At 55.3% G+C, this 57,671-nt stretch carries 36 protein-coding genes and 1 pseudogene (2 of these 37 cut by a window edge); 23 read left to right on the top strand and 14 right to left on the bottom strand.

Annotation, left to right across the window (positions count from 1 at the left end; all coding sequences use genetic code 11):
• Both K3169_RS03250 and K3169_RS03255 read left to right on the top strand, forming a co-directional pair.
• Positions 1–487, top strand: partial view of a GlxA family transcriptional regulator gene (locus tag K3169_RS03250; protein WP_027899603.1) — the end only. The gene continues 617 nt to the left of window position 1, outside the view; 487 of the gene's 1,104 nt are visible here — the last part of the coding sequence; its start codon lies off the left edge, out of view; its stop codon occupies positions 485–487.
• Positions 488–1,682: 1,195 nt separating this feature from the next.
• Positions 1,683–2,102, top strand: a complete 420-nt coding sequence (locus tag K3169_RS03255) for a hypothetical protein (protein WP_231677883.1) — start codon at positions 1,683–1,685, stop codon at positions 2,100–2,102.
• A gap of 261 nt (positions 2,103–2,363) precedes the next feature.
• On the opposite strand, the gene K3169_RS03260 is transcribed toward K3169_RS03255, so the two are convergent.
• From K3169_RS03260 to K3169_RS03280, 5 genes are all read right to left on the bottom strand, one after another.
• Positions 2,364–2,624: a hypothetical protein gene (locus tag K3169_RS03260; protein WP_231677884.1), complete on the bottom strand. Its 261-nt coding sequence runs from the start codon at positions 2,622–2,624 to the stop codon at positions 2,364–2,366.
• Between the two features lie 120 nt (positions 2,625–2,744).
• Complete coding sequence (locus tag K3169_RS03265) at positions 2,745–4,277, bottom strand: hypothetical protein (RefSeq protein ID WP_263269932.1); 1,533 nt, start codon at positions 4,275–4,277, stop codon at positions 2,745–2,747.
• Between the two features lie 87 nt (positions 4,278–4,364).
• Positions 4,365–5,930 (bottom strand): hypothetical protein, encoded by a 1,566-nt coding sequence (locus K3169_RS03270; RefSeq protein WP_263269934.1) that lies wholly within the window; start codon positions 5,928–5,930, stop codon positions 4,365–4,367.
• A gap of 268 nt (positions 5,931–6,198) precedes the next feature.
• The gene (locus K3169_RS03275; protein WP_263269936.1) at positions 6,199–8,178 is read right to left on the bottom strand and encodes an autotransporter outer membrane beta-barrel domain-containing protein; all 1,980 of its coding nucleotides are present in this window, start codon (positions 8,176–8,178) and stop codon (positions 6,199–6,201) included.
• 702 nt (positions 8,179–8,880) lie between these two features.
• A complete protein-coding gene (locus K3169_RS03280) occupies positions 8,881–11,463 on the bottom strand; it encodes an autotransporter outer membrane beta-barrel domain-containing protein (protein WP_263272206.1) in 2,583 nt (860 codons plus the stop codon).
• Between the two features lie 804 nt (positions 11,464–12,267).
• Here K3169_RS03280 and K3169_RS03285 point away from each other — a divergent pair.
• The 7 genes from K3169_RS03285 to K3169_RS03315 all read left to right on the top strand — a co-directional run bounded on the left by K3169_RS03285 (position 12,268) and on the right by K3169_RS03315 (position 23,495).
• On the top strand, positions 12,268–14,223 hold the full coding sequence (locus K3169_RS03285) for a hypothetical protein (protein WP_263269938.1): 1,956 nt from the start codon (positions 12,268–12,270) through the stop codon (positions 14,221–14,223).
• Positions 14,224–14,327: 104 nt separating this feature from the next.
• Positions 14,328–17,036 carry a hypothetical protein gene (locus K3169_RS03290; RefSeq protein ID WP_231677892.1) on the top strand — a complete coding sequence of 903 codons (2,709 nt, stop codon included), beginning with the start codon at positions 14,328–14,330 and terminating at the stop codon, positions 17,034–17,036.
• Positions 17,037–17,196: 160 nt separating this feature from the next.
• Positions 17,197–17,841, top strand: coding sequence for a hypothetical protein (locus tag K3169_RS03295; RefSeq protein ID WP_263269941.1), 645 nt, complete (start codon positions 17,197–17,199; stop codon positions 17,839–17,841).
• A 79-nt stretch (positions 17,842–17,920) separates the two neighbouring features.
• Positions 17,921–18,892, top strand: coding sequence for a hypothetical protein (locus K3169_RS03300; RefSeq protein ID WP_263269942.1), 972 nt, complete (start codon positions 17,921–17,923; stop codon positions 18,890–18,892).
• A 458-nt stretch (positions 18,893–19,350) separates the two neighbouring features.
• A complete protein-coding gene (locus K3169_RS03305) occupies positions 19,351–20,667 on the top strand; it encodes a hypothetical protein (RefSeq protein ID WP_263269943.1) in 1,317 nt (438 codons plus the stop codon).
• A gap of 210 nt (positions 20,668–20,877) precedes the next feature.
• Entirely contained in the window at positions 20,878–21,834 is a 957-nt protein-coding gene (locus K3169_RS03310; RefSeq protein ID WP_263269945.1) for a hypothetical protein, read from the top strand.
• Positions 21,835–22,136: 302 nt separating this feature from the next.
• Entirely contained in the window at positions 22,137–23,495 is a 1,359-nt protein-coding gene (locus tag K3169_RS03315; RefSeq protein WP_263269947.1) for a hypothetical protein, read from the top strand.
• A gap of 1,234 nt (positions 23,496–24,729) precedes the next feature.
• Here K3169_RS03315 and K3169_RS03320 read toward each other — a convergent pair.
• The 3 genes from K3169_RS03320 to K3169_RS03330 form a co-directional block, all read right to left on the bottom strand.
• On the bottom strand, positions 24,730–25,644 hold the full coding sequence (locus tag K3169_RS03320; RefSeq protein WP_231677976.1) for an IS3 family transposase: 915 nt from the start codon (positions 25,642–25,644) through the stop codon (positions 24,730–24,732).
• Positions 25,560–25,856, bottom strand: coding sequence for a transposase (locus tag K3169_RS03325; RefSeq protein ID WP_095096866.1), 297 nt, complete (start codon positions 25,854–25,856; stop codon positions 25,560–25,562). Before K3169_RS03325 ends, K3169_RS03320 begins: the two co-directional genes overlap by 85 nt.
• Positions 25,857–26,077: 221 nt before the next feature.
• On the bottom strand, positions 26,078–26,590 hold the full coding sequence (locus tag K3169_RS03330; RefSeq protein ID WP_263269948.1) for a Bro-N domain-containing protein: 513 nt from the start codon (positions 26,588–26,590) through the stop codon (positions 26,078–26,080).
• A gap of 517 nt (positions 26,591–27,107) precedes the next feature.
• Here K3169_RS03330 and K3169_RS03335 point away from each other — a divergent pair.
• From K3169_RS03335 to K3169_RS03355, 5 genes are all read left to right on the top strand, one after another.
• The gene (locus K3169_RS03335) at positions 27,108–27,530 is read left to right on the top strand and encodes a DUF2599 domain-containing protein (RefSeq protein ID WP_231677900.1); all 423 of its coding nucleotides are present in this window, start codon (positions 27,108–27,110) and stop codon (positions 27,528–27,530) included.
• 550 nt (positions 27,531–28,080) lie between these two features.
• Positions 28,081–28,428, top strand: coding sequence for a hypothetical protein (locus tag K3169_RS03340; protein ID WP_231677901.1), 348 nt, complete (start codon positions 28,081–28,083; stop codon positions 28,426–28,428).
• 247 nt (positions 28,429–28,675) lie between these two features.
• Positions 28,676–29,671, top strand: coding sequence for a hypothetical protein (locus K3169_RS03345; RefSeq protein ID WP_263269949.1), 996 nt, complete (start codon positions 28,676–28,678; stop codon positions 29,669–29,671).
• Positions 29,672–29,746: 75 nt separating this feature from the next.
• On the top strand, positions 29,747–30,583 hold the full coding sequence (locus tag K3169_RS03350; RefSeq protein WP_027899986.1) for a 23S rRNA (adenine(2030)-N(6))-methyltransferase RlmJ: 837 nt from the start codon (positions 29,747–29,749) through the stop codon (positions 30,581–30,583).
• Positions 30,584–30,909: 326 nt separating this feature from the next.
• A complete protein-coding gene (locus tag K3169_RS03355; RefSeq protein WP_263269950.1) occupies positions 30,910–32,061 on the top strand; it encodes a hypothetical protein in 1,152 nt (383 codons plus the stop codon).
• 289 nt (positions 32,062–32,350) lie between these two features.
• Here K3169_RS03355 and K3169_RS03360 read toward each other — a convergent pair.
• A pseudogene (locus K3169_RS03360) lies at positions 32,351–32,440 on the bottom strand (peptide-methionine (S)-S-oxide reductase); the annotation flags it as partial.
• A 321-nt stretch (positions 32,441–32,761) separates the two neighbouring features.
• Between K3169_RS03360 and K3169_RS03365 the strand changes: the two are divergent.
• Entirely contained in the window at positions 32,762–33,835 is a 1,074-nt protein-coding gene (locus tag K3169_RS03365; RefSeq protein WP_231675662.1) for a hypothetical protein, read from the top strand.
• A 328-nt stretch (positions 33,836–34,163) separates the two neighbouring features.
• Here K3169_RS03365 and msrA read toward each other — a convergent pair whose 3' ends face one another.
• The 4 genes from msrA to aceE all read right to left on the bottom strand — a co-directional run bounded on the left by msrA (position 34,164) and on the right by aceE (position 42,783).
• Complete coding sequence (gene msrA, locus K3169_RS03370) at positions 34,164–34,826, bottom strand: peptide-methionine (S)-S-oxide reductase MsrA (RefSeq protein ID WP_263269952.1); 663 nt, start codon at positions 34,824–34,826, stop codon at positions 34,164–34,166.
• Positions 34,827–35,015: 189 nt separating this feature from the next.
• Complete coding sequence (locus K3169_RS03375; protein WP_255877638.1) at positions 35,016–37,709, bottom strand: putative bifunctional diguanylate cyclase/phosphodiesterase; 2,694 nt, start codon at positions 37,707–37,709, stop codon at positions 35,016–35,018.
• 605 nt (positions 37,710–38,314) lie between these two features.
• Positions 38,315–39,967: a dihydrolipoyllysine-residue acetyltransferase gene (gene aceF, locus K3169_RS03380; RefSeq protein ID WP_263269954.1), complete on the bottom strand. Its 1,653-nt coding sequence runs from the start codon at positions 39,965–39,967 to the stop codon at positions 38,315–38,317.
• Positions 39,968–40,137: 170 nt separating this feature from the next.
• Entirely contained in the window at positions 40,138–42,783 is a 2,646-nt protein-coding gene (gene aceE / locus K3169_RS03385) for a pyruvate dehydrogenase (acetyl-transferring), homodimeric type (RefSeq protein WP_027901057.1), read from the bottom strand.
• 383 nt (positions 42,784–43,166) lie between these two features.
• On the opposite strand from aceE, the gene glnE reads away from it, so the two are divergent.
• The 8 genes from glnE (at position 43,167) to K3169_RS03425 (ending at position 53,364) form a co-directional block, all read left to right on the top strand.
• Positions 43,167–46,124, top strand: coding sequence for a bifunctional [glutamate--ammonia ligase]-adenylyl-L-tyrosine phosphorylase/[glutamate--ammonia-ligase] adenylyltransferase (gene glnE / locus K3169_RS03390; protein WP_263269956.1), 2,958 nt, complete (start codon positions 43,167–43,169; stop codon positions 46,122–46,124).
• Positions 46,125–46,388: 264 nt separating this feature from the next.
• Positions 46,389–47,423: a lipopolysaccharide heptosyltransferase II gene (waaF, locus tag K3169_RS03395; RefSeq protein WP_263269958.1), complete on the top strand. Its 1,035-nt coding sequence runs from the start codon at positions 46,389–46,391 to the stop codon at positions 47,421–47,423.
• Positions 47,424–48,491 (top strand): lipopolysaccharide heptosyltransferase I, encoded by a 1,068-nt coding sequence (waaC, locus tag K3169_RS03400; protein ID WP_263269960.1) that lies wholly within the window; start codon positions 47,424–47,426, stop codon positions 48,489–48,491. It abuts the gene before it with no gap.
• Positions 48,491–49,615, top strand: coding sequence for a glycosyltransferase family 4 protein (locus K3169_RS03405; protein ID WP_263269962.1), 1,125 nt, complete (start codon positions 48,491–48,493; stop codon positions 49,613–49,615). Before waaC ends, K3169_RS03405 begins: the two co-directional genes overlap by 1 nt.
• On the top strand, positions 49,612–50,418 hold the full coding sequence (gene rfaP, locus K3169_RS03410; RefSeq protein ID WP_099267722.1) for a lipopolysaccharide core heptose(I) kinase RfaP: 807 nt from the start codon (positions 49,612–49,614) through the stop codon (positions 50,416–50,418). Before K3169_RS03405 ends, rfaP begins: the two co-directional genes overlap by 4 nt.
• On the top strand, positions 50,418–51,152 hold the full coding sequence (locus tag K3169_RS03415) for a lipopolysaccharide kinase InaA family protein (protein WP_231666745.1): 735 nt from the start codon (positions 50,418–50,420) through the stop codon (positions 51,150–51,152). The genes rfaP and K3169_RS03415 overlap by 1 nt, the downstream gene beginning before the upstream one ends.
• Positions 51,149–51,928: a lipopolysaccharide kinase InaA family protein gene (locus K3169_RS03420; RefSeq protein WP_099267724.1), complete on the top strand. Its 780-nt coding sequence runs from the start codon at positions 51,149–51,151 to the stop codon at positions 51,926–51,928. Before K3169_RS03415 ends, K3169_RS03420 begins: the two co-directional genes overlap by 4 nt.
• Positions 51,928–53,364: a lipopolysaccharide kinase InaA family protein gene (locus tag K3169_RS03425; protein WP_263269965.1), complete on the top strand. Its 1,437-nt coding sequence runs from the start codon at positions 51,928–51,930 to the stop codon at positions 53,362–53,364. The genes K3169_RS03420 and K3169_RS03425 overlap by 1 nt, the downstream gene beginning before the upstream one ends.
• Before the next feature lie 331 nt (positions 53,365–53,695).
• On the opposite strand, the gene K3169_RS03430 is transcribed toward K3169_RS03425, so the two are convergent.
• A protein-coding gene (locus K3169_RS03430) for a membrane-targeted effector domain-containing toxin (RefSeq protein ID WP_263269966.1) crosses the window boundary here: on the bottom strand, positions 53,696–57,671 show its 3' portion. 2,180 nt of this gene lie beyond the right edge of the window; 3,976 of the gene's 6,156 nt are visible here — the last part of the coding sequence; the start codon falls outside the window, past its right edge; the stop codon is at positions 53,696–53,698.

Raw genomic sequence — 57,671 nt, forward strand, 5'->3', positions numbered from 1 at the left:
CGAGCAAGATCACCAGCGTGTGCCGCTCAAGCACATGCTTGGCACCAATCAGCCGAAGCTGCAGGAAATCGTTGCGCTGATGGAAGCCAACCTTGAAGAGCCCATTGACCTTGATGAACTGGCGGTTTATGTCGCTGTTTCCCGGCGTCAGCTGGAGCGCTTGTTCCAGAAATACCTGCATTGCTCGCCGTCGCGCTATTACCTCAAATTGCGCCTGATCCGTGCCCGGCAGCTGCTTAAGCAAACGCCGATGTCGATCATTGAGGTCGCCTCGGTGTGCGGCTTTGTATCGACGCCGCACTTCTCCAAGTGCTACCGCGAGTACTTCGGCATCCCGCCGCGTGACGAGCGCGTAGGTTCCAACACCACACAGCAAGTCGCCATGATGCCAATTCCGCAAGCCATGGTCCTCGCACCGCTGTCCGGCCCATTGTCGGCATTGAGCCAGGCCAGGAATGAGTCGACGTTTGCGAGCGTGAGGTTGTAACAGGCTTTATTGGTATCCCCCAAGGCTTTGCCTGACGCCGACAAATCGAGCTCCGGTAACGACCTGAGGTGGGAGCGAATTCATTCGCGAAGGCGGCATGTCGGGCGATGGAGATGTATCGGATGTACCGACCCTTCGTGAATGAATTCACTCCCACAGGGGCTTTGCCAGATTCCGGAAATTGAGCCCGGTTGACTATCTAGAGGTGGGAGCGAATTCATTCGCGAAAGCGGCATGTCGGGCGATGGAGATGTATCGGATGTACCAACGCCTCGTGAATGAATTCACTCCCACGGGCTCTGCCAGATTCCGGAAATTGAGCCCGGTTGACTATCTAGAGGTGGGAGCGAATTCATTCGCGAAGACGGCATGACAGGCGTTAGGTACGTGTCGGATGTACCGACCCTTCGTGAATGAATTCACTCCCACAGGGGCTCTGCCAGATTCCGGAAATTGAGCCCGGTTGACTATCTAGAGGTGGCGAATTCATTCGCGAAGGCGGCATATCGGGCGATGGAGATGTATCGGATGTACCAACGCCTCGCGAATGAATTCGCTCCCACAGGGGCTTTGCCAGATTCCGGAAATTGAGCCCGGTTGACTATCTAGAGGTGGGCGAATTCATTCGCGAAGGCGGCATGTCGGGCGATGGAGATGTATAGGATGTACCGACCCTTCGTGAATGAATTCACTCCCACAGGGGCTTTGCCAGATTCCGGAAATTGAGCCCGGTTGACTATCTAGAGATGGGAGCGAATTCATTCGCGAAGACGGCATGTCGGGCGATGGAGATGTATCGGATGTACCGACCCTTCGTGAATGAATTCACTCCCACAGGGGCTTTGCCAGATGCCGAAAAATTGAGCCCGGTTGACTATCTAGAGGTGGGAGCGAATTCATTCGCGAAGGGGGCATATCGGGCGATAGAGATGTATAGGATGTACCGACCCTTCGTGAATGAATTCGCTGCCACAGGTTTTTACCTGACGCCGATGAATACCCGTTTCATCCTTTGCAGCGACCAACGGACTGTCATGTCTGACAGTAGACGCCCTGTTTTTTTCGTCCCACAGTGGTCCTGGACTGAAGGAGGTCCTTCAGCTCTTTAACCCTGTACGGGCATGTTCAGTATTTGGCGAGTTGGAGGCAATTGCTTATTACAGGGATTGAGGTTTTTAACTCAGGGAGTTAGATCATGGAACATATACAGAATGGTGACTTCGGTACCGGCAAGCTGGACCCTTGGCGTCCCGTGATGGGTTCCACCATTGATATTGTCGAAGAGGATGGTCGCTATCATGCGGTACTAAACGACAGTGACAAGTTGAACCAAAGCGTTCGAATCGCGGATGTACAACCCCGGCGGTTCTTGCTCGCCGTTGAATTGAAAGTGGTCAATGGTACTGAGGAGGATAAAGGGCAAGTGCACTTGCTTTGGTCATCGAATGCCATATTCAGGACGTACTATCCTGCTGTGTCTGATGACTGGGCGACCACTACGTTTGATTTGTTTGTCTCGAATGTAGCGACTACCAACAATATCGAGGTACTGGTTGAGCCTCGATTCACCAAGGAGGTTTTGGTGAGAAGAGTTTCCCTCAGCGATGAGCGATAACGCAAACACTGACGCAGCCTAAGTGTGGAGTCGCTTGGGTAAGCGTGTGATGTTTTGAACACATGCAGGAGAGAATTCATTCGCGGATGACCCCTTCGCGAATGAATTCGCTCCCACCGGGCTGTGCCTGACGCCGACAAATTGAGCTCAGGTACCGATCTGAGGTGGGAGCGAATTCATTCGCGAAAGCGGCATGTCGGGCGATGGATATGCATCGGGTGTACCGTCCCCTTCGCGAATGAGTTCCCTCCCACAAAACGCTTAACCACGGCCCTGCTTGTACTCCACCAGCCCCGGCAACAGCTGTTTATCAATCGCCTGTCTCACCGCCGGTAATATCGTCGCGCTGCCGGTCAGCATCTGCTCCACCAGGCGCTTCAATGCGGTGGCGCGACCGTCGGTCAGGCCGCATACAACTTGCGCGCAGGCCTGCTCGGCAGTTGCGCCCGCAGGCACTTCGAAGCCAATTGATCGTAGCTGGCTGATCAGATCTTCCTGGTCAATCAAGTCCGCGTGCATCATCCCGGGCGCTCCATTTTTTCTGAGGTATGGAGCGATTCTGGTAGCGGACAGGCCTCTCTACAAGAGACGTTGTCCTGAATGGCTACGAACAGGTCGTTTTTGGCAGGATATCAAGATTGATCACGGCTGAACCGCTTGATCCGCTGCGTTGTAGCTGAAAGGTCTGCCGTTGAGTTGCGCAGCGTCGACCCTTATGACTGGCACCCAAAGGCCTGTCTTATTCTTGAGCTTGGTTTGGTAGGCCTTTGCTTCAGCCACCGACGCTTTAGCCGGATTCCACCAGAATGCTTCAATAGGCAGCCTGTTTCCGATGTCCGGCGGCCAAGTGGCAATCATCACCTCATTCCATGCCGTTTTATAAGGGAAATTTATATTTGCCCGGGCTTGAATGCTCACCTGAAACTGCGACGCGTCCTGAGTGCTCAATGAGCACTGATACGCTGCACTTGGAAGGGTAGCTGCGTGGGCACTCCACTGCGCCAATGTTCGAACGTTGATACTGGCGCAGGAACTCAAATCGGCAGCGATATTACTTCTGGGCCTCATTCCACAACCCTTGTCGCGCATGTTCCCAGAAGTGCTGGCGTTGTGAACATAAATGCACAGGTACTCGACGATCTTATTGGTGGCGATCGCTTTTTCCTGTGAGGTAAATATCAATCCGCTATCGCGTATAGGCGTAACGTTGGCGTCGACTCTCATATACGAAAAAGAGGTGCCGCCCACGGCGATAGCGCCAGCAGACGGATTCCAAGGGTCAAAGTTTCCGTTCTGTGTTCCACGTATCACCACCCCGTTGCAGTAATACGCCGGCGTATTGCCCGGGCAACTTGCCCGCGTATCGGTATACCGGGCATTAAGTGCCGCGGCTATTGCGGCTCCATCGGAGGGGAGTGCGTTGATTACCTCAATCGAAAGTGGCTCTGAGATCTTGAGTGGATCATTACCAATACCCACGCTGTAGGTCAAAACAGCCGTGCCCCCTACGTCCTTGGCTACCTCTGCTTTTGGAATTTCAAATGTTAGCGGGCGGGTGGCGCCTACCGTCTGCAGTGGAGCGTCATACTGGGATTTGCCTTTCCAACGCATGCCGACGTTGTGGCCGCTAGTAATGCCTGGGTAAGTAGCGGTGACGGGTGCCGTTGCCCCCATCGTTGCCAGATCAAGCTTGCCGTTGGGTGCGGCTGGCATTGCAGGCTTTGGATAATCACCACCCGGTGCCGGTGTGCCGATGACTTTTATGGCGCGAGGTTGTGATATCTCAAGTGGATCACCACCCACTCCGACGCTATAGGTCAGCACACCGTTGCCGCCAGCATCTTGTACGAGGGTGGTTTTTGGAATGGTGAACGCTAATGGGCGGGTCGCGCCGACCGTCTGCACGGGGGCGTTGTAAACGTTTTTACCCGTCCATCGTAGTCCCACGCTATGACCGGTAGTGATCGCAGGGTACGTAACGTTTACGTTGGCATTAGCGCCAAGGTTTTGAAGGACAAGTTCGCCATTGGGCGCTTCAGTTACCGTGGCTGGAGGAAGGTCCAGAGCGCGTGGATGTAATTGCTCATCGGTGACCGATAATTGCTGCACCACGGAACAGCTGCTTATCAGCAGGCTCATGCACAACAAAACTGCCTGAACGGTCTTTGTAATCATATGGCCTCTCTTCGAATAACACCGCCAGGTGACGGTGATTCGTGGTACTAGCTCACAAATATCTTCACGCCTTTATCTGTTTTTTGATCAAGGCTGAACCGCCTGGTCACCGGCGTCATAGCTAAACGGTTTGGCATTGACCTGCGTAAAGTCGAGCCGGATAACGGGCACCCACAGTCCGGTTTTCGTCTTGAATTTAGTTTGATAAGTTTTAGCTTCTTCCAGCGATGCGGGTACGTTGGTCTTCCAGAAGAACGCTTCAAGTGGCAGCTTGTCGCCCGTGTCCTGTGGCCAGGTGGTAACCATTATTTCATTCCACTGACGCCACACACTAAGTGCGGTATACGCGCGCGCTTCCACACTGACTTGAAACTGAGCCGCATCCTGGGCGCTCAATGAGCATTGATACGACGGAGCGGTTAAAGGTGTTGAATACGTAACCCACTGTTCAAGTGTCCGCACGTTCACAGCTGTGCAGGAACTCAAATCCGCCTCTGAGATGCTTCGTGTTCTGATACCACAGCCTTTGTCTTTACGGCCAGCACTCAGCGTTCCGGCATCGCTAGAGTATATGCAGAGATATTCCATGGCCTTGTTGGCCGCAATCGCGTCAGCCTGAGCTGCAAAGATAAAACCACTGTGGTGATAAAGGTTTGTAACGCCCGCATCGGCCCTCATATAGGTAAACGAAACACCACCTAATGTAATAGCGCTATTGGCTGGATTCCAAGGGTCATAATTTCCGTTTTGGGTGGAGCGAATGATCACCCCGTTGCAGTAAAATGACGGAGTATTACCTGCGCAACTTGTTGCAGTATTGCCGTACCGGGTATTGATCGCTTCCGCGATGGCTGCACCATCAGGTGGAGGACGATTGATGACTTCAATCGGGAGCCGCTCGGAGATTTTCAGCGGGTTACCATCAACGCCGACACTGTAGGTAAAGTAGCCTTGGGTACCCAGATCCTTGGCGATCTCTGCCTTGGGCATGGCAAAGGCCAGCGGCCGTGTGGCGCCAACTGTCTGGACAGGGCGAATGTCATAAATGGCCTTGCCCGTCCATCGCATCCCGACCGTGTGTCCATTGGTGATGGACGGGTAGGTTGCGGTGATGGTCACCGTTTCTCCCGCCGTGGCCAGATCAAGCTTGCCGTTGGGAGCGGAGGGCACGGTTGGGGGAGGATAGTCAGGATTGGGAGCAGGTGTGCCAATGACCCGGATAGAAAGCTGTCGCGAATATTCGATCGGGTTATCGCCGACACCCACGGTGTAGGTAACTACGCCTGTCTCACCAGAATCCAGTTCAAGGGTTGTTTTTGGGATGGTGAACGCTACCGGGCGAGCTGCGCCCACAGTCTTATGGGGGGCGTTGTAAGTGGTTTTGCCTGTCCAGCGCAGCCCGGCGGTGTGCGTGTCGGCAATTGCGGGGTAAGTGAACGTAACGTTGGCATTGGCCCCCAGATTATCCAGTACCAATTCCCCATTGGGGGCTTCTGTCATAGTGGCCGGAGGCAGATCCAGAGCAAGGGGGTGTATTTGTCCTGCGGGGACGGTAGTTTGACGGTCGTCAGCCGGGGTGAACAGGTTAGATACGCAACCATGAAGCAGCAGGCAGATGAGCAATAATGCGGCAGACCGGGCTTTAATAGTCATCATTGCCTCCATGGCAATAAAGCTTTAAATCAATAGGTGATTTTGGTCCGTGTTAGACGAGATCATTAATGGTGGGTGATATACCGAGTTTAGGCCAGGTGTTTAGCCGCCGTGAAAAAGTACATGAACCGAATCGCGATGATAAAACAGGCTATGATTCCAAAGCCGTTTTACGGGGCGGCGGGTATAGCCAATCGCGATAATGTATATTTCGGGCCGGGCTATATAAAAAAGGGCCCAGTAAGGGCCCTCAAAAAGCGGTCAATAACTACCAGTTGTAACGTACGCCCACATTCACGCCCCACGGCTGTTCGATATTGCGGCCTTTCATGTAATCAAAGTCTGCATGCACTTGCAGTACATCCGTCAATTGCGCCGCAACACCAGCACCCAGTTCCACACGGGTCCCCGACAGGTCGTTATGGAAGCGGGAATCGTTGATGGTCACCTTGTTGGAGGTCACTAACTCACGGGCCACGGCGGCCTTGACATAAGGCTGTACAAAACCGCCCTCTTTCAAAGCAAATTTGCGGCCTGCGTGGCTACCGACTTTGCCGAGCACCGAGTCAGCCTGGTTGCTGCTGGCGTCCATACCGTTATCCAGCGTGTAGTGTTCACCACTGACCCACAGCGCCGACACTTGTGCATAAGGCTCAACAAACCAGCCATCATCAAAGCTGATGTGCTTACCGGCTTCAACCGAACCGCCCACGCCGTGGTTGGTGTAATCACCTTTGGTTTTTGCTCCGTCGCGCATCGTCACATCGGCGGAGTTTTGAAAGCGGTTGGCCTTGATCAACGCATCGATATAGAAGCCGTTATCCAGTAGCCAGGTGCTGTACGCACCTACGTAGTAACTGTCGATCTTGCCCTTGTTACCCTGCTTGAGGTCCAGATTGGACTTGCTGTAACCGCCCATCAGACCTACCAGCCACTGACCATTGCTGCTGGCGACTGGCATGTCGGCACCAAATGAAATGCCTTGCTGTTGCTGGGAGTATTCAACGCCACTGCCGGCCGACATGTTGTATTTGTTGCCATAGGTGCGCATCCAGCCGCCACCTTCGTTGCTGCCGATACGCAGTTCGCCCATACGGCTACGCAGTGTGGCGGACTCGCCGTACCAGACAGTCGGCGCTGCGCTGAACAAGCCGATGGCGACTTCTGTGCTTTTTGATATCTCACCGGTTTGTACCAGGAACCAGTCATTGCCGCCCGTACCGTTCGCACGTTGTTCCAGTGCGTAGGCGTAAGTGCCGGTATCCACGAGACCGTCTTCGCTGTCGACTGCAAATTGCGCGTCGCCGCCTTCGATATGCACCAATTGGCGATCCGCATCCCCCGCTTTCGGGTTTGCACCCGTGTTTTCGACCAGCAACTTGTGGTTGCCAGTTGCTGTTCCGGACACATTAAGTTGGTCGCCTGCATTGGCAGCCAGATCGGTGCCCAGTGCGAAGGTGCCGCTACCGTTCAGTTCGGTGACATCCAGTTGATGAAAACTGGCGTTGCCATCGGTGCCGCGCAGATCAACCAGACCATCGTTCAGGCTAAGTTTGCCTACGGTTGAATTGCCTTCCATGACCCAGCGCGACGAATCGTCGATGGTCAGTGAAGTGGCGTTGGTGATGGTGCCGGTCAGGCTCGCATGGTTTTTCAGATCCAGATCTGCAACCGACCCACTCTCGACCAATACATCGCCGATCAAACGGCTGTTGTTGACGTTGAACTGGACGGTGGAATTCTTCTCGACTTCGAGAATCACGCCGTTGCCACCCGTCAGGGTCGAGCCATTGTTGACGTCGATGGCTGCAACCGAATTAGGCCTGGAACCTTCCGAAACAAAAATGGCGCTGCCGGTTTTGCCGGTAACCGATGAGTTGTCCAGCTTCAGGGTGCTCTTTTCGGAGTTCGCGAACTGGTCGGAGAGCATCACGATGCCACGATTGTCGCCCGTGATGCTACTGCCGTTTTGTACGTTAGCCGTCGCCCCTACCAGAACCATACCTACGCCGCCGTCAATAGCGCCATCGATACCCGTGCCAGTGCCATAAACCGAAGTTCCGTCCAGCGTGACGATGCTGTTGAATGAAGCTGATACACCACGCGTTACACCCTGGATCACACTATTGACGGCAGTGATTTTCGATCCGGTCAAGAGGCCGTTGATATCCGTGACGCCAATAATCCCGTAAGAAGCAGTAGAGGTGACATTGGTGTTGGTCAGCGTTACATCGCTGTCTGTCAGCAATATACCGCTCGTTGTCGATGTTGTTACGGAACCTCCGTCAATAGTGATATTAGAGCCGGTAGTAGCCTGGATAGCATCGGTCTTTCCACCCGGCGTGATTACCAGGGTAGCGCTACGGAGGGACCATTCTTCTACGGTGTCGCCATCATTAACAGTTGCCGATTCACCAGGAGCTAGCGCTGCGGCTCCAGCGGGATCAATGGTCGCGAAAGTAAGGCCAATTGCCAGCGCTAGAGAGGTAGAAGGTTTGCGAAGAGCAAACTTGGTAATACACATGTAACGACACCTTGCATTGAAAACAATGCTGCTTGTTTAAAAGAGGCGCCATTTAATAGAAATGGACTACAGAAATATCTGAGGACATTCCTTTAATCTTGTAGGAAATTTCCTTATTTGTGTTTGTAGAGGCTTTTTTAGGAACTTTAGGGTAGGCGGTCTGAATAGCCCGACACTTGCAGGGGGGACGCGAATGGTAACGGGTTGAATTGTTATCAGTCAGGGCTGCGATGGAGGCCCGTGGTGGAACAGTCTTTAGACCGGGAAGCGGTATTTCTGACGACTTATTAATCAGCGACTGGCCCTGACTCCTCCCGGCGAAAGCCAGTCCTGCGAGTCGGATCAAGCTTGCGGGCAGACGTAGAATCCTTCACTGGCGAGCGCCACTCGGGCCACAGCCTTTTTGTTCACGGACGCGACGCGTTCTTACCACGAATAGCGCAGACCTGCATTCACCCCCCACGGTTGTTCGATGTTGTCACCATTGCTGTGATCGATATCGGCGTGCAACTGAAGGACGCTGGTCAGTTGCGCTACCACCCCGATGCCCACTTCACCACGTGTACCGGACAAATCGTTATTGAAGGTGTTGTCGTTAACATTGACCTTGTTGTTTTTGGCAAACTCCTGCGCTATTGCGACCTTTGCATAAGGCTGCACAAACCCTCCTTTTGTGAGAGGGAACGTACGGCCAAAATGGGTCCCGACCTTGCCCAAAAAAGAATCCGCCCTATTACTGTCAGCCTCCAGGCCATTGTCCAGACGGTAATCCTCGCCTTCTACCCACAAGGCGGATACCTGAGCGTAGGGCTCGACGAACCAACGGTCAGCCAGTTGGATGTGTTTACCTGCTTCCACTGAAGCGCCCACGCCGTAAGTGTCGTAATCGCCTTCCGACCGTTCGCCATCACTCATGCGAGCATCGGCTTTATTGCTGAATCGATTAGCTTTGAGCACTGCATCAACGTAATAACCCGAGGTCGACAACCAGGTGCTGTATAAGCCGGCATAGTAACTGTCCACGTCGCCCGTCGAGCCGCGCCGCAGGTTCAGGTCTGAATGGCTATAACCGGCCATTACACCTATTAACCATTGTCCGTTAGAGGAGGGCAGTGCAGTGTCGACACCCAGGGAGATGCCACTCTGGTTCTGCGAATAATCAACACCATCGCTCGTTGCGATATTGAACCTGTTGCCGTAAGTCCGCGCCCAGGCGCCGCCTTGATCATGACCATTGCGCAGTTCGCCCATGCGGCTGCGCAGGGTGGACAGTTCGCCATACCACACGGTGGGTGCGGCGCTGAACAGGGCGACAACGGTTTGCGCACTTGGCGTCGGGATGGGCTCGCCAGCATCATCTTGCGCCTGCACCAGAAACCAGTCCGTGCCGCGCTGTTCCAGTTGATACGTAAATGCCCCTGCATCCACAGTGTCGCCCTGAACCGCAAACGCTGCGTCGCCGCTGCCCGTGTGCACAAGCTGCTGCGCGTAAGTCTCCTTGACCGGGTCAACGCCGGTGTTCTGGACTTGCAGGACGTGGCTGCCGGTTGCATTACCCGTGATGTTGATCAGGTCACTTTGATGCGCCGCCAAGTCCGTACCCAGTGCAAAGTTGCCGCTGCCTGACAGGCTGCCCAGGGTCAGCGTCTTGAATGCCGGATTACCCCCGCGCAAATTTACCGTCCCGCCAGCAATGGCCAGGCTGCCCAGGCTTGAACTGTTGGTCATGTTCCAGACCGAGGTGCTGTCAATGTTCATCGCTTGAGCGTTGGTGACGGTGCCGCTCAATACGCCCGTGTTGGCAAGGGTGATCGTTGCCGGGGTGGACGCATCCTGCACGATGTCACCCGTCATTGTGCTGCTGTTGATGTTGAGTGCACCTATGTTGTTCAGTTGCCCGGTGATCACAGCATTGTTGGTCAGCGTAACACTGGCAATCGAGCCGCTGTCCTGGTTAACGCCTCCGGTGAGGGTACTGTTGTCCAGAGTCAAGCTGCCGATATTAGTCAGTTGCCCGTTCCAGCTGGAATTGTTAGTCATCGCTACAGATGCGGTGCTTGCGGCTGGCACCGTGACGTCTCCGGTTACCGTGCTGTTGTCCATGTTGACGCTACTGATATTGCTCAGGTTGCCTGTCAGGCTACTGCTGTTCATGTTCAGGCTGGCGATGTTGGTCAGTTGCCCGTTCCAGCTGGAATTGTTAGTCATCGCTATAGATGCGGTACTTGCGGCTGGCACCGTGACGTCTCCGGTTACCGAGCTATTGTCCATGTTGACGCTACTGATATTGCTCAGGTTACCGGTCAGGCTGGCGCTGTTGCGCAAGGTGATGTTGGTGGTGGACGCCGCCACGGCTGACACGTCGCCGTTCAACTGGCTGTTATCGACGATAAGGTCTGCTAATGCATTGGCAGCCACATTGAGAATAATGCCGTTGCCCGCTGTTAGCGTCGAGCCGTTCTGCACCGTTATCGACGCGGTGGTGATCGCCGCATCACCGACCACCAGAATAGCGTCGCCGTTGGTGCCGACCACAGAAGAATTATCCAGAGTGAGTACCGGCAGATTGGAGCCAGCGAATTGATCTGTCAGCAGTATTACACCTCGGTTAGCGCCGGTAACCGAGCTGTTTTTCAGGTTGGCGGTCGCGCCCACGACGGTCATGCCGAGGCCCCCTGAACTCGGGCCGCCGGTGCCCGATCCAGTGCCTATGACCTGAGAGTCTGTCAGGTCCAGTTGACTTCTGAACGTCAAGTTGACGCCGCGTACAGCACCGGTGATTACTGTGCTGGAGACCGCCGCGGTATTGCCTGTCCCAGGCGTTACGTTATTGGTGATCAACTCCAGACCAAAGTTGACACTGGAGGTGATGGTCGACCCTGCAATGGTGGCTGTGCTATTGCTGAGGGACACGCCTTTGGTGACGGTGCTGTCTGTCGTCGCTCCGTCCATGATCAACGTGGAGGCAGTACCCCCGGCGATACTTTGTGTGATTGCGCCCTGTGTCACGGTCAATGTGGCGCCTGTCAGCGTCCAGCTTTCTGCTGGTGTTCCGGCATTGACGGTTTCTGATTCCCCGGGCCCAAGCACCCTCGCCTGTAAGGGGCTAGCGCAGGCCACGGTCAATACGCAGGGTATGAGGTAGCATTTGCACAAACAGTTGATATTCATACCGTATCTCCCTGTGGATGATGCATGTGCGCTTTACAGTGCGTGGGCACTTTTAACGGAGGGGCTTGCCGTCGCGTCAGGAAGAACGGCCCCTGAGTTTTTCAACTCAACAAAGAGAGCAATGATTTACTACGCACCCACTTATGCCGCTCAAACGCTTGAGTACGAGAATTATGAATAAGCTTTCCGTACCAAGGTGCGGATGGCTATAGAGGTAAAGCTCTATTTGGTAGAGTTGTCAATTATCAGGGTTGTTTCTCTGTATGGCTGTAACGGCGGTGTTACGGTTCGTGATATTGGAAATAAGTAATTGTTTCGTTATTGCGATTTGCTATTCATGCGATATTCCATTTGGAAGCAAATGCAAGGGGCGTGGCTTCGAAATAATTACTGAGCTTGAGTGCGCAGGATATCCAGCGCCGCCTTTAATAAAAAGCGATGGAAAACAGCAGGATAAGCATTAAATGTTCTGGATATTGGGTACTGAAACCTTGTTTTCAGCGCTGCCACTGTCATTTATGACAGTGGCGCGGTACGAGATCGACGCTAATACTCACTCCAACTGCACAGCCGCTCGAAAGTGTATCTGCCCCACCCTGGAATTTTCCACCCGTATTTAATTTTTGTCAGGAAGATAAAGTCATGTCTAACAAACAAAAATACTCACGCGTCATTCGTCATGGAGTAAAGCCGTCAATTGGAGTCACTGCGCTTAGGCAGCCACAAGCGCCTGAGATGTTACCGGATGGCAGGCTGCCCCTTGCTGTAATGGCTGCTCCTTTGAAAGTAGTGATCCCCGTGATCAGTGAGTTAACTAACCCGGTATGGGACAATGTAGTGTTGTTCTGGGATAACGTCGAAGTACCGGCTTCAAGGTATAATTTTGACCCTGCTGACACCACTGAACACGAGCTTGAGCTGCCCGTGGACGTAATGACCGACTCCCCAGAAGGCGTGCATCAACTCGATTACGTCACGAGGTTAAGTGCTGGTCAAAATGAGACAAGGGCCAATGTACCGCTGACGCTCATTATTGACAGAACTGCCCCAGGGGGCAGCGATCTGGGGCCTTTGATTTTCAATCTCGCCGTTGATGGGGTGGTCACCGAGTCAGATCTAAATGCTGCAGGTGAATTGGTAGCAACGATTCCAAACTGGAACGGGGAGGGAATTGGCGACGTGGCCACGCCTGAAATAGCCCCGAAGGCCCTTCCATTGCCCGCAGACTGGCTACCACTGACAGGCAGTCAAGAGACGGTCACCATCGTTGGCGCCCCGCTGAGCTTCAAACTGCCAAGGGCCGATCTGAGCACGGTTGATGGCGTGCAATCGTTCAGCTGGAATGTCGTTGATCAACTCGGTAATGTGCGTCCTCCTGATGAACGAGCGCCTGCAGTGCGTTTACGGACCTTGGTAGGTTCGCCCCCTTCCAATCTCTTGGCACCTGTTGTACCCGCTTTCGATCTTCACGAAGTTGTGACCTGGGCGGATGCTCAGGGGCCGCTTCTAGTGGATATTTCGCCGTACGACAATATTGCGGAAGGTGACATGATTGTTGTCACCTGGGGTACGCAAGAAGAGCTTCCTGCTCCTATCGGGAAGTTGCCAGCAGTACCTCCGCCGCTGCCAGATCCGATCATCAGCGTGAAAATGGACATTAAAAAACTCATTGCTGAGGGCGATGGCCCTGTAGCGGTCGCCTACCGTGTGGAGCGCGGGATCGATAAGTTCGGTCCCTCTCCTGCTACCACCGTTCTGGTAAATCTCACCATCCCGGGAGGCGAGGATCTTTTTCCGGAAACCCCTGAGCACGAAAACCTGAAGTTACTGAAAGTGACTAGCTCCAGCGGCCAGCAGAACGTTATTCCTGCGGCGGATTTCGACAAAGACGGTGTGATTACCATTTACCATCTGGGGGAAGATGGTGGTGAGGTATTTGTGGCCACCGACACTGTTGAAGTTTCATGGGGGCCCACTTTGAAGATACCGTTCACTGTTATAGACCCAACGGTCGATCTGGCTATTCCACTCGACAGCGACGACATCATCCAGAAAGGCCCCAAAGGGGCCTTCGATGTCAGCTACACAGTCAGCCGCGATCTAGGCGACGGGAATCCACCTCAGTTTGGTATTGCTCAGTCTTTACCGACTAATGTCAGGGTAGTGTCTTCTGCCGAAATCCCAGGCGGCGGTGCGAATCTGGTAGACCCGAATTTCACGGAAAAAGATGCCAACAACGTGATCAACAAGGCTGCTGGCATGGATGGCACGCCTATCCGAATCACCCTCCCCATTGCGAACATGACGGTGGGTGATTCACTGCATCTGAGGTTTGCCGGGCATTACAGCCTTACTGATCCCAATGGCGCTGAAATCCCGGACTCCCAAGTGGAACTCGTCCATCCGCTTCTGCAACTAGACATTGATGCCAAGTATTACGATTTCATCATTACTGAGCCCCAGTTGAGGTTCATATGTGAGGGCTTGGGGACCGCTATTTACACCGCGACAAACAGTAAGGGTGAGGTAGATTCTGCAAAGATCCCTGTCACCATCAGCGTAAGGGCCGCCAATTATTGTATTACTCCCCGACCTTGACGGCGCACCGATAAATATTCGACGCACAGAGCGTAAAGAGATGGGCGGAAAGCTCCATTTTCTTTACGCCGCCTGTCACGGCTACTCACCCATAGGTGAATGAAATGGATATCAACACCCCACAAGAAGTAACAGCCCTGAATGATTTAATCATTCCTGCTATTGATATAGGCGGTAGCGGTGGGCTGGGTAACGCTGATCTTGCAGACCCAAACAAAGGTGTGCCGATGTTAGCCATTCTGGTGGCCAATACTGCCGTAAATGACATTGCCGAGCTTTATTGGGATGGCGTTGTTGTCGATAATTTCACTATTAACGAGGACCAGATCGACAACGGACGAATAAGCTTCAACCCGCTACCTTTAGCACTCCCTGATAACCCCGCCGCTAAAGTGTTCTACCGTATTTACTTCGGCCTCGGCGGCAACCCTGATGACTCGCTCATCCGTGAAGTACGGGTCAAACGCACGGTGCCCGGTGATCCCGATCCAGACAACACTACTCCGACCATCAATGAAAATCTGTTAAAACCTGAGGGGGTTCCGCCCGTTATCGATACAGCCCGGGATTTGGACGTTACTGTTCCGCGCTGGCCGTTGATGGCCGAAGGCGATGTGCTGACCCTCTATTGGGGGGGCAATCGTTTTGCCATGAAACAACCGCCTTTACCCGCCGGGGAGGTCGGTAAGCCGCAAATTATCACGGTGCCTTCAAAGACCCTGATCGATGCTGGTGACAGCGAAAAGCTGCAGGTCAATTACGACATCCGCGACCTGGTGGGTAACTGGTCGCTGCTGTCATTGCCCGCTTTCACCAATGTGCAAGTGGACCCCAGCGCACCGGCGGCGCCGAGGGTGGTTGACGCAGACGTTAATCTGGAAGTTGATCTGGACAAGCTCGGTGCCCGTGACGCCAGAGTTGATACCCCCGCCTATACAGGCATTGCGCTGGGGGATGACGTTACCCTGCATTGGCTGGGACAAACAGCTGACGGTAACCCGGTGGTACCGGGGCTCGCTGACAAGCCCGTTACGAACATTGGCTTCGGACCCTCTTTCGACGTACCTAACAAACCCGTGGTGGATATTGCAGGAGGTTCGGCAACGGTCTACTACAGAGTGGCACCGGCTGCAGGCGGCTCAACACGTCGTTCAAAAAGCGTCACCGTGACGGTGATCGGTGATGTGGCGCCGTTGCCAAAACCGATTCTGGATGAGGCTGTCGGTACGGTCATAGACCCTGAAGATGTCTTGGTGGATGCGCATGTCATCATCCAGCCCTATGCGGGCAAAGGTCCAGGAGACGTGATCTACCTGACCTGGGAAGGCAAAGCGCTGAATGGCCAAACCTATACCTACACCGATGATTACGATGTCGGGCGTGATGAAGAGGACGATGACTATGAATTCCTGGTGCCTAAAGCCAATCTGGTTCCTTTGCGCAACGGCACCCTGACGCTCTCTTACAAAGTAAAGCTGTTTACCGGCAACCTCAGGCCTTCGTTGCCTTCGGTCTACAGTGTGTCGGGCACTGCCCAGCTGTTGCTCGAACCTTCGGTGGACAATGCCCCCGGGGACATTATTGATCCCGACCTCTATGACCGCACCGTGCTGCACATTGATGGTACTGCCGCTCGGCTCAAACGTCTGGATGAAGTCATTGCGTACTGGACAGGTGCACCGGGCAATGGCAGTGCAACCAAGGACTTTCGCGTCGCAAGTGACAACCAGAACCTTTCCTGGTCCATATTGCCTCCGTTGATAGAGTCCAATCGCCACAGGACAGTGGCCGTGCGCTATGAGGTGCGCCGTGACGCGGGTGGCGAGGACAAGTCTGACGTTCGCACGCTGCAAATCAAAGCCATCCTGCCGCTGCCCGACATCCTTGAAGATGACGCTGCCCACGTGGTTGATATCGCCAATCTGACCAAAGTGACGGTACGGGTTCCCGATTATCAGATGGTGACAGGCGATACCGTGTTGGTGCGCTGGGTGGGAGTGCGTCAACGTGACACCAACACCAAGACCGTGGGCAGTCCTCCACGGCCTATTGATTTTGATATCCCCATCCTATGGGCTGAGGAAAACCTCGATAAAGGGGTGACGGTCACCTACAGCTATGGGCGAGAAGATGATCCCGTCATCATTTCACCGCCCCAACCAATCAATATCGCTAACAGTCAAACCGGATTGAACCTCATCAGGCCAAGTGTGCCAGCCGCTACTGCACAAGGAGACCCGGAGGTGCTGGATTTTTCCAGGCTGCCGGAAAATACCGCCCTGATCATGCGCGTTAACTATGACGGCATGGCCCGAGGTCAGACCGTCAGAGGGCAATGGATAGGTCGGGTCAGGTATACCACTGAGATCAAGGACGTAACCTTGGTCGGCCCTATGGATTTCATCATTCCCAGAGATGAAGTCATCGACTCGATCGGGTCAACCGCCAGTGTCAGCTATACAGTGGTGCTGACCCCTGGAGGCACACAGCTGCCCTCAAAAATCTTGTCGCTCAGGATATTGCCTCAGGCGCTAAACCTCGTCGCCCCGACTATCAATGCAGCCAATACAACGGTATCCGTCGCCTACGGCGCAAGCCTGACAAGCCATACCATAGTTGTACGCTGGAAGGGAGTGATTGAGCACTACACTGCAATCCAGAATCCACCAACTAATGGCGGTACCACTCACTTCACAATTCCTACTGCGTGGGTAACTGAAAGCAGAGGAAAAGAAGTCCTTATTAATTACAGCGTAGGCGTGGGGAGTGCGCGTTTGATCTTCTCGCAACTACTTAGGAAAGAAATGCCCTGATGTAACAGGCCGATCCACGTGTCGATTACTGTCGGGGCGGCACATTGCCTGACAAAGATAAATAGCCATTGCAGGCGACGATAGTTTTTATTGCCGCTTGCCTATCCGGCCGTTAAAGAGTTGTCGGCCAGCCCCGTTACAACAGTAGAGGATAACTCTCATGGATACTAACGCGTTAGACCTTACTGCCCCAGAAGTTCCAGAAGCTATCAGGCAAGGCAATCCCAACAGACTGGACTTTTATCGAATGGCCGAGGGGACAGACCTTATCATGCGGGTCTATTACAAAGGCATGAATCGGGGCCATTCAATAAGAGGCCGTTGGGTGGGACGTGTGGAATACACCACCGATATAAAATATGTCACGCTTGTCGGACCGATGGATTTCATCATCCCGCGTGATGAAGTGATCGACTCGATCGGTATGTCCGTCAATGTCAATTATTCAGTTGTTGAAGATCCGAACAATCCGCACAGCCCGCTCCTGCCCTCTAAAGCACTGGCGCTGACCGTAGAGCCACAGGGTATTAGTTTGCTGGCGCCGACAATCTCGGCAGATAACCGAACTGTTTCCGTGAACTATGGCAGTCAAAGCAACGATACCGTCGCGGTACGCTGGAAGGGCCGCTCTGAGTACTTTACCGAGATTAAAAATCCACCGGCAGGTGGGGGTGTTGTTACGTTCAGCATTCCACCGGACTGGGTAGCGGAAAACACGGGCCGAGAGGTACTCATCAACTACAGCGTCGGGCGAGGGGGAGCGGGATTGAGGTTTTCGCAAATCCTCAGAAGGGATATCCCCTAACGTGTTAAGAGAGGCTTAAACAGCCGCTTTCAGGTATCGACTGACAGGGTGAAAATCTCCGTGGAGGAGTGCATAAGCCATGCGTGCGAATAAATTATTTACTTGTCTGACAAGTTTGCTGCTCGTGGCTTGTGTCAACCAGCCTCTTTCCGTTGAACCGCCTATGCCTTCGCTCAGCGAAATGGCCGTTACGGAAGGGCATAATACCAACAAAGCGGTACAGCCCCCGGACGTGATTCTGGCAGCAATGAATCGCAACTATAACGAAAATCAAAACAACTGCCTGGAGCGTGGCAGCAACTTACCCAGAGGGCATTACTACTGCAGCGGCGTGTTGGTGCGCACGGTAAATGACGGTGCATTCGACCCCTGGATCAGCAGCCCTAATGCAATCGCCATCGGCGCGACTTCTTACGCCTGGATTCGAAAAGATGTGCGTAACACCCGTCTGTATCACCCAGCGGGTTTTATATTGCGTAACAAAGCGGAGGCCATAGCGGGCAATTTGCCGGGGCTGGAAACGGGATTTATCTGTCTTTATCCGTTTGACGCGGGTACAGCTACCGACCAGACGCACCAGGGTTGTGGTCGTAGAGCGCTCCGGGTGTCTTTCCCCACCCATAACCCAAGGCATAACAACAGCGACTATGCGTGGGGATCCTGTGAAACATCGGGGATCACCAATGTCGCGCAGTGGGACGCACATTTTGAAAGCGTTGCGCAAAACCGAGGAAGGCAATGTTCATGGAACGTCGACAGCCAGGCAGGCTGGAACGCCATGATTGCTTCACACGCCAAGTACACAACCCATACGTCCGTGTGGAATGAAATTATGTTGAATAACCCGGCAGATAACGGGGCCGGGTTGCCGAAGTACATTGCCGCTTTTTTTTATGATGTCAGTTTACCAGCGGGTAAGTTAATTGCTCAGACGTTTCAACGAAAGCTCAATACTGCGGGTTACGTTGTACCTATTTTAAAACTGAACTTCCTGCTGCCTGATGCCAATCGGTTTGCTTACGACCCTGCGGACCAGGTGGTGCCGCAGTAAGCAGTAGCTCTACGGGTGTTAGTGTGCAAGGAGTCCTGTTTACGCCTGATTTTATTTTTAAACAATCCAGGCGCTGTCAGTCTGGCAGTCACGTGGGTACGGGTTCAACTTCATGACGTTTAAGAGCAGAGAGTTGGGATGATCATGAGCGGTTGACGGTTTTCATCCGCGACGGAATTTATTGCGCTCCAGGCCACCTGTCCGTGAGTGAATACGCATTAATAGCCTGAATGCTAAGGTTTCGCTATTAAAAAAATAATGAAGCTTCTAATACGTATAACCACTGTCATTTCTGACAGTGGTCAATGATTTGCTATTGATCAATACTGTCCTTCAGGCAGTCAAAAAATAGTTTCGTCGTCGGTCATTCCGTATCTGCGGTACTGCTTTATTGTGCGGTAAACATGGACCCTGTAGGAGCGAATTTATTCGCGAGGCGGTGTGTCAGGTCAACGTGCTTGTTATTAAGAAAACTCTCGCGAATAAATTCGCCCTTGCCGGTGGATTTCATTCCAGCTCTGATGATGAAGTTTAATTATGAAACGGTGAATCAAATGAACGCAAGTTATCCAGAACCCACTGTTGTAGAAGCCACAGGCGGCGTACTCGACCCTCTGAACGCAATGGACGGCGCTACCGTGCGCGTGACGTACGAGATGCTCGATAACGATCTTGTTTTTTTGTCTTGGGACGATCGAGTTGATCTGGATACCCTAAAGCCGGGCAACCAAAGCAAGGCACTGGATTTTCTGGTGCCGCGCGAAGCCGTTACTGATGCGATGGGGAGGACTATCAAGGTTACCTATACGGTTATTCGCTCTGGATCTGCTGAGCCGTCGATTGCACTTGATCTGGAAGTTGATATAGACCCACGTTATCCACAGCCCTTGGTCGTTGATGCTCCAGAGGGCGTGCTCGATCCTTCAGACGCTGCGAACGGCGCAACCGTTCGCGTTACGTATGAGATGTTCAATACCGATCTTGTTTTTCTGTCCTGGGACGACCGGCCTGACCTCATCGCTCCAAAGCCGGGGAGCTCAAGCGGAACGTTAGAGTTTCTGGTACCTCGCACAGCAGTTGTCGATGCAATGGGGAGAACTGTCGAAGTTTTCTATACGGTCATTCGCTCGGGGTCTGCTGTGCCTTCGATTCCACTTGATCTGGCCGTCGGGATAGACCTGCGTTATCCCCAGCCCTTGGTCGTTGAGGCTCTTGATGGAGTGCTTGATCCGCAAAACGCAGCGCACGGCGCAACTGTGCGGGTAACATACGAGATGCTCGACACAGATCTTATTCTATTGTCCTGGAATGGTCGGGTTGACCTACTCGTTCCAAAGCCGGGGACCTCAAATGGAACTCTAGAATTTCTGGTGCCGCGCGCAGCAGTTGTGGATGCAATGGAAAAAACTATCGAGGTTCTTTATACGGTCATTCGCTCAGGCGCTGCGCAAGCGTCGATAGTTCTCGATCTGACCGTAGGATTAGAGCAGGCCGAAATAAAACCAGTGATCCTGACAGTGACGGGCGCCAGTGGCGAAGTTGAAAATGGCGGTGAAACCCGCGACAGAATCCTGACAATAACTGGAACGGCAGGCATTGGGGTTACCTTGGACATATTTGTTGGCCCTTTTGGGGACGACCGGGTGGTGACACAAAGTGATGGGAGCTGGACGGCAACGATTACAATCCAGAATTTGGGGGCGGACAGCATTGGGGCAGCAGTGCAGGGGGGCGGGGGGAGCTCGGATAGATGGCATTATACCCGTATTGAATGACCGACATAGTGGCGAGAGAATATCCTTTGCCCATAGCCTGACCATTCTCTTGAATACGAGTCGATAACCCCAGTAGGAGCGAATTTATTCGCGAGCCCGTTTTCCAGGCCCACATGCTTTTCAGTAATCCCCTTCGCGAATACATGCGCTCCTACTGGGGACTCATTCCAATTAATAGGGTGATGTTTTGCTTATAACAAGGTGAATCAAATGAACGCAAATTATCCACTCCCCCTTGTTGTAGAAGCCCCAAGTGGCGTACTTAAACCTGAAGATGCAGAGAACGGTGCGACCGTGCGTGTAACGTATGTGATGCTCGACACCGACCTGATTTTTTTATCTTGGGATGGTCGAGTAGACCTGCTCGCTCCAAAACTGGGCAACTCAAGCGGGGCTGTAGAATTTCTGGTGCCGAGCGCAGCAGTTGACGATGCAAGGGGGAAAACTATCGAGGTTATATACACCGTTCTTCGCTCTGGATCTGCTGAGCCGTCGATTGCGCTTGATCTGGTCGTTGATATAGATCGACGTTATCCACAACCCCTGGTCGTTGAAGCCGATGATGGTGTGCTTGATCCTTCAAACGCGGTGAACGGCGCGACCGTGCGGGTTACGTATGAGATGCTCGACACTGACCTTATCCTTCTGTCTTGGGATGGTCGAGCTGACTTGCTTGCTCCAAAACGGGGGAACGTAACGGGGACAGTAGATTTTAGTGTGCCACCTGCGGCAGTTGTAGAGGCGGCCGATAGAACTATTGAAGTTGTTTATACGGTCATTCGCTCGGGGACTACACAAGCGTCGATAGCGCTTGATCTGACCGTAGAGGCAGTAGACACCGAAGTTAAACCAGTAATCTTGAAGGTGACGGGCGCCAAGGGTGATGTAGAGAACGGAGGAGTAACTCCCGATAATTTACTGACACTATCTGGAACGGCAGGTTTTGGCGTCACGCTGGATGTATTTGACAACGCCTACCCTATTGAAACTATCGTAGCGGAAGGTGATGGAAGCTGGAGGTTAACACTGTCGGGCCTGACGGAAACTCACCATAGCATTACCGCGAAAACAGCGGGTGGGCAGTTAGTGTCGGATGCGTGGTCTTTCACTGTTGTTGCAACGAAGGCGCCTGTTGCTAGCCGTATCCAGGGTGCTGCCGGGGTGTAGTCAGGATTTCGTTATTTAAACAGGTATTTAAACGTCTGATGCGCATAAGTTCTGTCAGTTCTGACAGTTGTTAGTAGTCTTCCGTTAGTCGACGCTGGTCCTCAGTCAATCGTCTGAAATCGCTCCGGTTTATAGGTGAGAGGCCGTCCTGCGTCCCAGGGTACTTGTAGGCGCGAATTTATTCGCGAAGCGTTGTGTCAGGCCCGCATGTTTTCAGTGATGGCCCTTCGCGAATAAATTCGCTCCTACCAGGGATTCATTCCAATTCGGATAGTGATGTTTGCTTATAGAAGGTGAATTATATGAACACAAGTTATCCACAGCCCACTGTTGTTGAGGCCCCCAGTGGCGTCCTCGATCCTGAAGATGCAGCGAACGGCGCGACCGTACGGGTGACCTATGTGATGGAGGACACGGACCTCATTCTACTTTCCTGGAATGAGCGCGCCAATCTGGTCCCCCCGGAGCAAGGAAATTCAACGGGTACCCTGGACTTTCGGGTACCGCCCGAAGCGGTGACGGAGGCAGCCGGGCAAACGATCCCAGTGAGCTACACGGTGGTACGAGGCGTTTCTGCGGAGCCTTCGCAGGTGACTGACCTGACAGTCTTGATAGATGGCCGTTCTCCAAAGCCTTCAGTTGTCGAGGCGGTGAATGATGTGCTTGATCCACAAAACGCGTTGAACGGTGCAACCGTGCGGGTAGACACGGCAACGGTCGACAGTGACCTCATCATTCTGTCGTGGGATAACCATGTCAACCTGGTCCCGGCGCAACCTGGCAACCCAAGTGGACCCGTGGAATTTCTGGTGCCTGCTGCTGCGGTCACTGCGGTGATGGGGAAAACCATTGAGGTGGGCTACACGGTTGTAGCCGCAGGGGCTGCAAAACCTTCGCAGATACTTGATCTAACGGTGTTGGAAGTGGAGGCTGAGGTTAAGCCCACCATCTCCAACGTCACAGGTGCCAGTGGTGATGTTCCTGACGGTTGTGAAACGCCCGACAACTTACTGACACTTTATGGAACAGCAGGCTCTGGCGTCACGCTGGATGTATTTGACAACGCCTATCCTGTTGAAACGGTAGTAGCAGAAAGTGATGGGAGCTGGGAACTAACATTGTCTGGATTGACAGAAAGCGAGCATATTATTACGGCGGGCAACGTCGGAGGGCAATGGGTGTCTGATCCGTGGTCTTTTACGGTTTCCACGACGCCCAATTTGAGTCGAGAGGATTTCGAAGCGGAGCCAGTGCGCGAGTTTCCAACAAATACTCAGCGCATACGTTTCACAAGTGGTCTGTCCTTAAGTTTGCCTATCTTGGAGGTTGGTCAAACAGCTGTAAGAATAGCGACGTATCCGGCATCTGGATTTGGAGCGCGCGCTTTAAATATAAGAGTGCCAAGTGATCTAAAGGAAGAGTGGCATACACATCAACTTGAGTTCATAGGTGGTTTTCAGTTTTTCCGTGTTAATTGTACTGGGAGCTCTGACCATCAGGTCTCCGCACTATTTAGTCATGAGAGTATCGACGCAGTGATGGGGGGATTTGTTTTGACTACGGGGTTAAATGAGTTTACTCTTCCACGTCCATTTAATCGAGTAACGATACAATGTCTTGGAGCGTCAGACTATTACTATGATTTTTTCGAATGGCGTTAATTGATGTGTTTCGTTCGACCGGTGGACGCGCTGTGTTATAGCTTTTATTGGATGGCGCGATGAGGCCCTGACCATCTCGTGGTTAAGGTATATGCACGGATGTTAACATCCCCGATGGCGGCACTACTACACATGGCCAAGTTTGCGTGTCGTGAAATTTTAGTGGCCTATGCACAGATACGTGGCCCTCTGTCAGTCTTTATGTCGATGATTTTAATAAGAGCTTCTTGGGTCGGTCTTCGACTGGACTGACAGCTACCACTGGAAAGATTTCTAAAGGGTCACATACATTAATTGTTAGAGCTGCTGACGGCAGGGTAAAAAGTACGTCTTGGGTAGTTATTAAGCAGTAGTCTCAGCTTTGATTTTCTCATCTACGCACGGATGCACAGCTGCCGTGGCGCGAGTACATAGTGATGTCCCGCAAGCAGCGCTCAACCCTGCTCGTCCAGCATCCGGAGGTTGGTGTAATTGTGGGTCAGGTGTTATTGGCGGTCATATAAACCTGCAGGTGCCTGGCCTTTTCTTTATTGGTTTTCTTGGGAAGGGCCAGCCACTCTCGATGCCATTGCTGAGGATTAATGTTGCTGATCAATTGACCTCAGAGATAATCCAGTGCAACGGATAACGTTAGCGTACAGCGCTCCGGCAGCTTTAGCGCGTCATCTCCGATGCGGGGGCCGGTGCTCCCAAACGCGACGAACCGTTTCAAAAGGCAAAGATGACATGCGCCCATGCTTGGGTTCGTCGACCAGTCCGTCTAGTCAAGGTGCTTTGTAGGTAATTCCGCCCACTTTCATCAAACATGAAATAACTATCCGGACTGCAATGTTTTTCAGCTGTAAGAGCGCGCTTGCACGCGATTGCCTCAGTACAGACGAAGTATTCATCGATTGACAGACTGAATCGCGGTCAAGCGCGCTCCTGCAGGTCCTCGTTTACTGCACTACAGCGCGGCTTCGTAGACGGGGCGGGACCTCTCATCAAACGCACGTAACTATCTAAACTCACACAAAACCTGTGGGGCCGAATTTATTCGGGAAGGGGCGGTACATTCGCCATATCATCGTCGTCGGGAATGTCGCCTTCCCGGATAAATCCGGTCCCACCCGTTCTCTGTTTGCCGCGAGACAGCGCGGTGACATGGGCAGCGGGGCGGCCCTGACTTGAAATACCTTCACTGTAGGAGTGAGCTTGTAATGGTCCAGTTTTTTTGGACCGTTCCGTAGGAGTGTTAGGCCGCCAGTTTTTCGAAAACAGCTGGCGGCAGGTTATTCGAGGCAGAGTGGCAACGTCGATGGTTGTAGTGAGCAATAAAATCCATCACGTCTCGTTCTGCCTCGAAGTGATTCGAGTAACCGTTCTCAGGTGACCAATCGTGTTTCTGTGATCGGAAGTAGCGTTCCACTACCGCATTGTCCCAACAGTTTCCGCGCCGACTCATGCTCTGCACGATTTGCTTCTCGGCCAGATAGCTAACGAAGCGGTCAGCGGTGTATTGGCATCCCTGATCCGAGTGAAACACCAGCTCGGAAGAAGGTCGGCGCAGCCCCACCGCAAGTCGTAAAGCCTGCAATGAAAGCTCGGTATCGGCCGTCCTTGAAAACGCCCAGCCAACGATCCTGCGCGAGAAAAGATCCATCACAATTGCCAGGTACAGCCAACTACCACCGACACGGATATAGGTAATGTCTCCCGCCCAGAACGTGTTGGGATGTTCAGGGTTAAAGCGTCGTGCCAGCACATTGGGCGCAATGTTGGACGGTTTGGTAGCCCGTCGATAGTGCGCATGCTGTGCCCGACGCCTCACCAAACCCAGACTCTTCATCAAGCTGCGCATACGATGACGCCCCATTTGGACGCCTTGTGCCTTCAGCGCTTTAACAAATCCGCGACTGCCCAGCGCGCCTCGATGTTCTTTGTGCAAAAGCCGGATCTTCTTCTCTAACTGCGGCTCGATACTGCGTTTAGCTCGAGGCCGACGCATGGCGTAATAACTGCTGCGAGGTATGCTCAGTACGCAGCACAAGCGTCGAACCGACAGCTTCTTTGTAGCGCCCTCAATCATTTTCTTCGGCCAAACAGCACCTTTAGATGAGAGGGCAACTGCTTTTTTAAAACATCGTTCTCGGCCTCCAGCAGTGCCAATCTGGCCTGCAGCGAGTCGATGAGATCTTGATCCTGAGGCCGGGTAGTTTGCGCGGCTCCTACCTGCTCCTTGCGCCACCGTGAAACCCAGCGCCGCAACGCGGTAGGCCCTACGCCAGTCTGCTCACACGCTTTAGGCACTGAGTAATTCAACTCAACGACAAGGCGAATAGCCTCGGCTTTTTCTTCGGCTGTAACGACCCGAAATCCCATGATGCTTCCTTAGGTTGATACTCCTACATCATGGTCCATAAATATTGAGCCACAACAGCTTGCTCGCGATAGCGTCAGGCGGTACGGTAATTTCTCAACAGGTCTACCGTTATCGCGAGCAAGCTCACTCCTACAGGGGTCCATGTTGCTGGGCGACGTGTGTGCTCCTGTGACGAAGGTCGAGGCGTCATTGATCGTTCAAGTTAAAGTATGCAGAGCAGCTATCCAAATAGATGTTTTATTGCTCCCCACTTTCGACCTAGTCGCCCACCCCCCACCTCATCCCGCCTGGGCAACAAACACGGCATGTCCCGCAACCGTATCCACGGTTCATCCTGCCAATGCATAACATTCAGCTCCCCGGTCTGCCACTCCAAAACACCCGGCGTCGGGCTGTTGTGGTCTTTCACGTCCGAGCTGTAGCGCAATCTCGGCAGCACGCTGTAGGTCAGCCATTTGCGCAGCGGCAGGTTGGCCGGGTTGGGGTGGTAGACGAGCAGGGCGTAGACGGCGGATTCACTGACCATCAAGGTTTCTTTTGCTTCGCCGTAGTAGCTCATCAGTACGTTGCGGCGTTGGTCGGGGGCAAGTTTGCGGGTGAAGCGTTCTTCGAGGAACAGGCCCATCATGCGGCCCAGTTCCCGGGCGCAAAACCACGCCTGGCGGTCGATGAGCAGGGCGTGCAGGTGGTACTTATGGCGGTTGAACACCATGGGTTCGAAAGGGGGTTCCATTGGGGTCTGTCCGTATTGGCTTTATTGAGGGACCAAAGGTGTCGGGAGCTAAGAACACCAACAAGAAGTGCCGACATATTCCCCCGAAGGGTCTTGTATTAGCCGACTCCCGACATAACAGACGTACAAAGGCATTATGCGCCCGCGATAAACGAATTTATCGCGGGCACAAAAAAACCGCTGGCTGTCGTGGCGGGTGACGCTTGTTCGGAGTTCTTAGGCTCAGGGCGCGCATGATTGGGCAGACGGTTTTGATCGTAAATGCTGGCACGTGTGAGCGGATGTGACCGGTTTTTCTGGCGTTGAATGGCACTGTCAGACAGCTATTCCGAGGCTTGTAGGGGGATTCGCAATGTCCGGTGCTTTACGGGGGCAGAGCATTAGCTTTTGGCTGCGGCCAATCAATCGCTAAATAGCGAAGTCTGTACCGGCTTGATCGCCGATCAATCTAAGCACTGTCAGTTTTGACAGTGGTGAGGGGGGAGGAATCGCGTAATGCTAATGGAACTTTAAACCAATGGACGAAATAATAATGAACAGGATTCTATCGATCGTGTTGCTCGCGAATATGGCATGGGCAGTAAACGCCAGTGCTGACGATCCCAAAACGTTGCCTACCTGTATGGTCTACATCGACCATGGGGCATGGGTATATCGTTATCAGGAGTGGACGCTGGAAATTGTCCCGACCCCGTGTGGCCGTAATGTGGGTGCTGAGGAAACTGCGTACACGTTCTTTGAAATAGCCAAAAAGTTTTCGGGCAGTGAACACTGGGGAAACACCCGGGGCATGATTAATCAGTTGACATGCCATTATGCAATTGCCAGAAATAAACCCGAATGGAACCTGGATCCATGGCGGCCTTATGTGGGCCATGCTGCGACCGTGGAAGCAAGCTGTAATGTGACAGTCCCTAAACCTGATACGCCTTTTGAATAAGCTGTCTGTGACGCTGCCAAGGTGTATGAACGCGTTAACTCCAAGCTGTTCAGCGCGGTGGAAGTGAGCGCCTGGCAGGTAATCTCCCGCAGAAAAATTCCACGTTCGTGGTGAACGGGCCCAGTTAAGGGTTGCCGTTGACGAAGTGGGTTTCCGGGAGGGCCATCGGTGTATCACGGCCGGGCAGGGCTTGGTCAGCGGCTGGGAGTACGTTTTGTTCACGAGAATTTCCGAGCGTAGAGCCGTGGGCCTTTCCTCTGGGGAGGGCATGTCCCTGGGCGTTTTCATTCGCGAAAAGGCCGATGCAGCCAATGCATCTCTGTCGTCTGGAGTTAGCCTTCCCGGATAAATCCGGGCCCCACGACGTGTCACCGAAGGCTTGCGATAACAAAAGATAACGCTTTGTGCAGGGCTAATCGCCGATAAATCTAACAATATCGTCTCTGTGAGTCGCGAAATAACGTTCTATTGGCGATACTCTCTATCAATAAAACACGCTGACATAACGCAGTTGTCAGAAAGGCTGACATACGCAAAATGCAGGTGAGCTATGGGCATTCACTTTCAACCGACTTCCAATTCTGCCGCACTTGAGATCACCCGTATCGTCGACGACAGGTGCAAGTCCCTCGATAAACCCGGCTCGACGATTAACCCCGGCCTGGTTTTATTTGGTCGAGGGCCGACAAACGCCAAAATCTTTTTTCTGGATTACGGTGTACTGCAGGAAACTACCGAGATTACTTCCGGAGGCGCGTGGTTGATAAGGCTTGCTGCCGAAACGGGCAGCCATTGTTTTAGTGTGTGCACCAGCAGTGGAGCGGTTTCTCCTTCCTGGGATATCACTGTCGTGGCATCGACCCCCAAGTATTACGGGATCATGTTGGATCGGTTTTAGCCGGGAAGAGATGCCCCTGACTGTAAATATTCAGAGTTGCATCGGCCCTCTTCGTGAATAAATTCATTCCTACAGGGGTGAGGCGGTTGTCGGAATAGAAGTGCAGCCCTTAATTGCCGATCGGTTTAAACACTGTCATTTCTGTCAGGTGTGTCGGTTGAATGATCTCGGTACTGTCTGGGGCATGAAGTTTATTTGCGGGGCGGTAGCTACATTCAATTGCTGCATTTGATTAAAGGTGAGTGCCATGCAAACCCAAGAGCCTTCTGCGGTGCCGGCCATTACTGGCGTTGTGGACAGTGAAGATCATCCCATTCCCAATAACGGAACGACCGAAGATACGGTGCTGACCCTTTTGGGGGTGGGTACGGTCAATACGGGAGTCATCATTGCTGATAACGGCACCCCCATTGCGCTGGCCCTGGTAAATGAAAACGGCGAGTGGATGAAGTCAGTGGCGGCGCAGGAAGGCAGGCATAGCTACACCATTCGTTTCTCCGACGATGCCTGGGTGGTGACGGTGGTCATGGCTGCGCAGGCCCCGACTATCATCAGCGTGCGTGATTCTCAGGGCGAGGTTGTCGATGGCGGCAGCACCTTTGATCAGCGCGTGACCCTCGAAGGCACTGCTGCCGCTGATCAATCGGTGGAGATTCTGGACAGGGCAGAAATCATTGCCAGCGTACTGGCGACAGGAGGGAGATGGGCGGTTGACCTGCCATTGCTGGCGTTTAAAGGCTATAGCATTAAAGCGCGAGGTCTGTACGGCAGCATCCCGGAATCTGAAGTTAGAACCTTCAGTGTCATTTATGCCGGGGAGGATTTTGAAACCGGCACATTGGGCGTGATCCCGGCGAATACTCCTCAAGAGTTTCCCTCCCTGTTCGTCACGCCGAAAGACAAAGATGCCAGCTTGGTAATCAACTCAGATGCAGCCCCTATCGTGACTGAGAAGACTGTTTCATTTGCAGATGAAAGCTCGGTGCGTTTTGATCTGAAGTCACCGGTCAATAAAATTACCTTTGGTGCCTATGCCAAAGCCAGTGATTTCAATGTTGAGATTCCCTCCCTTGCCTGTCTCGATGAGCAGGGTGATCTGATACTCGAACGCAAGCTGGATTTCGGCTTTCAGTTCGCCGCCTGGCATGACGTTATCAGTACAGATCGGAGGATAAAAACCCTGGTGATCACCGTGAATCGGGGAACCGACTGGTTTTATATCGATAACTTCACGTTTGCCTGATTGTGCCCGTTGCGACGTTTGAACTGATCTGTGGCTCTCGCTTTTGCTAAACTGCGCAGCCTTCGAGGAGCTGCCATGAATTACCGTCACGCCTTCCATGCCGGCAACCACGCCGATGTGCTCAAACACCTGATCATGACTCGCTTGTTTGCCCTGATGGCGCGCAAGGAGCAGCCGTTCGCCTATATCGACAGCCACGCCGGGCTTGGCCTTTATGACCTGAAGGGCGATCAGGCCAGCCGCACCGGCGAATATCTGGAAGGCATTGCCCGTTTGTGGGACGCACCGGACCTGCCTGCTTTGGCGGCTGATTACATGCAGCTGCTGCACGACATGAACCCCAATGGCGAACTGCGTTATTACCCGGGCTCCCCGGAAATCGCCCGTCGCTCTACCCGCGCCAATGATCGCGTGCTGCTCAACGAGAAGCACCCGGAAGACGGCCGATTGTTGAAAGACAATATGAAAGGCGACCGCCGTGTGGCGGTGCATCTGGGCGAAGGCTGGCATGTGCCACGTGCGCTACTTCCAGTCGGTGAGAAGCGGGCAGTGTTGCTGATTGATCCGCCGTTCGAACAGCTCGACGAGATGAAACGCTGCGCCGTGGCCCTGAAAGAAACCATCGGCCGTATGCGCCAGACCGTTGCTGCCATCTGGTACCCGATCAAGGACCCGCGCCTGCTCAAGCGTTTCTATCAGGATCTCGCTGAGACCGGTGCGCCGAAGTTGCTGCGGGTTGAGCTCTATGTTCATCCACTGGACACCCCCGCCAGCCTCAACGGCTCGGGCCTGGCCATCGCCAACCCGCCTTGGGGCCTTGAAGAAGAGCTGCGCGAGCTGCTGCCGTACCTGGCGCAGAAACTTGGCCAGACCAAGGGTGACTGGAAGATGGATTGGTTAATTGCGGAGTGATATTTAAACGACTGCGGTAATACTGGGTAGGAGCGAACTTGTTCGCGAGGCGATGGCCATGGTTTATCTAAATCAGAGCCTCTCCAGCACGTTGACGCCTACCCAATTAAACCAAAGTCGAGTCTTTAGTTTAATCACCATAAACAACTATCTCAGGCCGTGATGGTGAAAAGAAATATAAACCGGACTGGCTATCGCTAACGACTCTAACCACTGTCATTTCTAACAGTTATCTACCATCCATTACTAAACAATACTGGGGTCGAAACCTCTGCGGATGCTTCTACGCTTGCGGTCAAATCCCCATTATTAATGTAGGTGATGCAATGGTTTTCCGAACTCAAGCTCCTCAAGAAATGGCTTCTCTCTCTATTGATAGCGTTTTTGATTCCCAAGGCGTCCCGGTGTCGGACGGCGGCTTCACCAGAGATCCCGCGCTTACGTTATCGGGTGCCGCAGTTGACACTGGGGTACTGGAGGTTTTGGAGAACGGCACTCGCAAAATCGTCGCCTGGCCTGAGAATGGTACGTGGTCGGCGCAAGTACAAATGACTGCAGTAGGTAGCCACAGCTTTACGGTACGTTCAATCGACAATGGCACCGAGTCTGAGCCGTGGGGGGTTATAGCAAGCTGGAACGAGCCGCTTATCGAAGGTGTTGTTGACTCTCAAGGCGTCCCTGTATCGGACGGTGGCTTCACCAGAGATCCTGAACTCATACTATCGGGCGCCTCAGTCGATACTCAGGTAATGGAGATTCTGGATAACGGCACCCGCAGGATCATGGTCTGGCCTGAAGACGATACGTGGTCAGCGCAAGTGGATCTGATAATAGCGGGAAGCCACAGCTTTATTGCTCGATCAATCGATAATGGCGCGGAGTCTGAGCCCTGGATGATCAACGCAAGCTGGAATGAGCCACGTATATTGGGTGTTGTAGATTCCCAAGACGTTTCCATACCTGACGGTGGATTCACCCGAGAACCTGAGCTCACCTTGTCGGGCGTCGCAGTTGGCACTCAGGTATTGGAGATTCTGGATAACGGCACCCGCAGGCTCATGGTCTGGCCGGAAGACGATACGTGGTCAGCGCAAGTGGATTTGATAACAGCGGGAAGCCACAGCTTTATTGCACGATCAATCGATACCGGTGCGGAGTCCACGCCCTGGATTGTCAGTGCAAGCTGGCACGAGCCGGTTATCGAAGGGGTTGTTGATTCCCAGGGTGTGCCTGTGCCGCACGGCGGTTCTACTCCCGATACGCTATTGACTCTTTCTGGAACGGTGGTTGATCAGACCAGGCCTGACGTCCTGGATATTCTGGATAACGATCTTCTGACGGTCAGAGCTTTTCCATTTGAAGGCGGTTGGGAAGCACAACTGCGAGGATTGACTGTCGGAGGCCACAGCTTTACTGCGCGATCAAACAACAATAGTGCAGTGTCTGAGCCTTGGGTGATTACAGTGACTACCTCCTGATTGCACAGGATCAACAACGATGTATTTCTCGGTGAATTCGGCCCCACAGGATCGCGGTGGGCTTGAGTCTGGCACCAACCCCGTGGGAGCGAATTCATTCGCGAAGGGGCCGATGCATCCGCAGCGTCTTTGTCGTCAGGAATAGCGCTTTCCCGAATGAATTCGGTCCCACAGGTTCTTCGTGAATTCAGATAGTTACGTGTTGTTTGATGACAGCGAACTTTTTTGCGAGGCGATGTTACTGATTACGCAAAACAAGCGCCTCGCTAACAAACTGTCTTTTACCCAATCAATTCCCCGCCAGACTCGGCGGCATGCACACACCGGTCCCGCCAATCCCACAATACCCCTGCGGGTTCTTGGCCAAGTAGTGCTGGTATAAACCTCATTATAGAGCACGGCTAACGTGCTGGTCGTCCCTGGCAGTGATTTCTCGGCTCACAGAGATAATGCTAGGTTACTTATCACGATAGCCGCTTTATTTCGATACGTTCTAAGTACTGTTATTTCTGACAGTATCGCGTTTTACCCTGTGGCTGTAACTTGAAGGCGGTTGAAGAATAATTGTGCTGTATTGATAAATGGCTACCCCCTGGTGATAGGGGACTTCGCTGACTAACGATGTCGTTTGTCAGTGAGTAAATTTCAAGTGGGTTGAGTGGCTTGCTCCTGGCGCCAACCTCACAGAAGGATATCTAAGATGACTGTCAATCATGTGAAACCTGAAGTTGTTGGAGCTGTTAATGGCGTACTAGTCATGTCCAGTCCTGTCAGCGCCGTGACGGTGCGTGTACTGTATGGGATGGCAAATACGGATCTCATACTCCTCTCATGGGATGGCCACGCGGATCTTGTCCTTCCCCAACAGGGCAATCCTGATGGAGAAGTCGGGTTTTCAGTCCCTCCCGCTGCTGTAGCGGCCGTTGTGGGCAAAACCATTGAAGTTTTTTACACGGTTATTCGTTCCGATGTCGCAGAACCGTCAGACATTCTTGCATTGAGCGTCCAGGCCGCAGCGGAGGTTCAACCTGTTATTACCGGTGTCACAGGTGCCAGCGGTAGCGTCGAAAATGAGGGCGAAACGATCGACACGGTGCTGACTATTAATGGTTCCGCAGGGGCGAACGTTAACCTTGATATCTGGGATGGATCCATGTCGGTGGGTGATACGCTGACGACCAATACTGGAAGCTGGTCGCTTACTTTCTCGGGCCTGACGCAGAGCTACCACAGAATCTCGGCAAAGACGGTAGGTGGAAATCTGATTTCTGAGCCGTGGGGCTTTACGATAGTGGCTAAACCCGTATCAGGATTCGAGGACTTTGAAGCAGCTTCAATCGGGCGGATAGATCATCAGATTACACTGGCATCGGGTTTGAAAGTAGGTCCCTATGCGCCCTACCATACACCTCCGTCTATCGGTAATAGTGGAGGGGCGCAAGGTGAACACGGTGTTAGGTTTCTATATATCACTGTCGACGGGGTTAAAGATGGAAGTGTGATGTGTATCTTGCCATCTTCCGGGGTGTTCAGAAAGGTGAGCTTTGCCATGTGGACTGTGTCTGGTAATGCCAGAAACTGTACCGTAAGTTGGCTTAACCAAACAGGAGCGATAGTCGATACTATTAAGATTGTAACGCCTGGATTGGGTGGGGGGACGTTTATCTTGAACTATACTGCTCGGTCAGGGAACGCTATAACAGGATTCGAGATGTGGACTAAGCAATATGAAAGTGGACGGCTCGCATGCGACAGTATTAGCTGGTCAGAGTAATGCGGCAGTATGGCCCTTAGTGTCAATAAGTCCATGGCGGTAGTTGGTCACTGTAAGAAAGTGGTTAGTGGCTGCCATTGCTGCGGCGACGTTCTTAATGCTGCGCATAGAGATGACTGACTTCGTATGACCTTATTTTCTCCGAGTGGGTTGTCCCCTATGTCTCGTCACACGCTACATCCTGTCAAATTAATGCTTCGGCCTGAGGATTAATCGTTGCTTTCCATAGCAACTCCTGTGGGAACGGATGTATTCGCGAAAGCCCCCGCGCATCTAGCGTCTGAAATACCGCTTTCGCGAATGAATTCGCTCCCACAGGATGACTAAATCAATTCCCCGCCAAACTCGGCGGCATGCACACACCCGTCCCGCCAATCCCGCAATAACCCTGCGGATTCTTCGCCAGGTATTGCTGGTGATAGGCCTCGGCAAAGAACACAGTCGGCGCTTCTTCGATTTCAGTGGTGATTTCACCCAGCCCGGCTTTGCTCAGCTCTGCCTGATACACGGCAGCGCTGGCCTTGGCGGCAGCGAGCTGTTCCGGGGTAGTGCAGTAGATCACCGAGCGGTATTGCGTGCCGATGTCGTTGCCCTGGCGCATGCCTTGAGTCGGGTTGTGCAGTTCCCAGAACTGAGTCAGCAGTTCGTCGTAGCTGACTTTTTCCGGCTCGTAGACCACCAGCACGACTTCAGTGTGGCCAGTCAGACCGGAGCACACTTCTTCGTAGGTCGGGTTAGGCGTAAAGCCACCGGCATAGCCGACAACGGTGCTGACGACGCCGTCCCGTTGCCAGAAGCGGCGTTCGGCACCCCAGAAGCAACCCAGGCCGAAAATCGCGAATTCCACGTTGGCGGTGAACGGGCCCAGTAGCGGGTTGCCGTTGACGAAGTGGGTTTCCGGCAGGGCCATCGGTGTTTCGCGACCCGGCAGGGCTTGTTCGGCAGTTGGGAGTACGTTTTTGTTCACAAGAATTTCCGAGCGTAGAGCCATGAACCTTTTCCTCATGGTGGGATGCGGGCAGGCCGCGAAGGTAATCAGGGCGCGACTCCGGTAGGAGCGAACTTGTTCGCGAGGCGGTGTCAGTTTCGCCGCCTCGCCAACAAGTTGCCTCCTACCGAGGGCGGCGTGATGTCAGTTAGCAGCAAGTGTGCCCCAAAAAAGCGGGCTGGGGGAAGTCTGTCAGGCCAACGGTCCGCGTGGGTAGCGGCGCAGCTTGTCGATCAGGTCCTGACCGGGGATGGGTTTGTCGAACAGGTAGCCTTGACCGACGTCGCAGCGATGGCGGCGCAGGAAGGTCAGTTGAGCGGCGGTTTCGATGCCTTCGGCGACCACTTTGAGCTTGAGGTTGTGGGCCATGGCGATGACTGCCGAGGTGATTTCCATATCGTCCTCATCATCCGGAATGTCGCGGATGAAGCTGCGATCGATCTTGATCACGTCGATGGGGAATTTTTTCAGGTAGCTGAACGATGAATAGCCGGTGCCGAAGTCGTCCATGGCCAGCGACAAGCCCATTTTTTTCAGGGCGTCCAGTTGCTGGCGGGTGTCTTCAGTAGCCTCCAGCAGCAGGCCTTCGGTCAGCTCCAGCTCCAGCAGGGAAGCATCGAGCTGTTCTTCTTTGAGGATCGCGGCGATTGCACTCACCAGCTCCGGGTCGGAGAACTGCTTGGGGGACACGTTGATCGCCACTTGCAGATTGCCGAAACCGGCTGCGGTCAGTTGTTTGCTCATGCGGCAGGACTGGCGTGCTACCCATTTGCCGATCGGGATGATCAGACCCGTCTCTTCAGCGACGCTGATGAACTGGTCAGGGCGAATCATGCCCTTCTCCGGGTGGTTCCAGCGCAATAGCGCTTCCATGCCGATCAGACGCCCGCTGAGCAGGCACAGCTTGGGCTGGTAGAAGACCTCCAGCTCGTTTTGCGTCAGGGCGCGGCGCAGGTTGTTTTCAACGAACAGTTTGTAGCTGGCCTCGGCATTCAGGGCTTCGGTAAACAGCTGAACCTGATGCTTGCCGTTGGCTTTGGCCTTGTGCAACGCAAGCCCGGCGTTTTTCATCAACGTCTGCGGATCACGACCATGTAACGGCGCGCAAGCCAGGCCTACGGAGCCGGTGACGCTGATCAACTGGTTATCGACGAAGATCGGCTTGTCCAGCGTTGCCAGCACCTGGGTGGCAATGCTCTGCCCGTCATCGGCCCCGGTCTGATCGAGCAGCACAGCGAATTCATTACTGGCAAAACGCGCCAACACGTCGCTGGGGCTCAGGGTGTTACGCAGGCGACGGGCCAGGCTGATCAGCAATTTGTCGCCGGTCTGGTGGCCCAGGCTGTCGTTGATGCGTTTGAAGTTGTCGATGTCCACCAGCAACAGGCTCATGGGCGTGTCGCTATCCCGGGTAAAGCGCTCGTCCAGGGTGCGAATGAACGCCGGCCGGTTGCCCAGGTTGGTCAGGTTGTCGGTGTAAGCCAGGCGCTCGATGCGCTGCTGAGCCAGTTTGCTCTGGGTGATGTCTTCGTAAATGCCGATGTAATGGGTCAACTCGCGGTTGTCGCCATACACCTTGGAAATCGACAGTTGCCCCCAGTAGGGTTCGAGGTTTTTACGACGGCTCTTGAATTCACCTTGCCAGCTGTTGCTGCTGGCAAGGCTGGAATTGGCGTCCTTGAGCACTTCGCTGAGGTTTTCCAGTGCGGGTAGCTCGGACAGCTTGTACCCGTGGACCTCATCGGCCGTGTACTGGGTGATTGCGGTGAAACTCGGGTTGACGTACTCGACCACGCCGTCGCAATTGACCAGCAGGAAGGCATTGGCGCTTTGCTCGACGGCGCGCTGGAATAAGTGCAGGGCGCTGGTGGCGGTGCGGCGGGTGTGGTTGTTGATGGCCTGGGCGAATTGATCCGCCAGCTCACCGGCAAAGGCGATTTCATCGGACTGCCAGGCGCGCGGTTCACCGGTTTGCTCCAGGCACAGCACCCCCATCACCTGGCCGTCGATGCGAATACTGGCGTCGAGAATGGCGCTGATGTCACGTGGCTTGAAGCTGGCGATCATCTCTTTGGTGCGCGGATCTTGCTGGACGTCGTGTGCATCGATGGCACGGCTGTTATGCAGTGCTTCGAGGTAACTCGGAAACGGGCTCGCGTCGATGGGGGCCGGCAGGTGGCTTTTTCTGTCTTCGCGACGATAGGCGGAAATAGGTTCAAGCATGTGGCCACTGAGGTACCACATGCTGGCGCAGGAGATGTTGTAGATCTCGCAGGCACTTTTAGTGATCAGCTCAGCCGCTTCCTGCAGCGCGTTATTAGTGCTGTAGCGCTGGCGGGCGAGGTGCAGGATCAGATTTTGCTGGGCGCGGACACGCTCCAGGTGCTCGAACTGCTCGCGTTGGGCTTGTTGATTGAGCTCAAGAGCGATTTGCAGGCGCGAGTTCTGGGTTTCCAGATCGGGGTTGGCGTACTGATCGGCGTCGATCTGCAGGCCATCAACGACCATCAGGTAACCGCGCAACAGGTGCCGATTGTGTTGCTTATAGCCTTCGCCCACTTCGACCACGCTGAGTGGGCCGCGGGCGGTGTGCAGGGTATAGCGCACGGTGTAATGCGGGGTTTCAGCCAACTGCAACTGAATGGAGTCGTGTACTTGATAGCGGGCTTCAGGTTCCATCAGGCTTGCGTAAGGCGAGCCCAATAAGGCGCAGAGTTCCACGGCAGCCAGGCCGAACTGTTTTTCACAGTTTGGATCGAGGTAGAGCAGCGCCCAATTGGCTTCATTAAGCCGCTCGAAACGCAGCATGCCGAGGCGCGAAGGCACCGGCAATTGCGTCACTACCTCGGCCGCCGTTCTACCGGCGGCATCGGGTTGGCTCTTCATGAAGGAACTCGCTTTCGGAATACTGAACGCGTGCGGGCGGGGCCCTTTCTGATTTCGCGTGTGGCAAGGTTGCATCATGCAGCACTGGCTGACAAGGGAGCGCGGTGGCTTAGTGCTATAAATGTTTGGCCATAATAGGCTGGTTGTATGCAGTTTATGAATTAAGCGCTCTAGATCAAGGCTTTGCCAGCGGTGGGGGAATATTCCGGATTAGCGGCATTTCGCCGCACTTTGCCAAATCGCGCACAAAAAAAGCCCCGCCAAGTGGGCGGGGTTGAGGTCGAGCGGTTTGGCTCGGTGAAACAGGTGGCTCTGGCGCCGCCCCTGTGGGAGCGGATTCATCCGCGAAGAGGGCGGCACATCCAGCAAATAATTGCCTGATACACCGCCTTCGCGAATGAATTCGCTCCCACAAAGGAGAGCGAGCACCCAGCCAGGCTTACAACAGGATCGTGCGGATATCAGCCAGCAGGTCGCTCTGGCGCCGCCCCTGTGGGAGCGGATTCATCCGCGAAGAGGGCGGCACATCCAGCAAATCATTGCCTGATACACCGCTTTCGCGAATGAATTCGCTCCCACCAAGGAGAGCGAGCACCCAGCCAGGCTTACAACAGGATCGTGCGGATATCAGCCAGCAGATCGCTCAGGCGCTTGGTGAAGCGCGCGGCGGCTGCGCCGTTGATTACGCGGTGATCGTAGGACAGCGACAATGGCAGCATCAGCTTCGGCTGGAAGGCTTTGCCATCCCAAACCGGCTGCATGGTTGCCTTGGAAACACCCAGAATCGCCACTTCAGGCGCGTTGACGATCGGCGTGAAGCCGGTGCCGCCAATGTGGCCGAGGCTGGAGATAGTGAAGCAGGCGCCCTGCATTTCGTTCGCTGAGAGCTTCTTGGTACGGGCTTTTTCAGCCAGTACTGCGGCTTCGGCAGCGAGTTGCAGCAGGCTCTTCTTGTCGACGTCCTTGATGACCGGTACCAGCAGGCCTTCAGGGGTATCAACAGCAAAGCCGATGTTGACGTATTTCTTGCGGATCACTGCTTTGCCGCTTGGTGCCAGCGAAGCGTTGAAGTCTGGCAGTTCCTTGAGCAGGAAGGCGCAAGACTTGAGCAGCAGAGGCAGGATGGTCAGTTTGACGCCTGCTTTCTCGGCAACGGCTTTCTGCGCAACGCGGAAAGCTTCCAGGTCGGTGATGTCGGCCTGGTCGAATTGTGTAACGTGCGGAATGTTCAGCCAGCTACGGTGCAGACCGGTGGCGCCCAGTTGCATCAGGCGGGTCATCGGCACTTCTTCGATTTCGCCGAAACGGCTGAAGTCGACTTCAGGGATTGGCTGGATGCCCGCGCCGCCGCTTGCGCCGCCCGCTGGAGCTTCCTTGGCCTTCTGCATCATGGCCTTGACGTAAACCTGCACGTCCTCTTTCAGCACACGGCCGTGTGGGCCGGTTGCGCTGACTGCGCTCAGTTCAACGCCGAACTCACGGGCCAGTTGGCGAACTGCCGGGCCTGCGTGAACCTTGGCGCCGTCTTTGGCCGGAGCTGCAGCTGTTTGAGCCGGCGCAGCAGTTGGAGCCTCTGCTTTTGGCGCAGCAGCCGGAGCAGCTTCAGCCTTGGTCGGTGCGGCAGCAGCAGGAGCGGCAGCTTGAGCAGGGGCAGCAGCAGGCGCAGCGCCAGCCACTTTCAATTTCAGGATCAGGTCGCCGGTGCCAACTTCGTCTTCGAGCTTGACGAGGATGGCTTCGACAACGCCTGCGGCTGGAGACGGGATCTCCATGCTGGCTTTGTCGGACTCCAGAGTGATCAACGATTGATCGGCAGTGATGGTGTCGCCGACCTTGACCATCAGTTCGATGATCTTGGCTTTGCCCGACGAACCGATGTCCGGTACGTGGATGTCCTGCACGGTTTCAGCCGCGGCAGCAGCTGGCTCAGCAGCAGGCGCTGGTGCAGCTTCAGCAGGCTTTTCGGCCGGTGCCGGAGCGGCAGCAGCAGGGGCAGCAGCTTCAGCAGGCGCAGCGGCAGCTTCGCCTTCAACTTCCAGCTCAAACAGCTCGTCGCCTTCTTTCAGGCGGTCGCCCAGCTTGACCTTCATGGTCTTGATGACGCCAGCCTTGGGAGCAGGAATTTCCATGCTCGCCTTGTCCGACTCGAGCGTCAGAACGCTCTGGTCAGCTTCGATGCGATCACCGACCTTGACCATCAACTCAATAACTTCACCTTCACCGTTGCCGATGTCGGGTACGCGAATTAGCTCACTCACAATGTCTCTCCTTCGGAGAACCTGTTCACTCTCGATTGCGCCGGGTTAGTCAGTTGCGACAAAACAGCTTTCGGATGCTCATTTAACGTTCATCAAAAACGGTAAATTCCGCATCTTCAGCTGCCTTGTCGCTCCTCGTTCAGCGCGTTATACGATCTCGAAGCAGACTCTTAACAATCCAGTGGGTTGCGTTTTTCAGGATCGATGCCGAACTTGACGATGGCTTCAGCCACAACCTTAGGTTCGATATCGCCACGATCAGCCAAGGCTTCCAGAGCGGCCAGCACAACGAAGTGACGGTCGACTTCGAAGAAGTTACGCAGTTTCTTGCGGCTGTCGCTGCGGCCGAAACCGTCAGTGCCCAAGACTTTGTATTCCTTGGTCGGAACCCACTGACGGATCTGGTCAGCGAACAGTTTCATGTAGTCGGTCGATGCAATCACCGGACCTTTACGGCCCGCCAGGCACTCTTCAACGTAGCTTACAGCTGGCTTCTGGCCAGGGTGCAGGCGGTTGCTGCGCTCTACGGCAAGACCGTCGCGACGCAGTTCGTTGAAGCTGGTCACGCTCCAGACATCAGCACCAATGTTGAATTCGTCACGCAGGATTTTCGCCGCTTCGCGAACTTCACGCAGGATGGTGCCCGAGCCCAGCAACTGGACGTGGTGCGCCGCTTCCTTGGTGTCTTCTTCGAGCAGGTACATGCCTTTGACGATACCTTCCTCGACACCGGCCGGCATGGCTGGCTGGGCGTAGGATTCGTTCATCACGGTCAGGTAGTAGAAAACATCCTGCTGTTCTTCGAACATCCGGCGCATGCCGTCCTGGATGATCACTGCCAGCTCGTAGCCGTAAGTCGGGTCGAAGGTGCGGCAGTTCGGGATGGTCGATGCCAGGATGTGGCTGTGACCGTCTTCGTGCTGCAGACCTTCGCCGTTCAGGGTGGTACGGCCGGCGGTGCCGCCGATCAGGAAGCCACGGGTGCGGCTGTCGCCAGCGGCCCAGGCCAGGTCACCGATACGCTGGAAACCGAACATCGAGTAGAAGATGTAGAACGGAATCATCGGCTGGTTGTGGCTGGAGTACGAAGTACCGGCAGCGATGAAGGAGGACATCGCGCCTGCTTCGTTGATGCCTTCTTCGAGGATCTGGCCTTTCTTGTCTTCGCGATAGAACATCACTTGTTCTTTATCGACTGGCTCGTAAAGCTGGCCGACGGAAGAGTAGATGCCCAGTTGGCGGAACATGCCTTCCATACCGAAGGTACGGGCTTCGTCCGGGATGATCGGCACGATGCGCGGGCCAACTTCCTTGTCCTTGACCAGTTGCGAGAGGATCCGCACGAAGGCCATGGTGGTGGAAATTTCGCGGTCGCCGGAACCGTCCAGGATCGCCTTGAGGGTTTCCAGTGGAGGAGTCGGAAGGCTGAAGCTTTCAGCGCGACGCTGTGGTACGAAGCCGCCCAGCGCAGCACGACGCTCGCTCAGGTAACGGGCTTCGGCGCTGCCTTCTTCCGGTTTGAAGAATGGCAGGGCTTCCAGCTGGTCGTCTTTGACCGGGATGTCGAAGCGGTCACGGAAGTGACGCAGGCTGTCGACATCGACTTTCTTGGTGTTGTGCGCAGTGTTTTTCGCTTCGCCAGCACCGGTACCGTAACCTTTGATGGTCTTGGCCAGAACCACGGTCGGTTGACCTTTGTGGTTAACAGCCTGGTGGTACGCCGCGTACATTTTGTACGGGTCGTGACCGCCACGGTTGAGTTTCCAGATTTCGTCGTCGGACAGGTCAGCAACCATCGCCTTGAGTTCAGGCGTGTTGAAGAAGTGTTCACGGACGAACGCGCCGTCTTTGGCTTTGTAGTTCTGGTACTCGCCGTCGATCACTTCGTCCATACGACGTTGCAGGATGCCGTCGACGTCCTTGGCCAGTAGTGGATCCCAGAAGCGGCCCCAGACTACTTTGGTCACGTTCCACTGAGCACCGCGGAATACGCCTTCGAGTTCCTGAATGATCTTGCCGTTACCGCGAACCGGGCCATCGAGGCGCTGCAGGTTGCAGTTGACGACGAAGATCAGGTTGTCGAGTTTTTCACGACCGGCCAGCGCGATGGCGCCCAGGGATTCCGGCTCGTCGGTCTCGCCGTCGCCCAGGAAGCACCATACTTTCTGCTTGCCTTCAGGGATGTAACCGCGATGCTCCAGGTACTTCATGAAGCGCGCCTGGTAGATCGCCTGGATTGGACCCAGACCCATGGATACAGTCGGGAACTGCCAGAAATCTTTCATCAGCCACGGGTGTGGATAAGACGACAGGCCTTTGCCATCGACTTCCTGACGGAAGTTGTTCATTTGTTCTTCGGTGATCCGGCCTTCCATGAACGCACGGGCGTAAACGCCTGGCGATGCGTGACCCTGGAAGTAGATCAGGTCGCCGCCGTGTTCGTCGGTCGGGGCCTGGAAGAAGTAGTTGAAGCCAATGTCATACAGCGTGGCGCTGGATGCGAAGCTGGAGATGTGACCGCCCAGGTCTGGGTCATTCAGGTTGGTTTTGACAACCATGGCCAACGCGTTCCAGCGGATCAGGGAGCGAATGCGGCGTTCCATGAACAGGTCGCCAGGCATGCGTGCTTCGTGAGTGACCGGAATCGTGTTGCGATAAGGCGTGGTGATGGCGTACGGCAGCTGCGAACCACTACGGGTGGCCAGCTCGCCCATACGGGTCATCAGGTAATGAGCACGGTCTTCGCCTTCTTTGTCGAGAACCGATTCCAGGGCGTCCAGCCATTCCTGGGTTTCGACGGGATCGAGGTCTTGCATGGCTTGCTCCAGGGCGGAAAGGCTTCCAGAATCGGTTGCCTGAGTGTTTGCGACTGGCCTTGTGGGCAGACGACATAAATTCTTGGATGACCGGCGGTTGTTCCGGCGGCGTGTAGTTTTACTACAAATCGTCGGCTATTTCAGCCTTTCGAACTGTAGGGGCAGTAGTAAAGCTACAGGGAAGCGTATAAAAGGTTCGTCATGTGTTGTGGGATAAAACGTTCCTGTTGGTTGAAAACAAACATATGCGAATCAAATCAGATGCTGGCTGCTACAAAATTAACTATCCCAGCAATTTATGACTTTTGTTCGACAGTCCTGTCAGTCGCTCGCAGGTTTTTTGCGCGCTACACAGCGCTTCGCACGCCGATCTAGGATAGACCATGAGCCTACCTTCGCTGGCCGATATTCCGGCCATCCTGCTGCCTTTAGTCTCTCGTGCGCAACAGACGTTTCGCACATCCCTTGTTGCTTCGTCGGACGGTGCTACGACATCTTTCGACGGCTGGCCTGATTCTCGTCGCGCAGCGTTCGACCGGGTTTGCGCAGCCAGTGACTTTGTCACCGAGCAGGTCTGTCGTGACCCTCATCTGTTGCTGGACCTCGCGGAATCCGGCGAGCTGGAGCGCAGTTTCGCTCCCGGTGAGCTGCGCGGGCAGCTCGCGGCAGCGGTGGCCGAAGCCGTCAGCGAGGACGAACTGGGGCGTAATCTACGTCGCCAGCGTGCGCGGCAGCAAGTGCGGATTATCTGGCGCGACCTGACCCGGCAGGCCGATCTGGTGGAAACCTGTCGCGATCTGTCCGACATGGCTGATGGCTGCATCGACCTGGCTTACCAATGGTTGTACGAGCGCCATTGCCAGCAGTTCGGCACGCCTACGGGGCGGCGCAGCGGCGAAGCGCAGCAGATGGTCATTCTGGGCATGGGCAAGCTGGGCGCGGTGGAGCTGAACCTTTCGTCGGACATCGACCTGATCTTCGCTTATCCGGAAGGCGGCGAGACGGTGGGGGTCAAGCGCCCACTGGATAACCAGGAGTTTTTCATCCGTCTGGGGCAGCGTTTGATCAAGGCGCTGGACCCGATAACCGTCGACGGCTTCGTGTTCCGCGTTGACATGCGCCTGCGGCCTTACGGTTCATCCGGGGCCTTGGTGCTGAGCTTCAATGCGCTGGAGCAGTATTACCAGGATCAGGGCCGGGACTGGGAACGCTACGCGATGATCAAGGCCCGTGTCGTGGGCGGCGATCAGGCGGCGGGCGAGCAGTTGCTGGATATGCTGCGGCCGTTCGTCTATCGCCGCTATCTGGATTTTTCGGCCATTGAAGCGCTGCGCACCATGAAGCAGTTGATTCAGCAGGAAGTGCGCCGTAAAGGCATGGCGGAGAACATCAAACTGGGTGCCGGTGGCATTCGCGAAGTCGAGTTCATCGCCCAGGCGTTCCAGTTGATTCATGGTGGACGGGACTTGAGCCTGCAACAGCGCCCGCTGCTTAAAGTGCTGCGCACGCTGGAAGGGCAGGGTTACTTGCCTGCTGCGGTCATCGACGAATTGCGTCAGGGCTATGAATTCCTGCGTTATACCGAGCATGCCATCCAGGCCATTGCCGACCGACAGACGCAAATGTTGCCTGAGGATGAAAAGGATCAGGCCCGAATCGCCTTCATGCTGGGTTTTGCCGACTGGAAGAGCTTCCACGAACAGTTGATGCATTGGCGCGGGCGGGTGTCGTGGCATTTCCGTCAGGTCATCGCGGACCCCGATTCTGATCCGGACGACGAACAGCAGGAAGAAGCCGAGGTGGTGGTCGGCGTGGAATGGTTGCCGTTGTGGGAAGAGTCCCAGGACGAAGACGCCGCCTGCCGCCAGTTGCTGTCAGGCGGGTTCGTTGATGCAGATAAAGCGCTGAAGAACCTCAACGATTTGCGCAACAGCTCCCAGTTGCGCTCCATGCAGCGTCTTGGCCGTGAGCGACTGGATGCATTTATTCCGCGTTTACTGGCGCAGGCGGTCGAACACGACAATCCCGATCTGGTGCTTGAGCGTGTACTGCCGTTGGTTGAAGCCGTCGCCCGGCGCTCTGCGTATCTGGTGCTGCTCACCGAAAACCCTGATGCACTGCGTCAGTTATTGACGCTGTGCGCCGCCAGCCCGTGGATTGCCGAGCAAATTGCGCGCTTCCCGTTGCTGCTTGATGAGTTGCTCAACGAGGGCAGACTGTTCAACCCGCCGCAAGCTCTGGAGCTGGCTGCGGAGTTGCGCGAGCGTCTGACCCGAATCCCCGAGGATGACCTTGAACAGCAGATGGAGGCCTTGCGTCACTTCAAGCTGGCGCACCGTTTGCGCGTGGCAGCATCGGAAATCACCGGCAGTCTGCCTTTAATGAAAGTCAGCGATTACCTGACCTGGCTGGCCGAGGCGATTCTTGAACAGGTGCTGGCGCTGGCGTGGCGGCATACGGTTGCGCGCCACGGAACGCCGTCGCGGCCGGATGGCAGCCTGTGTGATCCGGGCTTTGTCATCGTCGGCTATGGCAAAGTCGGTGGCATCGAGCTGGGTCATGGTTCGGACCTTGATCTGGTGTTCATCCATGATGGCGACTTGCAGGCTGAAACCGATGGCGCGAAACCGATTGATAGCGCGCAGTTCTTTACGCGTCTGGGGCAGCGGATCATTCACTTGCTGACCGCGCAAACCAACTCCGGCCAGCTGTATGAAGTGGACATGCGCTTGCGCCCGTCTGGCGCATCAGGGTTATTGGTCAGTTCGCTCGGGGCTTTTGCCCGCTATCAAGAAAATGAAGCATGGACGTGGGAGCATCAGGCTCTGGTCCGCGCACGGGTGCTGGTGGGCAGTCGGGAAGTAGGGCAGGCATTTGAAGGTGTGCGCGCGTCGGTGCTGGGCCGCGAACGGGATTTGCCCAGGCTGCAGCAGGAGGTCAGCGAGATGCGCGCCAAGATGCGTGGCAGCCTCGGCACCAAGGTTACGGCGGCCGGTACGGCGGCAAATGCCTTCCTGGCAACAGTGCCCTTCGACCTCAAGCAGGATGCCGGTGGTATCGTCGATATCGAATTTATGGTGCAATACGCGGCCTTGGCGTGGTCCCGGGAGCATCCGGCACTGCTGCGTTACACCGATAACATTCGTATTCTAGAAGGGCTGGAAGAGGCCGGGCTGATCCCCGCCAGCGACGCCAGCCTGCTACGCGAGGTCTACAAGATCTACCGCTCGGCCGCTCACCGTCAGGCCTTGCAGAACCAGGCCGGTGTCGTGCCAGGGGATCAGTTTGAAACCCAGCGCCGCGAAGTGATGCGGGTCTGGGGGGAGATGGGGTTGAGTTGATCTGAGGTCCCACGGGTTAGCGTTCATCTTGTTGGTTGGCGGTGATCCTGTGGGAGCGAATTCATTCGCGAAGAGGGCGGTACATCCGATAGAGATTTGGTGTTCGATGCGCCGCTTTCGCGAATGAATTCGCTCCCACAGTGCCTCAACCGCTCTTACGGTAAAGGCACTATATAAAGCTATGACAGGGAGGCGTCGGGTTGTGTGGGAACGTCACGCAAGCCGATCGGCCTCCCTGATCGTTTCTGTCGTTTTGGATGAAACATGAGAATTCTGATCGTTGGGCCCAGCTGGGTAGGCGACATGGTAATGGCGCAAACGCTGTTCCAGTGCCTTAAACAGCGCCACCCTGAATGCGACATCGATGTCCTGGCCCCGGAATGGAGCCGTCCGATTCTGGAGCGTATGCCTGAAGTGCGCGCGGCCCTGAGCTTTCCGCTGGGCCACGGTGCGCTGGAACTGGCCACGCGTCGCAGGATTGGCAAGTCCCTGGCGGGGCAATACGATCAGGCGATTCTGCTGCCCAATTCTCTGAAGTCCGCATTGGTGCCGTTTTTTGCTGGCATCCCCAAGCGGACTGGCTGGCGTGGCGAGTTTCGTTACGGCCTGCTCAACGATGTGCGCACGCTCGACAAAGAGCGGTATCCGCTCATGATCGAGCGTTTCATGGCGCTGGCGTATGAACCCGGTGCCGAGCTGCCGCGTCCGTACCCAAAACCAGACCTGCGCATTGATCTCGCCACCCGCGATGCAGCGTTGACCAAGTTTCGCCTGAGCCTGGATCGGCCGGTGCTTGCGTTATGTCCGGGAGCCGAGTTCGGCGAGTCCAAGCGCTGGCCTGCCGAGCATTACGCGAAAGTGGCTGAAACGAAGATTCGCGAAGGCTGGCAAGTCTGGCTGTTCGGTTCGAAGAAAGATCATCCGGTGGGCGAAAGCATTCGTGAACGGCTGATTCCAGGCCTGCGCGAAGAGTCGGTCAACCTCAGCGGCGATACTTCGCTGGCTGAAGCCATTGATCTGTTGTCGTGCGCCGATGCCGTGGTCTCCAACGACTCAGGTCTGATGCACGTCGCGGCGGCGCTGAATCGCCCGCTGGTGGCGGTTTACGGTTCGACATCGCCGGGCTTCACGCCGCCGCTGGCCGATCAGGTGGAAGTCGTGCGTCTGGGCCTGGAATGCAGCCCTTGCTTTGATCGTACCTGCCGGTTTGGCCACTACAATTGCATGCGCCTGCTGGAGCCGGATTCCGTGGTGCAGGCGCTGGGTAATCTGGGTGCCACACCGGTGGAGGTCGCCTGATTGCGGGTCTTGCTGATCAAAACTTCGTCGCTGGGCGATGTGATTCACGCGTTGCCAGCACTGACTGATGCTGCTCGGGCTGTGCCGGGTATCCAGTTTGACTGGGTGGTGGAGGAAGGCTTCGCCGAGATCCCGACCTGGCACCCGGCCGTTGGCAATGTGATTCCGGTCGCGATCCGGCGCTGGCGCAAGAATCTCTGGCAGACGTTCAAGACCGGTGAGTGGCGGCGCTTCAAACAACGTTTGCGCGATACCCATTACGACCTGGTGATTGACGCTCAGGGTTTGCTGAAAAGTGCCTGGCTGACCCGCTATGTCAGCGCACCCGTGGCCGGACTGGACAAGGACTCGGCCCGCGAACCAATCGCCAGTCGCTTCTATGATCAGGCTTATTGCGTCGCGCGCGAGCAACATGCGGTTGAGCGTCTGCGGCAACTGTTCGGGCAAGCGTTGGGTTACGCGGTGCCTGCCGGGCTGGGTGATTACGGTCTCGACCGTGGTCGTCTGCTGGGTGCAGACGACAATACGCCGCCATTCGTTCTATTTCTGCATGGCACCACTTGGGACACTAAGCACTGGCCCGAGCTGTACTGGCGGCAGTTGGCCGAACGCATGGGCGCGCAGGGCCTGCAAGTGCGCTTGCCGTGGGGTAACCCGAGCGAAAAAGCCCGTGCCGAGCGCATCGCCGAAGGTCTGGAACATGCAGCCGTGCTACCGAAGCTGAATCTGGCAGGTGTCGCTCAGGTGCTGGCCAGTGCGCAGGCCTGCGTCGCAGTAGACACGGGTATTGGTCATTTGGCCGCAGCGCTTGATGTGCCGACGGTTTCCCTGTTTGGCCCGACCAATCCTGGGCTGACCGGTGCTTACGGCAAGTCGCAGGTTCATCTGGCGGGTGACTACCCGGCGTGTGCGCCGTGCCTGCAAAAGAAATGTACGTATCAACCGACGGATGAAGACCGCCGTCAGTTCGATACAAAACGCGAGTGGCCGATGTGCTTCACTCGTTTGAATCCCGAGCGGGTAGCGAGCCAATTGGGTTCGCTGTTGCTGGCAAAGGAGCCCGGCTGATGCAACTGGCTTTTGTACTGTATAAATACTTCCCGTTTGGCGGGCTGCAACGCGACTTCATGCGCATCGCTCTGGAGTGCCAGCAGCGTGGGCATCAGATCCGGGTTTACACCCTGATCTGGGAAGGCGAAGTGCCGCCGGGCTTCGAGGTGCTGGTGGCACCGGTCAAAGCGTTCTTCAACCATCGCCGCAATGAAAAGCTCAGGGCCTGGATGGAAGCAGACCTGGCCAAGCGCCCGGTGGACCGTCTGATTGGTTTTAACAAAATGCCTGGCCTTGACGTGTACTACGCCGCCGACGGTTGTTTCGAGGACAAGGCACAGACCTTGCGCCATTCGCTGTATCGCCAATGGGGCCGCTATCGCCATTTCGCCGAGTACGAGCGAGCGGTGTTCGCCAAAGACGCGAAGACTCAGGTGCTGATGATTTCCGAAGTCCAGCAGCCGCTGTTCATCAAATATTACGACACGCCCTTGTCGCGCTTTCATCTGTTGCCGCCGGGCATTGCTCAGGATCGTCGCGCACCTGCAGATGCGCCGCAGATTCGTGCTGATTTTCGCAAGGAATTCGGGTTGGCTGACGACGACTTGTTGCTTGTGCAGATCGGCTCCGGTTTCAAGACCAAGGGCGTGGACCGCAGCCTGAAAGCGCTCGCCGCGCTGCCAGCCGAACTTAAAAAACGTACCCGGCTGTTTGTAATCGGTCAGGACGACCCCAAAGTATTCCAGCTGCAAAGCGCGACGCTGGGCCTGGGTGATCACGTCACCTTCATGAAGGGGCGTAGCGACATTCCGCGTTTCCTGTTGGGGGCCGACGTCCTGATTCATCCGGCGTACAACGAAAATACCGGCACCGTGCTGCTTGAAGCGCTGGTGGCGGGGCTGCCTGTCTTGGTCAGCGCGGTGTGTGGCTATGCTCATTACATCGCCGAAGCCGACAGCGGTCTGGTGCTGGATGAGCCGTTCGAACAGACACAGCTCAACGAATACCTGGCGAACATACTGGCCGACGACACTGCGCGCGCCAACTGGAGCCGCAATGGTCTGGCCTTCGCTGATACAGCCGATCTTTACAGCATGCCGCAGCACGCGGCCGATGTGATTCTGGCGGAGCACTACGCATGAAGTTGTTCCTCGCTGAACCGTTCAAGACCCTTTGGGAAGGCCGCGACGCCTTCGCCGAAGTCGAGCGTCTGGACGGTCAGGTCTATCGCGAACTCGAAGGTCGGCGCACCTTGCGCACCGAAGTCGATGGTCGCGGTTACTTCGTCAAGATTCACCGCGGCATTGGCTGGGGCGAAATCGGCAAGAACCTGCTCACCGCCAAACTGCCCGTGCTGGGTGCAGGCATGGAGTGGAAAGCCATTGCCCGCCTGAAAGAAGTGGGCGTACCGACCATGACCGCCGTGGCTTACGGCGAGCGGGGCAACAACCCGGCTGCGCAGCATTCATTTATAGTCACCGAAGAGCTGGCACCCACCGAAAGCCTGGAGGATGTCAGCATCAACTGGCGGAACGAGCCGCCAGAGCCACGCCTCAAGCGCGCGTTCATTGCCGAAGTGGCGCGGTTGGTGGGCATGATGCATCGCGCGGGTGTCAACCATCGTGACTGCTACATCTGCCACTTCCTGCTGCACACCGACAAACCGGTCACGGCCGATGATTTCCGCCTCTCGGTGATCGACCTGCATCGCGCCCAGACCCGCCGGGCAATTACTCCGCGCTGGCGCAATAAGGATCTGGCCGCACTGTACTTTTCTGCACTGGATATCGGCCTGACGCGGCGCGACAAGTTGCGCTTTCTCAAAGGCTACTTCCAGCAACCGTTGCGCCAGATTCTGGCGCAAGAGGCCAGGCTGCTGCGGTGGCTTGAGGTCAAAGCCGACAAGCTTTATGAGCGTAAAGTCCGCTACGGGGACGCGCTCTGATGGCAGGTTGGAATCTGGAGCCGGCCTACGCGTCCTTGAGTGACGAATTTGGCAGCCTTGACGCGGTGTTTGCGTTGGAAGGCGAACGACTGACCCGGGACCCATTGTCGGAAGTGATCAAGGTTCAGCGCGAAGGCGTTAACTATTACGTCAAACGTTATGTGGGCGCTGGTAAAGGCTTGCGTCGCTACCTGGGCAAGCCGCGTGTCAAATCCGAGTGGCAGAACCTCAAGCGTTTTGCCAAATGGGGCATTCCTACTGCCGAGGTGGTCGCCTGGGGGCTGGAGCGTCGCGGCACCGCTTACGATCGCGGTGCGTTGATTACCCGTGAATTGCCCAATACCGAAGATTTGTCCGCCGTGGCAAAGCGTGAAGACCCACGGCTGTCCGACCGCTCGTGGGTGGATACGATCAGCCGTCAGGTGGCCCGCTACACGCGTGCCATGCATGACCAGAACTTTACGCACAACGACCTGAAGTGGCGCAATCTGTTGGTCGACGATCAAGCCAGGGTATTCCTGATCGATTGCCCCAATGGAGCGTTCTGGACAAGCTTCATGTTGCGGTATCGAATTACCAAGGATCTGGCGTGTCTGGATAAGTTAGGTAAATACCATCTGTCCAACACACAGCGTCTGCGCTTCTATTTGCAGTATCGACAGCGAACGCGGCTGAACGCGTCCGACAAGAAACGTATCCGCCATGTTGTCAGTTTCTTTGAGGGGCGCGAATGACTGATTTTATTGCACCCAGCGAGCGCCCGTTGCTTGAACGCCATGGCCTGGCTGATTTCGACTCGCTTTGGGAGGTCCAGCTCGATGCTGTCGATGAGCCCAATACCGGTCGCGGCGGCTGGAGCAGCGTGTTCCGCATGGAGCTTGAAGGCACGGGCTTCTACCTCAAGCGCCAGAGCAACTACCTGACTCGCACCTTGCACCATCCGCTTGGCGAGCCGTCGTTTTCCCGCGAGTTTCGTAACATCAGCCGCTACCAGAAGTTGGGTATTCCGGCGTTGCAGGCGGTGTTTTACGGCGAGCAGCGCGTCAATGGCGAGCGCCGTGCAATCCTCATGACGCGGGCGCTGGATGGCTGGACTGATCTGGATACGCTGCTGCAGCATTGGCCCGAGATGGAGAGCCAGCAACAGTCTGCGATTCTGCAATCCTGCGGTGATTTGGCGCGCACGCTGCACGCGGCCCGACAGATACACGGTTGCTTCTATCCCAAGCATATTTTCATGCGGGCCAAGGCGGGCTTTTATCGCGCGCAGTTGATTGATCTGGAGAAGACCCGGCCCTTGCTGCTCGGGATGCGTGACCGGATCAAGGACCTTGAGCCACTCTTGCGTCGGGCGCCGATGTGGAGCAGTGCGCAGGTGCGGGAGCTGCTGGCGGCTTATCTGCAAGCGGGGCTCGAGAGCCCGCAGGTCGAAGATTTGTATGTGCGGCTCGGTGAGCGCGGCACTCACAAGCGCGCTGCACGGCGCAGCGAACACGAAGAGATCCGTTGATGCGTTTGTCTGAACTCAAAGAGGCCGGACGTACGCCCGTCTTGCCGATCAATCTGTCATTGGCGGATGCGGCCGGTCCTGCTGAATTGCAATTATTGACGTTGCTGCGGGTTCTGCCCGGTCAGCGTTATGTCGGTGCGGGCGTATGGCGTGGCCGGACAGTGTTGGCCAAATTACTGGTTGGCCCAAAAGCCCCACGACATTTTCAGCGTGAGCTGGAAGGCGTACGTGCATTGGCTGCGCAAGGCATGACCACGCCATTGTTGCTGGCTGACGGTCTTCAGGACGGCGAGGGCGGCTGGTTGCTATTCGAGTTTCTCGAACAGGCCCGCAGCCTCGGTGACGCTTGGCTTGAGGTGGAAGATCAGACGCCGTTGAGCGACGCGCAGCAGGACGTGTTGGGCGAGGCGTTGTCGGCCATCGCTCAGTTGCACCTCAAAGGGCTGTGGCAGGAAGACCTGCATCTGGACAACCTTTTGCGCTGCAACGGCAAGTTGTACTTGATCGATGGCGCGGGGATTCGTGCTGAAGAGGCGGGCAAACCGCTGTCCCGGCAAAAAGTGCTGGAAAACCTCGGCGTGTTTTTCGCTCAGTTGCCCAAGTCTCTGGAACCCTTCACCGAAGAGTTGTTGGTGCATTACCTGTTGAGCAATGGCGAACATGGTCTGCCCATGGAAGCGTTGCAGAAGCAGATCGACAAGGTACGTGCCTGGCGATTGAAGGATTATCTGGACAAGGCGGGGCGTGATTGCAGTCTGTTCAGCGTGATTGATGAGCCGTCGCAACTGCGCGCGATTCGCCGGGAAGAAGAGCCTGCGATGTTGCCGGTGCTGGCTAACGCTGATGCGCTGCTGGATCAGGGTCACATGTACAAGACCGGCGGTGCGGCCAGTGTCGCCCGGGTCGAAGTCGATGGTCGTGCTCTGGTGATCAAGCGCTACAACATCAAGGACCTTGCCCACTGGTTCAAGCGCTTCTGGCGCCCCAGTCGCGCTTGGCATTCGTGGCGTGAAGGCAATCGGCTGATGTTCCTCGGCATCGCCACGCCCAAGCCGCTGGCGTTGCTGGAAACACGCTTTTTCGGTCTGCGGAACAAGGCGTACCTTGTCACCGAGTTTTTGCCGGGGCCGGATATCATCGAGCGCTTCGCGCCTTACGTAACGTCGGGAGATGCGCCGGAAAGCGAGCTGGTGGCGCTGGATCAGCTTTTCGAGCAGTTGGTGCGTGAGCGCATCAGCCATGGTGATCTGAAAGGCCATAACGTGTTCTGGCGCCAGGATCGCTGGGCTTTGATTGATCTGGACGCCATGTGCCAGCACACCTCGCAGGCCTCGTTCGCGACCGCCTTCGCCCGCGACCGCGCCCGCTTCATGCGCAACTGGCCCGCCGATAGCGCGCTGCACCAATTGCTGGAGCAGCGGTTGCCTAAGGTTTAGTTATTTTGGGTGCAGGGCGCTCCAACGGGAATAACCCGGTTTTATATGTGCGGTGCTTACTCGCGATTCAGGCGCTACGGTTCGTCAGACACACCGCGTCATCGTTCATCGCGGGCAAGCCCGGCTCCTATCAAACAAACTACAACTATTTGATTTGGAGTACTTTTTCATCTGTAGGAGCGCGCTTGCCCGCGATCGCGTCAGCACAGGCAATATATTCATCGACTGACAGACCGAATCGCGGGCAAGCGCGCTCCTACAGGGTCCGTGTTTGCTGCGCGACAGCGTGGTGTCAGGGACACCGGGGCGGCTCTCACAAGATCATCGCGTCTCACGCAACCCGCGTCAGATTGATTTCCTCCAGCCCCACTATCAGCGCATCCATATCTACGTAAGGTTTCAGGTTGACCGAGGTCCAGGTAGCTCGCTCCACATAAACCTGTCCTTGTGCGTTGACCTTCACCGGCGTGCGATGAATGGCATTGTCCCGTGCGCGATGGACGATCACAGGCAGGCTGTTTTCACTCTCTTCGACGAAAAACATCCCAGGCCTGATCAGTCTTTCCTCGACAGGCAACGATTGCGCAGGTCGGACGGCAACGGCGGGTTTGAAGGTTTCCATCTCTACCCGAAAGTCACTTTTGATGAAGCTCTGTTGACTGCTCAAGGTATCGGTCACCTTCTCTCCTGGGTCTATCGAGATGCCTCGAGCCTGACCGGGCTTTACATCGATCACTCGTACGCCGATACCGCCTTCCAGCTCGGCGAGTCCCGGGACAATTTTTTCAAACGTATTGGCATGGCTGTTACCGACCAGTGCAATCCACTTGTGGGCCCCCATGACTTCTTGATGTTTGCGCACTGTGCGCGAAGCGAAGTGGCTGAACATCTGTTGCCGAGTAGTCGGCGCCAGACTTTCCAGGTCTTTGAGGTAGTAGCTGGCGGCACAGTCCAAAGCCCTGATTTCCAGGCCCTGACCGCGCGCCTTGGTGATCAGCTGTTCAAAGGTGTAAACGCCGTCGACATCGGTGTTATGACCTCGGTCCATCCTTTTCAAGTCATGGAGCAGGGTTTTGCTCATGTAGCCGGTGTCGACGAAACGATCCAGGTCTGCCTGATGGACGTCGCTGAGCAGGTGCTCGATGTAGAGCGTTTTTACCTCTTGTCTGGACAGTAACGGCAAGTTGTCGATGATCAGCTTCTTGCTGGCAATGGAAGAATGGACCTCTCCAATGACCACACCATCGGCATGCTGATACAGATCTTCGAGAAAATCGCCATGGCTTATGCCCGGTGCAACGGCTGGCATGGTTGGGCGAGCCGGTAACTCCTTGACGATGATGGTCCGGGCATCTTTCTGCAATGCGTGGCGCAGATTGAAGAATTGGTCACTGACCAACGAGTGCTGTTTATTGGCGCTGAAGTAACGCGAGTCCAGCCCACGGTTCTCGAAATTGATCAATTCATGCAGGGTGTCTCGTGTTTCTGCGGGCATCGAATAGGCGGTGTCCCGCAAGGACAGTTGCAGGGCCGTAGGTGGCGTTTCAGCGGGCCAGTGTTGCACGTCGACTGGTTGCCAGCCGCTGGCGTCATTCCACTCAAACCCTGGCTTGCCCGTGTAGGGGTTATCGAGTTCGCCCCTGAATTTTCTATGTATCTGCTGATAAAGCGCGTCATCCAGTCGGCTGGGCGGCGATTGCGTCAGTGCTGTAGCCAGGCTTGATGCGCCTTGATCCTGGATCAGCGGGTTGGCCATTTCGATCCGGAAATCGGACTTGCCAAACGCATTGCCGGTTTCTTCAATCTCCCGGCTGATAACGGTCGGTCGACCGAGGGGCACTTCGCGTACGCGCACGCTGATCGCGCCTTGCAGCTCGGCGATGCCAGGGACTTGTTGATACGTATTGGCAAATTTCTGGTCGAGTAACGCCACCCAGCGGCGTGATGGATGAGACGTAACGTCGGCGCTAATAACTGTATGTGCGAAGAAGTTGCTCATTTTTTGTTCAGTTGCCAGGTCGCCCGCTGCGATTGCCACCGGATTATTGAGCAGTGGGTAGCTGACCGAAGAGCTGATCGGTCGAACTTCCAGACCATGGCGGTGCGCGGTCTTTATCAAGTGATAGTAGTCATATTCCTTGCTGCGGTTTCTCAGTGCGCCGCCGTTGAGTTCTTCCAGCCAGAATTTCAGGTCACTTGAGCCTGTCTTGCTTCTGGCCCCCAACTTTCGGTATTTCTCCAGTTTGTACATATGCAGATCGGTAAACAGATGCGGAATGTACAAAACCTTCACGTCCTGTTCAGCCAGCGCGGCCATGTTTTCGATGAGTAGACGCTTGCTGGCGAGGGACCTTGGGGCCTCGCTGATAACCATCGCGTTGCTGTTTTCGAAGACTTTCCTGATCAGCCCGGTAGCTCCGGCGTTCGCGTCCAGGCTAGGTAACACCGGGCGTGGTGCCGGAACGGCCGACGTAAAAAATGCCTGCGCATCAAGGTAGAGTTTGTCTCGTTGGGCTGAGAATCTGGAGCGCACCTCTCTGAAAACAGCATTGAAATAGTCTTCAAGATCCAGCCCCAGTGCGTCCATCGTGTTACTGGTATTACTGAGAATGCTGAAATGTGGGCGTAACTGCAGTGGCAGTTCATAGGGCACTACCGCACTGGTAATGGGGTCGGCGGTTGTCGCGGTTTCACTCACCAGCGGCCTGAATGTATCGTCCATCCCGCCACGCAGATTGTGTCGCAGCAGGAGTTGCCATTTGCCCTGAGCATCCAGCCGTACCGGACGCCTGCCGAAGAAGGCGAACGGATTTTGCGGGTCGATGATGTTCCAGCAGCGCGCTCCCGCATCGAAGTGGACCTCGAAAACCTGAGTGCCGAGTTCGATGTAATACTTGTTATTGATCAGGCTGACGCCATTGGCGTGGCCGGACGACAACGGGCTCGTATCTTTCAGTGAAATGTTCACGGCGATCCCCTGTTTTATGCCGTCTGCGTTCAGGGCTGTCGACTGGGCGACAGGCTGGCCCAAGGGGCGCCATGCACCGTCCAGGTCACGCTGGGCGAACTCTCCGGTCGGTTGTGGGGCTTTGGAAAGATCGCTGTTCACGTGGTACACCGATGCATGGCCATTCGCGTTTGGCTTGCTGCGCCAGAAGGTCTCCCCCTCGAGGTGCACGGGATGCAGGTCCGCCTGGGTGGGGACGCGTGTGATGTTTTTCGCGGCCGGAAGTACTGACGTATGTTTGCCGTTGTGCCCGAGTTGGCGCAATGCACCGAAGCCTTTCATGCCGGCTGACAAATCCCCGGCCGCGCCCAGGCTGTTGAACAGTGAGCTGAGAATGTAGGCGCTGGCGGTTTCCCGGTCGCCATTGGCGAAGGCTTGCAGGGCTTTCATGCTGTCGCGCAGGGAAAGCAGCGCGCCGACCGCGAAGCTGGCCGGTGGGAAGGGCAGCGTTACCACTGTGGCGACCAGCTCGAATGTTATCCAGGCCAGTTTCGCCAGCATATCGCTGCGGCCAGTGGTCGTGTCCTCCACATCGCGCAGTTGGCGCTCGAGGGGGCGATTGAAGCAGAGATCCTGGAAGTCGTTCACTGCATCCCGCGGTATGACCGGCGGTTTGCTCTCTCCGCCTTCTCTCATGTCGCGCAGGAAGAACGACAGTTTGCGGCGTGCATCAATCCGGCAGCGGTCTTTGTAGTAATCGATCATGCCGGAGGTTGAGAGCGAGCTTTTGAAGTCGCTCAACAGGCGCAACTCAAGACCATCCGGTGCCTGCGGGGTGTAAAGCATTGTTGCCTGGGTCGCGTCGGCGGATGACAACAAATAACAACCCTGAACGGTTTCAACCTGAATCAGCTCGACCCTGCCAGGTGAAACCGCGTTATAGAGATCGTTCACGACTTCGCCCACCTTGGAGATATCGGTGCCTATCAGCGGGTTTTCCAGGCGCAGTTGCAAGGTGTGCAGCGGATAGAGGAGCCGCGCCGGGCTGTCGGTCCGGTGCAGATGGCTCATGGATAACCGGAGCCACTGGTACTGCTTTGAGTCGAGTTGACCTTTAAGATAGCCACGCAGTGCAGCCGCTTTCATTTGCAGTACGGTGATCTGCAGGCTGCTGCGCCGGCGATGGTCGTAACCGGGAGAGGCAGGATCGAGCAGGGTATCCCTGACCAGCTTGATGTAATCGTCGCTGAGCCACTTGCCATGTACCGAGCGTGCGACTTTTTGCGGCGTCAGTGGCGTCAGATCGATAGACGACGGGCCACTGAATGTTGCTTCGGTGTCGGCGCTGCTGCTGAGCAGC

It is taken from the genome of Pseudomonas phytophila (genome assembly GCF_025643095.1).
GTDB lineage: Bacteria > Pseudomonadota > Gammaproteobacteria > Pseudomonadales > Pseudomonadaceae > Aquipseudomonas > Aquipseudomonas quasicaspiana.

Coding starts and splice junctions, on each gene's coding strand:
- K3169_RS03295 (WP_263269941.1), top strand. CDS start 17,197: ATGGATACTAACGCGTTAGACCTTACTGCCCCAGAAGTTCCAGAAGCT.
- K3169_RS03425 (WP_263269965.1), top strand. CDS start 51,928: ATGCGTTTGTCTGAACTCAAAGAGGCCGGACGTACGCCCGTCTTGCCG.
- aceE (WP_027901057.1), bottom strand. CDS start 42,783: ATGCAAGACCTCGATCCCGTCGAAACCCAGGAATGGCTGGACGCCCTG.
- K3169_RS03330 (WP_263269948.1), bottom strand. CDS start 26,590: ATGGAACCCCCTTTCGAACCCATGGTGTTCAACCGCCATAAGTACCAC.
- K3169_RS03265 (WP_263269932.1), bottom strand. CDS start 4,277: ATGATTACAAAGACCGTTCAGGCAGTTTTGTTGTGCATGAGCCTGCTG.
- K3169_RS03270 (WP_263269934.1), bottom strand. CDS start 5,930: ATGACTATTAAAGCCCGGTCTGCCGCATTATTGCTCATCTGCCTGCTG.
- glnE (WP_263269956.1), top strand. CDS start 43,167: ATGAGCCTACCTTCGCTGGCCGATATTCCGGCCATCCTGCTGCCTTTA.
- K3169_RS03355 (WP_263269950.1), top strand. CDS start 30,910: ATGGTTTTCCGAACTCAAGCTCCTCAAGAAATGGCTTCTCTCTCTATT.
- K3169_RS03420 (WP_099267724.1), top strand. CDS start 51,149: ATGACTGATTTTATTGCACCCAGCGAGCGCCCGTTGCTTGAACGCCAT.
- waaF (WP_263269958.1), top strand. CDS start 46,389: ATGAGAATTCTGATCGTTGGGCCCAGCTGGGTAGGCGACATGGTAATG.
- K3169_RS03310 (WP_263269945.1), top strand. CDS start 20,878: ATGAACGCAAATTATCCACTCCCCCTTGTTGTAGAAGCCCCAAGTGGC.
- K3169_RS03300 (WP_263269942.1), top strand. CDS start 17,921: ATGCGTGCGAATAAATTATTTACTTGTCTGACAAGTTTGCTGCTCGTG.
- rfaP (WP_099267722.1), top strand. CDS start 49,612: ATGAAGTTGTTCCTCGCTGAACCGTTCAAGACCCTTTGGGAAGGCCGC.
- K3169_RS03325 (WP_095096866.1), bottom strand. CDS start 25,856: ATGGGATTTCGGGTCGTTACAGCCGAAGAAAAAGCCGAGGCTATTCGC.
- K3169_RS03375 (WP_255877638.1), bottom strand. CDS start 37,709: ATGAAGAGCCAACCCGATGCCGCCGGTAGAACGGCGGCCGAGGTAGTG.
- K3169_RS03290 (WP_231677892.1), top strand. CDS start 14,328: ATGGATATCAACACCCCACAAGAAGTAACAGCCCTGAATGATTTAATC.
- K3169_RS03365 (WP_231675662.1), top strand. CDS start 32,762: ATGACTGTCAATCATGTGAAACCTGAAGTTGTTGGAGCTGTTAATGGC.
- K3169_RS03345 (WP_263269949.1), top strand. CDS start 28,676: ATGCAAACCCAAGAGCCTTCTGCGGTGCCGGCCATTACTGGCGTTGTG.
- K3169_RS03255 (WP_231677883.1), top strand. CDS start 1,683: ATGGAACATATACAGAATGGTGACTTCGGTACCGGCAAGCTGGACCCT.
- K3169_RS03340 (WP_231677901.1), top strand. CDS start 28,081: ATGGGCATTCACTTTCAACCGACTTCCAATTCTGCCGCACTTGAGATC.
- K3169_RS03260 (WP_231677884.1), bottom strand. CDS start 2,624: ATGATGCACGCGGACTTGATTGACCAGGAAGATCTGATCAGCCAGCTA.
- K3169_RS03350 (WP_027899986.1), top strand. CDS start 29,747: ATGAATTACCGTCACGCCTTCCATGCCGGCAACCACGCCGATGTGCTC.
- msrA (WP_263269952.1), bottom strand. CDS start 34,826: ATGGCTCTACGCTCGGAAATTCTTGTGAACAAAAACGTACTCCCAACT.
- K3169_RS03315 (WP_263269947.1), top strand. CDS start 22,137: ATGAACACAAGTTATCCACAGCCCACTGTTGTTGAGGCCCCCAGTGGC.
- K3169_RS03285 (WP_263269938.1), top strand. CDS start 12,268: ATGTCTAACAAACAAAAATACTCACGCGTCATTCGTCATGGAGTAAAG.
- K3169_RS03335 (WP_231677900.1), top strand. CDS start 27,108: ATGGACGAAATAATAATGAACAGGATTCTATCGATCGTGTTGCTCGCG.
- K3169_RS03415 (WP_231666745.1), top strand. CDS start 50,418: ATGGCAGGTTGGAATCTGGAGCCGGCCTACGCGTCCTTGAGTGACGAA.
- K3169_RS03405 (WP_263269962.1), top strand. CDS start 48,491: ATGCAACTGGCTTTTGTACTGTATAAATACTTCCCGTTTGGCGGGCTG.